General features: G+C 68.6%; 47 protein-coding genes (2 of these 47 running past the window's edge). 20 read left to right on the top strand and 27 right to left on the bottom strand.

Annotated features, from left to right (window positions below; translation table 11 throughout):
- From ASC87_RS27765 to ASC87_RS27800, 8 genes are all read right to left on the bottom strand, one after another.
- Window positions 1–2,050, bottom strand: partial view of a hypothetical protein gene (locus ASC87_RS27765; protein ID WP_056670811.1) — the 5' portion only. 2 nt of this gene lie to the left of the window's left edge; only the first 2,050 of its 2,052 coding nucleotides appear in the window; its start codon is at window positions 2,048–2,050; only part of the stop codon is in view: it crosses the left edge, with 1 base visible at window position 1.
- Between the two features lie 290 nt (window positions 2,051–2,340).
- Entirely contained in the window at window positions 2,341–3,723 is a 1,383-nt protein-coding gene (locus ASC87_RS27770; RefSeq protein WP_056670814.1) for a chloride channel protein, read from the bottom strand.
- A gap of 88 nt (window positions 3,724–3,811) precedes the next feature.
- Window positions 3,812–5,080, bottom strand: coding sequence for a putative Na+/H+ antiporter (locus tag ASC87_RS27775; protein ID WP_056670817.1), 1,269 nt, complete (start codon window positions 5,078–5,080; stop codon window positions 3,812–3,814).
- 138 nt (window positions 5,081–5,218) lie between these two features.
- Window positions 5,219–6,385 (bottom strand): Gfo/Idh/MocA family protein, encoded by a 1,167-nt coding sequence (locus ASC87_RS27780; protein WP_056670820.1) that lies wholly within the window; start codon window positions 6,383–6,385, stop codon window positions 5,219–5,221.
- Window positions 6,382–7,446 (bottom strand): sugar phosphate isomerase/epimerase, encoded by a 1,065-nt coding sequence (locus tag ASC87_RS27785; protein ID WP_056670824.1) that lies wholly within the window; start codon window positions 7,444–7,446, stop codon window positions 6,382–6,384. Before ASC87_RS27785 ends, ASC87_RS27780 begins: the two co-directional genes overlap by 4 nt.
- 3 nt (window positions 7,447–7,449) lie before the next feature.
- Entirely contained in the window at window positions 7,450–8,421 is a 972-nt protein-coding gene (locus tag ASC87_RS27790; RefSeq protein ID WP_056670827.1) for an ABC transporter permease, read from the bottom strand.
- A gap of 9 nt (window positions 8,422–8,430) precedes the next feature.
- Window positions 8,431–9,948, bottom strand: coding sequence for a sugar ABC transporter ATP-binding protein (locus ASC87_RS27795; RefSeq protein WP_056670830.1), 1,518 nt, complete (start codon window positions 9,946–9,948; stop codon window positions 8,431–8,433).
- A gap of 35 nt (window positions 9,949–9,983) precedes the next feature.
- On the bottom strand, window positions 9,984–10,925 hold the full coding sequence (locus ASC87_RS27800) for a substrate-binding domain-containing protein (protein WP_056670833.1): 942 nt from the start codon (window positions 10,923–10,925) through the stop codon (window positions 9,984–9,986).
- A 227-nt stretch (window positions 10,926–11,152) separates the two neighbouring features.
- Here ASC87_RS27800 and ASC87_RS27805 point away from each other — a divergent pair, with 227 nt between their 5' ends.
- Entirely contained in the window at window positions 11,153–12,145 is a 993-nt protein-coding gene (locus ASC87_RS27805; RefSeq protein ID WP_056670836.1) for a LacI family DNA-binding transcriptional regulator, read from the top strand.
- Between the two features lie 79 nt (window positions 12,146–12,224).
- Here the strand turns inward: ASC87_RS27805 and chrA are convergent, their stop codons facing one another.
- The 4 genes from chrA to ASC87_RS27825 all read right to left on the bottom strand — a co-directional run bounded on the left by chrA (window position 12,225) and on the right by ASC87_RS27825 (window position 16,758).
- Window positions 12,225–13,562, bottom strand: a complete 1,338-nt coding sequence (gene chrA / locus ASC87_RS27810) for a chromate efflux transporter (RefSeq protein WP_056671164.1) — start codon at window positions 13,560–13,562, stop codon at window positions 12,225–12,227.
- A 228-nt stretch (window positions 13,563–13,790) separates the two neighbouring features.
- The gene (locus ASC87_RS27815) at window positions 13,791–15,296 is read right to left on the bottom strand and encodes a tripartite tricarboxylate transporter permease (RefSeq protein WP_056670839.1); all 1,506 of its coding nucleotides are present in this window, start codon (window positions 15,294–15,296) and stop codon (window positions 13,791–13,793) included.
- A gap of 9 nt (window positions 15,297–15,305) precedes the next feature.
- On the bottom strand, window positions 15,306–15,794 hold the full coding sequence (locus ASC87_RS27820; protein WP_056670842.1) for a tripartite tricarboxylate transporter TctB family protein: 489 nt from the start codon (window positions 15,792–15,794) through the stop codon (window positions 15,306–15,308).
- 10 nt (window positions 15,795–15,804) lie between these two features.
- Window positions 15,805–16,758: a tripartite tricarboxylate transporter substrate binding protein gene (locus ASC87_RS27825; RefSeq protein ID WP_056670845.1), complete on the bottom strand. Its 954-nt coding sequence runs from the start codon at window positions 16,756–16,758 to the stop codon at window positions 15,805–15,807.
- 204 nt (window positions 16,759–16,962) lie between these two features.
- Between ASC87_RS27825 and ASC87_RS27830 the strand changes: the two genes are divergently transcribed.
- From ASC87_RS27830 to ASC87_RS27840, 3 genes are all read left to right on the top strand, one after another.
- Window positions 16,963–17,640, top strand: coding sequence for a response regulator (locus ASC87_RS27830; protein WP_056670849.1), 678 nt, complete (start codon window positions 16,963–16,965; stop codon window positions 17,638–17,640).
- Window positions 17,637–19,046 carry a sensor histidine kinase gene (locus ASC87_RS27835; protein WP_056670851.1) on the top strand — a complete coding sequence of 470 codons (1,410 nt, stop codon included), beginning with the start codon at window positions 17,637–17,639 and terminating at the stop codon, window positions 19,044–19,046. Before ASC87_RS27830 ends, ASC87_RS27835 begins: the two co-directional genes overlap by 4 nt.
- Before the next feature lie 315 nt (window positions 19,047–19,361).
- Window positions 19,362–21,962, top strand: a complete 2,601-nt coding sequence (locus tag ASC87_RS27840; RefSeq protein ID WP_157604419.1) for a hypothetical protein — start codon at window positions 19,362–19,364, stop codon at window positions 21,960–21,962.
- Window positions 21,963–22,072: 110 nt separating this feature from the next.
- On the opposite strand, the gene ASC87_RS27845 is transcribed toward ASC87_RS27840, so the two are convergent.
- Together ASC87_RS27845 and ASC87_RS27850 are read right to left on the bottom strand one after the other, a co-directional pair.
- Window positions 22,073–23,884 (bottom strand): hypothetical protein, encoded by a 1,812-nt coding sequence (locus ASC87_RS27845; protein WP_056670857.1) that lies wholly within the window; start codon window positions 23,882–23,884, stop codon window positions 22,073–22,075.
- A gap of 78 nt (window positions 23,885–23,962) precedes the next feature.
- Window positions 23,963–25,219, bottom strand: coding sequence for a pectinesterase family protein (locus ASC87_RS27850; RefSeq protein ID WP_056670860.1), 1,257 nt, complete (start codon window positions 25,217–25,219; stop codon window positions 23,963–23,965).
- Window positions 25,220–25,491: 272 nt separating this feature from the next.
- Here ASC87_RS27850 and ASC87_RS27855 point away from each other — a divergent pair, with 272 nt between their 5' ends.
- Window positions 25,492–25,965, top strand: coding sequence for a nuclear transport factor 2 family protein (locus tag ASC87_RS27855; RefSeq protein ID WP_056670863.1), 474 nt, complete (start codon window positions 25,492–25,494; stop codon window positions 25,963–25,965).
- A gap of 42 nt (window positions 25,966–26,007) precedes the next feature.
- Here ASC87_RS27855 and ASC87_RS27860 read toward each other — a convergent pair whose 3' ends face one another.
- Window positions 26,008–27,162 carry a sensor histidine kinase gene (locus tag ASC87_RS27860; protein ID WP_056670866.1) on the bottom strand — a complete coding sequence of 385 codons (1,155 nt, stop codon included), beginning with the start codon at window positions 27,160–27,162 and terminating at the stop codon, window positions 26,008–26,010.
- A 77-nt stretch (window positions 27,163–27,239) separates the two neighbouring features.
- Between ASC87_RS27860 and ASC87_RS27865 the strand changes: the two genes are divergently transcribed.
- The 11 genes from ASC87_RS27865 (at window position 27,240) to ASC87_RS27915 (ending at window position 37,499) form a co-directional block, all read left to right on the top strand.
- Window positions 27,240–27,656 carry a Fur family transcriptional regulator gene (locus ASC87_RS27865; protein ID WP_056670869.1) on the top strand — a complete coding sequence of 139 codons (417 nt, stop codon included), beginning with the start codon at window positions 27,240–27,242 and terminating at the stop codon, window positions 27,654–27,656.
- Between the two features lie 7 nt (window positions 27,657–27,663).
- Window positions 27,664–27,993, top strand: coding sequence for a hypothetical protein (locus ASC87_RS27870; RefSeq protein WP_056670872.1), 330 nt, complete (start codon window positions 27,664–27,666; stop codon window positions 27,991–27,993).
- Window positions 27,994–28,079: 86 nt separating this feature from the next.
- Window positions 28,080–28,697: a DUF3299 domain-containing protein gene (locus ASC87_RS27875; RefSeq protein WP_162255220.1), complete on the top strand. Its 618-nt coding sequence runs from the start codon at window positions 28,080–28,082 to the stop codon at window positions 28,695–28,697.
- Window positions 28,698–28,812: 115 nt separating this feature from the next.
- Complete coding sequence (locus ASC87_RS27880) at window positions 28,813–29,169, top strand: hypothetical protein (RefSeq protein ID WP_157604422.1); 357 nt, start codon at window positions 28,813–28,815, stop codon at window positions 29,167–29,169.
- 98 nt (window positions 29,170–29,267) lie between these two features.
- A complete protein-coding gene (locus ASC87_RS27885; protein WP_056670881.1) occupies window positions 29,268–29,798 on the top strand; it encodes a DUF2796 domain-containing protein in 531 nt (176 codons plus the stop codon).
- A gap of 10 nt (window positions 29,799–29,808) precedes the next feature.
- Window positions 29,809–30,510: an ABC transporter ATP-binding protein gene (locus ASC87_RS27890; protein WP_056670884.1), complete on the top strand. Its 702-nt coding sequence runs from the start codon at window positions 29,809–29,811 to the stop codon at window positions 30,508–30,510.
- A complete protein-coding gene (locus tag ASC87_RS27895) occupies window positions 30,507–31,781 on the top strand; it encodes an ABC transporter permease (RefSeq protein ID WP_056670887.1) in 1,275 nt (424 codons plus the stop codon). The genes ASC87_RS27890 and ASC87_RS27895 overlap by 4 nt, the downstream gene beginning before the upstream one ends.
- Window positions 31,782–31,864: 83 nt before the next feature.
- On the top strand, window positions 31,865–33,967 hold the full coding sequence (locus ASC87_RS27900) for a TonB-dependent siderophore receptor (RefSeq protein ID WP_369820808.1): 2,103 nt from the start codon (window positions 31,865–31,867) through the stop codon (window positions 33,965–33,967).
- Window positions 33,968–33,979: 12 nt separating this feature from the next.
- Window positions 33,980–34,717 (top strand): ABC transporter ATP-binding protein, encoded by a 738-nt coding sequence (locus tag ASC87_RS27905; protein ID WP_056670890.1) that lies wholly within the window; start codon window positions 33,980–33,982, stop codon window positions 34,715–34,717.
- Complete coding sequence (locus ASC87_RS27910) at window positions 34,714–36,144, top strand: DUF3526 domain-containing protein (RefSeq protein WP_056670892.1); 1,431 nt, start codon at window positions 34,714–34,716, stop codon at window positions 36,142–36,144. The genes ASC87_RS27905 and ASC87_RS27910 overlap by 4 nt, the downstream gene beginning before the upstream one ends.
- A complete protein-coding gene (locus ASC87_RS27915) occupies window positions 36,141–37,499 on the top strand; it encodes a DUF3526 domain-containing protein (protein ID WP_056670895.1) in 1,359 nt (452 codons plus the stop codon). The genes ASC87_RS27910 and ASC87_RS27915 overlap by 4 nt, the downstream gene beginning before the upstream one ends.
- 26 nt (window positions 37,500–37,525) lie before the next feature.
- Here ASC87_RS27915 and ASC87_RS27920 read toward each other — a convergent pair whose 3' ends face one another.
- The 5 genes from ASC87_RS27920 to czcI form a co-directional block, all read right to left on the bottom strand.
- The gene (locus tag ASC87_RS27920) at window positions 37,526–37,957 is read right to left on the bottom strand and encodes a hypothetical protein (protein ID WP_056670898.1); all 432 of its coding nucleotides are present in this window, start codon (window positions 37,955–37,957) and stop codon (window positions 37,526–37,528) included.
- Window positions 37,958–38,047: 90 nt separating this feature from the next.
- Window positions 38,048–41,236 carry a CusA/CzcA family heavy metal efflux RND transporter gene (locus tag ASC87_RS27925; RefSeq protein WP_056670901.1) on the bottom strand — a complete coding sequence of 1,063 codons (3,189 nt, stop codon included), beginning with the start codon at window positions 41,234–41,236 and terminating at the stop codon, window positions 38,048–38,050.
- Window positions 41,237–41,253: 17 nt separating this feature from the next.
- Window positions 41,254–42,795: an efflux RND transporter periplasmic adaptor subunit gene (locus ASC87_RS27930; protein ID WP_235582328.1), complete on the bottom strand. Its 1,542-nt coding sequence runs from the start codon at window positions 42,793–42,795 to the stop codon at window positions 41,254–41,256.
- 19 nt (window positions 42,796–42,814) lie between these two features.
- Window positions 42,815–44,116 carry a TolC family protein gene (locus ASC87_RS27935; protein WP_056670907.1) on the bottom strand — a complete coding sequence of 434 codons (1,302 nt, stop codon included), beginning with the start codon at window positions 44,114–44,116 and terminating at the stop codon, window positions 42,815–42,817.
- An 81-nt stretch (window positions 44,117–44,197) separates the two neighbouring features.
- Entirely contained in the window at window positions 44,198–44,566 is a 369-nt protein-coding gene (czcI, locus tag ASC87_RS27940) for a cation efflux protein, CzcI family (RefSeq protein ID WP_056670909.1), read from the bottom strand.
- 127 nt (window positions 44,567–44,693) lie between these two features.
- Here czcI and ASC87_RS27945 point away from each other — a divergent pair, with 127 nt between their 5' ends.
- Together ASC87_RS27945 and cueR are read left to right on the top strand one after the other, a co-directional pair.
- The gene (locus tag ASC87_RS27945) at window positions 44,694–47,087 is read left to right on the top strand and encodes a heavy metal translocating P-type ATPase (protein ID WP_056670912.1); all 2,394 of its coding nucleotides are present in this window, start codon (window positions 44,694–44,696) and stop codon (window positions 47,085–47,087) included.
- Window positions 47,087–47,509, top strand: coding sequence for a Cu(I)-responsive transcriptional regulator (cueR, locus tag ASC87_RS27950; protein ID WP_056670916.1), 423 nt, complete (start codon window positions 47,087–47,089; stop codon window positions 47,507–47,509). Before ASC87_RS27945 ends, cueR begins: the two co-directional genes overlap by 1 nt.
- On the opposite strand, the gene ASC87_RS27955 is transcribed toward cueR, so the two are convergent.
- Window positions 47,491–50,295: a PAS domain-containing protein gene (locus tag ASC87_RS27955; RefSeq protein ID WP_235582329.1), complete on the bottom strand. Its 2,805-nt coding sequence runs from the start codon at window positions 50,293–50,295 to the stop codon at window positions 47,491–47,493. The two genes, cueR and ASC87_RS27955, sit on opposite strands and share 19 nt — an antisense overlap.
- A gap of 237 nt (window positions 50,296–50,532) precedes the next feature.
- On the opposite strand from ASC87_RS27955, the gene ASC87_RS32305 reads away from it, so the two are divergent.
- Window positions 50,533–50,796 (top strand): hypothetical protein, encoded by a 264-nt coding sequence (locus ASC87_RS32305; protein WP_056670921.1) that lies wholly within the window; start codon window positions 50,533–50,535, stop codon window positions 50,794–50,796.
- 52 nt (window positions 50,797–50,848) lie between these two features.
- Window positions 50,849–50,980: a hypothetical protein gene (locus tag ASC87_RS33555; RefSeq protein WP_255359255.1), complete on the top strand. Its 132-nt coding sequence runs from the start codon at window positions 50,849–50,851 to the stop codon at window positions 50,978–50,980.
- Between the two features lie 90 nt (window positions 50,981–51,070).
- On the opposite strand, the gene ASC87_RS27965 is transcribed toward ASC87_RS33555, so the two are convergent.
- The 6 genes from ASC87_RS27965 to ASC87_RS27990 form a co-directional block, all read right to left on the bottom strand.
- On the bottom strand, window positions 51,071–51,730 hold the full coding sequence (locus ASC87_RS27965) for an energy transducer TonB (protein ID WP_157604423.1): 660 nt from the start codon (window positions 51,728–51,730) through the stop codon (window positions 51,071–51,073).
- A gap of 13 nt (window positions 51,731–51,743) precedes the next feature.
- Window positions 51,744–52,694: a glycogen-binding domain-containing protein gene (locus ASC87_RS27970; protein WP_056670927.1), complete on the bottom strand. Its 951-nt coding sequence runs from the start codon at window positions 52,692–52,694 to the stop codon at window positions 51,744–51,746.
- 154 nt (window positions 52,695–52,848) lie between these two features.
- The gene (locus tag ASC87_RS27975; protein ID WP_082569018.1) at window positions 52,849–53,811 is read right to left on the bottom strand and encodes a glycosyl hydrolase 53 family protein; all 963 of its coding nucleotides are present in this window, start codon (window positions 53,809–53,811) and stop codon (window positions 52,849–52,851) included.
- A 93-nt stretch (window positions 53,812–53,904) separates the two neighbouring features.
- Window positions 53,905–55,815 (bottom strand): glycosyl hydrolase 53 family protein, encoded by a 1,911-nt coding sequence (locus tag ASC87_RS27980; protein WP_162255222.1) that lies wholly within the window; start codon window positions 55,813–55,815, stop codon window positions 53,905–53,907.
- 111 nt (window positions 55,816–55,926) lie between these two features.
- Window positions 55,927–57,186, bottom strand: coding sequence for a carbohydrate porin (locus tag ASC87_RS27985; protein ID WP_056670936.1), 1,260 nt, complete (start codon window positions 57,184–57,186; stop codon window positions 55,927–55,929).
- Between the two features lie 429 nt (window positions 57,187–57,615).
- Window positions 57,616–57,671: the 3' portion of an MBL fold metallo-hydrolase gene (locus ASC87_RS27990; protein WP_056670939.1), read on the bottom strand. Its footprint extends 811 nt past the window's final position; only the last 56 of its 867 coding nucleotides appear in the window; the start codon falls outside the window, past its right edge; it ends in the stop codon at window positions 57,616–57,618.

Below are 57,671 nucleotides of genomic sequence, written 5' to 3' on the forward strand. Positions count from 1 at the left end.
ACTGGATGGTGACGAAGAAGCTCGTGCCGTCCTGGCCGCCGACCACCGTCGCGCCGCTGCTGCTGATCGAGCTGAACGCGCCGGTAACACCACCGGCAGCGTTGATCAGCACGAACTTCTGCCCACTCGCATGGCTGCCGCTGAAGCTCAGCGACAAGCGGCCGCCCAGCACCACGGCGCCGGCGACGCTGAGATGGTCGTGGTTGACGCCCGGCGTGGTGCCGTCGATGGCGAGCGTGAGTTGGCCGGCAGCGCCTTGCCGAAAGCCGCCGGCCAGCGTCAGCTCGCGCTGGCCGCTGACCAGGGCCAGCGCCGCGTTGTTGACGACGCTGCCGGTTCCCATCGCATTCGCGCTGCCGGCCCATGTGCTGCCGGCGCTGAGCGTGGTGGCGCCGCTGTAGCTGTTGTTCCGCAGCGTGAGCGCGGCGGCGCCGTTGTGCGCGAGGCTGCCGCTGCCGCTGATGTTGGACAGCGTGATCGCGGTCGTTGTGTTCTGGATGATGAGCTGGCCGTCGTTGACGATCGCGTTGCTCGCCGCGCCGGTGGTTGACTCGGCCGTGAGAAGGCTTGCGTCACCGCTGTACGTGGCCTGCAGCAATGTCGACTTGCCGGTGGTCGCATTGACGGTGATGTAGCGCAGCGGCACGGTCGTTCCCGCACCCAGGCGCAGGATCGCATTGGCGCCGATGGTCGTGGTGCCGTTGTAGTTCTGCGGCTGTGCGAAGGTCACATCGTTGCCCGGCGTCGGCATGATCTTGACGTTGCCCGTGCCGACCGCGCCATCACGGTGTGGCCCGCCACCGCCGCCGGTGATGCCGACATTCAGCGTCACCGGGCCGTTGTAGTTGAAGGCCAGCGTGCTGCCGCGCAGATTGATGTAGGCGTTCTTCTTGCCAAGCGCCGGGTCCACCTCGGCCGGCGATGGTGCCGACGGCAGGAAGAAGTTCGCGTGCGTGCCGTCGCCCCACTGGACGGTGCCGGCGCCGCGTTCGATGTTGATGCCGCGGTAGCTCGCGTCATTGCCGTTGACGTCGTTCGCGCCGCCGCGGTAGATCGTCTTGGCGAAGTTCAGGCTTGGGTCGCTGAGGCCCGGGTTGACCTGGTTCGGCCTGTTGTGCGGGCTGTTGTCGGTGTGGCTATAGACCCCGGACATCACGATGGTGGACGGGCCGATCGCATGGAAGTTGATGTCATTGCCAAAGGCCGCTTCGTAGATGTTCTGCGCCACCCTGACGACGCTGCCCGGCGGGCTCCAGACCAGCCACGACCCTTCGTTCAGGATCGCCTTGGCGTTGGGCACCGACGCGGCAACGTGGTTGCTGCCGAAGTCCTGGCCCGCGGCCAGGGACAGCACGCCCGAGTACGCACCCACCCCGCCTGACGAGTTGCCGCCCCAGACGTCGGCGGCCTGCAAGATGCTGCCGCTGCCGCTGGTCTGGCCAAGGAGCACGAACTGCGCGCTGCTGATGACGAGCGTGCCGTTGTTCAGGATGTTGTTGAGGTTGATCTCGCCATTGACAAGGCTCGCGGCGTTCTTGCTGTCGGACGTGGCGATGATGTTGGGCGAGCTGTCCGCGCTCGTGTTGGTGCCGATCTGGAACGTGACGCCCGCGTCGATCGTCAGCACCGGCGGGTTGATGCCGCTGATGGCCAGCGCATAGCCCGCGCCCGGATAGACCGTCTTCGTGACGACCTGGGCCTGCTGCGCGATGGGCAGCGTGAAGGTGCTGGTCCGCGTGATGATCAGCGTGCTCGCGCTGGCGGTGCCGCCGGCGGGGGTCAAGCGAAGCCTGCCCAGGCCGCTGATGACGCCGGTGTAGGTCGTCGCGCCGGCCGGCAGCTTGATGACCGAGTCGCCGGTCAACGTGACGTCGCGATTGGCGAGGATGTCCGCGGTGATGTCCGCGGCGCCGCCGGCAGTGAGGCCGGGGTCGTCCGCCGTGGAGGACGTGTTGTCGGAACCGCCGCCACCGCCACAGGCCGATGTGAGGACGGCACAGCCGGCAACCAGGAAATTGCGCCGGCTGGCGCCATGGAAAAATGAACTCAAGGAGGCCCCTGCTTCAGTGATGGTCCTAGGATCGGCCCGCTGGTGATCCGTGGGTGGTGTGGCGTTGGGCGAACTGCGCAAGCCCCTGCGCGCTCACGTGCACGTAGCGTGCCGGGCATCACGGTGGGCTCGCCAGCACGGCGAAATGCGCGCATTCTGTCGCAATCTCAGCGTCGGCGTGCCAACGAGCCATCGTCGTCCTGCCAAAGCGACCACATTGGTCCGGCGTGTGACAAAACGCGGCAGCCAAGCACGGATCTCCAGCGGACGAAGCCGGCGCTGGAGCATCTTCAATGCTCGCCATGGCGTGAAGCCCCGATGCGTTCCCCTGCATCCTCAACTGCAGCCTCGAGCGGCGCTGACCTGCCGATGACGCGCCCAACCATGTATTCAGCGAGGGTGTCGTACAGAGGCCGGCTGATCATGCGGGAAACGAGGCTGGCAAGCATTGCAGCCGCCATCAGGCTCAGCACCATGGCGTGTCCGTCAATCATTTCCATCACGATGATGAATGCCGTGAGCGGCGCCTGCGTGACGGCCGCCAGGAACCCGGCCATGCCCATCGCGATCAGGGCTGGCCCGGCATCGCTTTGAACGAGCACCGCTACCGCGTCTCCGATGCCTGCGCCGATGGTGAGCGAGGGCGCGAAGATGCCGCCCGGTACGCCGCACCATGCAGTGATCCACGTGGCAATGAACTTGAGGATCGTGTAGACAGGTGCGAGGCTGTCATGGCCCTGGAGCATCTGCTTGACTGCCTCCGATCCTGCGCCGAAGGTGACGCCACCGGTCACGAGGCCGATGAGCGCCACTGCGAGCCCGCCGATGGCCGCGAAGCGAACGGGAAAGCGTGCTCTCCAGGCGTTCAGTCGGCCGGGGGCGCCTGTCAGCGAGGCGATCAGCAGTCGTGCAAAGAGCCCGCCTGCAGCGCCGCTCAGCAGCGCAACCAGGAGTCCGGGCATGAGTACGTCCCACCCCAGTTGGGGAACGTGAATGACACCGAAGTAGCTGCTGTTGCCAAAGGCAGACACCGCCACGAGACCCGCGAGGACGATGGCTGTGATGATCAATCCGCTGGAGCGGGCCTCGAGTCGGCCTGACAGTTCTTCGATCGCGAACACCACGCCCGCAAGAGGTGCGTTGAACGCCGCCGCGATGCCCGCCGCGCCGCCTGCAACCAAGAGTGCACGTTCGTCGATGACGGAGCCGGGTGACAGCCAGCGCCTGGCATGCTGCATCACGCCTGCGGCGACTTGAACAGACGGCCCCTCGCGGCCGATGGAAAGGCCGGCGGCAAAACCGGCGACACCCAACCCGATCTTGGCGACGGTGAGCTGGAGAGAGGCAAAGACGGAACGCCGGTCCTCGGGCAGGTTCGGGTGCAACGCCGCCTTGATCTGCGGGATTCCCGAGCCGCCCGCCGCAGGGAAGAACCGCAACGTGAACCAGACGATCCCGGCTGTGATCACCGGCGTCGTCAGCAGTACCGCCCAGGGCCAGGTCCGGTAGAAGCGCTGGAACTGGCTGAAAACCCAATCGCTCGCCACCGTGAAGCCGACGACGAAGAGTCCCGCAGCGATTGCGCACCCCAGGACAATCGCCCGATCGAGCCAGACGCGCCCGCTCGAAAACTCGGCTCGCAAATGCTCAAGAAAATCCGGCTCGCGGTTCATATCGGACCTGTTCGGAGAAGTGCCGGGTGATGTTCGAGCAAGACCTGCGCCTGACGTTCACCTGACAGGGTCAGCATTGCCTGTCCCGCTACAGCACCAGGAATGCGAGTACTGCGACCAGTGTTGGTGCCAGCGCGCCAAGCAGAAGCCCGCCCGCACCAATCGATTCGTCCGAGAATCCGCGCTTGAGGAGTGCAACCCCGGCAGGGTTCGGTGCATTGGCGATGACGGTCAGGCCGCCACCGGCCACAGCGCCGGCCACGAGCATGTACTTGGCCTCTGCCGAGATGCCTGCGATCAATGAGCCCAGGTAGGTCAGCGCCGCGTTGTCGGTGATGGCTGTGAGGCCGACTGCGCCAAAGAACAAGGCCTTCGGGGAGAGGCTCGTGACGATCGGCTGCAGCCACCACTGCTGCAGCCCCCCGAGCACCACCAGGCCCGCCAGGAAAAATCCGACGAGGAGCGCCTCCTTGATGATGAGCTGGCTCTGGTATCGCTCGTACGCTTGTGTGAAGCCCAGGAACATCAGGAAGAGGCCGAGAAATGCCACGGGATGATGGGCGAACATCACGACGGCGGCCAGGAAGAACATGTGCACGCCAACCACGGCCAATGGAACCCGGCGGTGGGCGGGCTGCTGCGGGTCCTCCTTGACGGCCGGGCGCAGGTGCTGGCGCAACATCCACGTGGCCAGGCTGGCGTTCACGAGAACCGCGATGGCCGCCTTCCACCCGAACGTCACGAACATGTGGCCGCTGTCCCACTGCCACGTGGAAGCCACCATCAGAACGGGGGGCGCGGCATAGGAGGTCAACGTGCCGCCGATGGAGACGTTGACGAACAGCACGCCCAGGGCCAGATACTTCAACCTTTCGGGAATGCCATCCCTGAAGACCTGCGGCGCGAGCATCAGAGCAGCGATTGTCATGGCAGCCGGCTCCGTGACGAGAGAGCCCAGAAGCGGAACAGCTGCCAGCCCCAACCACGCCGTGGCCACCTCGGTTCTCAACGGCACCGTTCTCGCCAGGGCATTCACGGAGGCCAAGACCGCCTGCAGGATGGGTCGCGACGCCGCCACCACCATCACGACAAACACGAACAGCGGTTCCGTGTACTGGCGCGATTCTGCGTATTCGAGCGCGCTGCTTCCTCCGGAAACCAGAGCCATTCCGAGCACGAGCACGATGGCCCAGAAACCGAAGACCACTTCGACCTCGCCGAGGAGGTGAAACAGGCCGGCATGTTTCGGGAATCGATGCGAGAGTCGCTCGAGGAGTTTGGCCGCGAAGGTATGGACGAGGGCAGCGGCGAAGATGGCGGCGGCGAGGCCCTGGACAGTTTCGTTGGGCAAGGTCATGGCGTGTTCAGTCCGCGTGGCGGCCCGACCATCGCATGAACCTGCCTCACCGCAACTCGCAGCAAGACACCCGGTGCGATTCTATGCGTGATCCTCGGCGCCGTTCCCTGGCCGGGCGGGCTTCCTCAGTGCCCTGGATCACGCACCCTCGACCTCGGTCCAGCCCCCGCCTTCCGCCGCACTGCGCAACACCGCCGCGACGAAGGCGAGGCCCTGCACCCCATCGGCCACCATGCTCAGGTCGGCCGCTTCGGCCGGCACCGCCTGGCCCGCGTGCCGGGCGCGGATCACCAGCGCCGCGTCGCGGTACAGCTGGGCGAAGGCCTCGATGAATCCTTCCGGATGCCCGCCCGGCAAGCGCAGGTGTTCGGTGACACCCGCGGGTGTGCGGCCGCGCCGCAGCCGGGTTTCATCACCGCCCTGGTCGCGCAACAGCAGTTCGTCGGGGCGTTGCTGGTCGAACTCGAGGCTCGCCCGGTCGCCGTGGACCCGCAGCCGCAGGCCGTTGGCCGCGCCACTGGCCACCTGGCTGGCCCACAGCGTGCCCCGCACCCCGTGGTCGAACCGGAGCATGGCCTGGACATGGTCGTCGATCTGCCGGCCGGGCACGAGCGTGCTCAGCTCGGCACACACGGCGCGGGCGGTGAGCCCGGTGACGAAACAGGCCAGGTGGTACGCGTGGGTGCCGATGTCGCCCAGGCAGCCGGCGTTGCCGGCCAACGCCGGGTCGGTGCGCCAGGCGGCCTGCTTCTGGCCGGTGGTCTCGATGGGAGCGCTCAACCAGTCCTGCGCGTACTCGACCTGGATGGCCCGCAGCGCACCGAGCCGCCCTGCCCGCACCAGCGCGCGTGCACGCCGCACCATCGGGTAGCCGCTGTAGTTGTACGTGACGGCGAAGAAGCGCCCGTTCGCGCGCGCCGCGGCCGCGAGGGATCGCCCCTCGGCCAGGGTCAGCGCGAGGGGCTTGTCGCAGATGACGTCGATGCCGGCGTCGAGGAAGGCCATCGCCACCGGGGCGTGCAGGTGGTTGGGGGTCACGATCGCCACCGCGTCGATGCCGTCGGTGCGCCCGGCCTCGCGCCGCGCCATCTCGGCATAGTCGGTGTAGCTGCGGTCCGCGTCGAGCCGCAGCAGCGCGGCGCTCGACCGGGCGCGTTCGGCGTCCGCCGACAACGCGCCGGCCACCAGTTCCCATTCGTCGTCGAGCCGGGCCGCGATGCGGTGCACGTTGCCGATGAACGCACCCGCGCCACCACCCACCATGCCGAGCCGCAGGCGCCGCGGTGTGCCGAGGATGCCGCTCATGTGGAAAGCCCCATCAGTTGGCGCAGCTGCGCGACATCGGCCTGCGCGCCGGCGAAGTCGTCGAACGCCCGCTCGGTGCGGCGGATCAGGTGGTCGCGGATGAAAGCCGCGCCCTCGCGCGCCCCATCCTCGGGGTGTTTCAGGCAGCACTCCCATTCGAGCACGGCCCAGCCTCCGATGCCGTGTTGGGCGAACTTGCTGAAGATCGCGGTGAAGTCGATCTGGCCATCGCCGAGGGAACGGAAGCGCCCTGCCCGGTCGAGCCATGGCGCATAGCCACCGTACACCCCCTGTCGTGCGCTCGGGCGGAACTCGGCGTCCTTCACGTGGAATGCGCCGATGCGGTCGTGGTACACGTCGATGAAGCCGAGGTAGTCCATCTGCTGCAGCAGCATGTGGCTCGGGTCGTAGAGGATGCGGGCGCGCGGGTGCTGGTCCACCGCGTCGAGGAAGCGCTCGAACGTGGTGCCGTCGAAGAGGTCCTCGCCCGGGTGCAACTCGTAGCAGACATCCGTGCCGGCCTCGGCGAACGCGTCCAGCACGGGCCGCCAGCGGCGGGCCAGTTCGGCGAAGGCTGTTTCCACGAGGCCCGCGGGCCGCGCAGGCCACGGGTACAGATAGGGCCATGCGAGGGCGCCAGAGAACGTCACGTGCGACGTCAGCCCGAGCCGGCGGGACGCACGGGCGGCGAGCCGCAGCTGCGCCTCGGCCCAGGCGGTGCGGTCGGCCGGGCGGCCACGCACCGCCGGATCGGCAAAACCGTCGAACAGCGTGTCGTATGCGGGATGCACGGCCAGCAACTGGCCCTGCAGGTGCGTCGACAGCTCGCTGACGACGAGGCCGTGTGCCGCGAGCCGGCCCTGCACGTCGTCGCAGTACGCCTGGCTTGTCGCCGCGAGGGCGAGGTCGAAGATGTGCGGCGTGCTCGTCGGGATCTGCAGCGCGCGGTAACCGAGGCCCGCGGCCCAGCCGGCCAGGCCGTCGAGGGTGTCGAACGGGGGCGCCGTGCCGATGAACTGGGCGAGGAAGAGGCCGGGGCCCTTCAGCGTGGTGGCGTTCACGTGTCAGTCCTTTTTCTGTACCAGCACGGCAAGCACGATGATCAGGCCCTTGACCATGCCTTGCAGGTAGGGCGACACGTTCATCAGGTTCAGTGCGTTGTTGAGGATGCCGAGGATGAGCACCCCGATCACGGTACCGATGACCTTCCCGCGGCCGCCGGACATGCGCGTGCCGCCGATGATCACGGCGGCGATGGCGTCCAGCTCGTAGGCAAGGCCCGAGTTGGCCGACGAGATCGAATTGAGCCGCGACGATTCGAGCACCGCGCCCAGCGCAGCGAGGCCACCGCACAGCGTGTAGACCGCGAACTTGACGCCGGCGACCGGCAACGCCGACAGGCGCGAGGCCCGCTCATTGCTGCCCACCGCGTAGACGTAGCGGCCGAACACCGAATGGGCCATCACCAGGTGCAGCGTGATCGCGGCGAGGCCGAACAGCCAGATCGGCGTGGCCAGCCCCAGCCACTGCGAGTTGGCGATGTTGCCGTAGGCCTCGTTCGCATTCGACACGCTGCCGCCGTCGGCGATGTACAGGATCAGCGACCGGGCAGCGGCGAGCATGCCCAGGGTCGCGATGAACGGGGGTAGCCTGCCCCACGTGATGAGCAGCCCGTTCACCGCGCCGGCCAGCAGGCCGGTGGCGAGCCCGGCGGCCACGCCGAGCCAGGGTTGCTCGGTCAGGCCGAGGGTCCAGAGCGCCGCGCCCCCGGACAGCGCGAGCACCGCGCCCACCGACAGGTCGATGCCGCCGACGATGATCACGAGTGTCATCCCCAGCGCCACGATGCCGATGACACTCACCTGCCGCACGATGTTCAGCAGGTTCTGGGGGGTGGCGAACTGCGGGCTCGTGAAGGCCGCGAACAGCACCACCGCCACGAGGGCGGCGGCGGCACTGTAGTCCGACCAGAGACGGGTGCCGTGGGTGCGCCACGCGGGCGCCGACGGTGGGAGGGTGGCAACGGGAGCGTTCATGATGGCTGTTCAACAAGGGGGTGGAATCGATCCGGTGCCCACGCCGGTGGCGCAGCGGATCACGGTGTCTTCTTCGACCTGGGCGTTGGTGAGTTCGGCGACGATGCGCCCGCGGTAGAACACCAGCACGCGGTCGCACACCTGCTGCAACTCGGCGATCTCGGCGCTCGACACGACCACGGCCTTGCCCTGCCCGGCCAGGTCGCGGATGAGCGGGTAGATCTCGGCCTTGGCACCCACGTCGATGCCTTGCGTGGGGTTGTCGAGCACCAGCACCGGCGCGCCTGTGGCCAGCCACTTGGCGAGGATGACCTTCTGCTGGTTGCCGCCCGACAGGCTGGTGATCGGGTCGTCCAGGTGGTGCAGCTTGATGCGCAGCTGCTCGCGCGCGGCCTGGGCCCTCGTCCGCTCGGCCCGGGCGCCGATCACGCCCCAGCGGGCCACTGCCGACAGCGCGCTGATCGACTGGTTCTGCTGGATCGACAGGTCCTTCAGGATGCTGTTTTCCTTGCGGTTGCGCGGCACGAGCCCGAGGCCCTGGCGCAGCGCCGCGCGCGGTGAACGCGGCGCGCGGGTGTGTCCGGCGATGGCGATGCTGCCGGCGGCGGGAGCCACGTTGCCACACAGCGTGTCGATCAGTTCGGCGCGGCCGTCGCCGGCCAGGCCGGTCAGGCCCACGACCTCGCCGGCGTAGACCTTGAAACCCACGCCGTTCACCCCGGGGGCACGCAACCCTTCCACGGTCAGCAACGGCCCGCCCACGGTCTGCAGCGTGGGTGCCGTGCGCGATGCCAGGGCCGCGCCCACCATGGCGTCGGCCAGCCGGTGCTCGTCGGTGTGCGACACCTCGCCAGAGGCCACCACCCGGCCGTCGCGCAACACGGTGTAGCGGTCGCACACGCGCATCACCTCGCGCAGCTTGTGCGAGATGTAGATCATCGCGACGCCGTGTTCGCGGAGTTGCCGCATGCAGGCGAACAGCTGTTCCACTTCGTGTTCGGCGAGCGCGGTGGTGGGCTCGTCCATGATCACGACCCGCGCGTCGAACAGCAAGGCACGGGCAATCTCGACGAACTGCTTGTGTGCCGCGTCGAGCGAGCCCACCACGGTGTCGGGGTGCAGCTCGACGCCGAGCCGCTGCAGCACGTCGGCCGCCCGCCGCCGCATGGGGCCGGCCTGGCGGAAGCCCGCCGCGCGCAGTTCGCGGCCGAGGAACAGGTTCTCCCAGACGTTGAGGTCGTTGATGAGGTTGAGTTCCTGGTGGATGAACGCCACCCCGGCCCGCTGCGCGCTGCGCGGGGTGCGCAGGTCGGCCGTCGGGCCGTCGATGGTGACCGTGCCGCGCACGGGGGCGACCACCCCGCCCAGCACGTTCATCAGCGACGACTTGCCGGCGCCGTTTTCACCCAGCAGCGCGTGGATCTCCGCGGGCGCGAGCTGCAGGTCCACGCCATGCAGCACCTGGACCGGCCCGTACGCGACGGCGATGCCGCGCATGTCCAGGCGAGGGGTGGGCGGCGTGGTCATCGCAAGAGCCGTTGGGAAAGCGGTTGCCTGCACGGTCAGTAGTTCGCCTTGGTGTCGTACAGCGTGGCCACGTTGTCCGCGGTCACGCCCGACGCCGGGATGGTGATCACCTTGCTCGCCGGCGCCTTGCCACGCGCCACGTCCACCGCCACCTTGACGGCGTCCTTGACCATCAGCGGCGAGTAGATGAAGGTGGCCTTCATCAGCGGGTCCTTGTCGGCGATGAGCTTGTAGACGGCCTTGCTGCCACCGGCGCCGGTCACCACCTTGATGTCGGTGCGCCGGGCCTCGCGGATGGCCTGCAGCACGCCGAGCGCCATCTCGTCGTCGTGCGTGTACACCGCGTCGATCTTCGGGTGCTGTTGCAGCAGGTTCTGCATCACGTTCAGCGACTTCTCGCGCTGGAAGTCGCCCGCCTGGCTGGCGATGACCTTCAGGCCCGGGTACGACTTCGCCACGGCGTCGCGAAACCCCTGCGAGCGCTGCGTGGTGACGCTGGCAGGCACCCCGATGATCTCGACCACGCTGCCGCTGCCACCGAGCGCCTGGCCGATGTAGGCCGCGGCGTTGGTGCCGATGCCCACGTTGTCGCCCTTGATCAGCGCCGCGTAGTCGTCCGTCTTGACCTCGCGGTCCACGATGATCAGCGGGATCCTGGCCGCCTTCAGCTTCGCGGCCGCGCGGGTCATCGCATCGGTCTCGATGGGGAGCATCACCACGGCCCCCACGTTCTTGGCGATCAGGTCCTCGATGTCGTTGGTCTGCTTGTTCGGGTCAGACGCGGTCGTCATCACGTGGCGGATGCCGCTGGCCTTGGCCTGGTCCTGGGCGTTCTTGATGACCGCCCCCATCCAGCCGTGCGTGGCGGACGGGAACGACATGCCGATGGTCACGTCCTGCGCGAAGGCGGCCTGCGGGACGTGCAGGCCGGCAACGACGGCGAGCACGGAGACGAGTGAGAAATGGCGGCGCTGCATGGTCTTCGTTCCTCGGTTCGGATGGAAGTCGGGGTGTTCCGTGAACCGGCCGGAATCACCTCGTGGGATCGAACAAGGCGAAGGGTAAGCGCTTTCCCAAATGCGCCGAATCCGGGTAAACACCAGCCGCCATCCATGCCTCCTGCGCCCTCCTCTCCTACGACATGGCGTGACGGACAGGTGATAATCTGCGGGAAAATGTTTTCCCATACACACCAGGCACTGCCATGAAGAAGCTTCCGTCGATCAACGCCGTTGCCGAGCGGGCCGGGGTGTCGATCGCCACCGTGTCACGGGTGCTGAACAACAGCAAACCGGTCGGCGACGACACGCGCCAGCGTGTCGAGGCGGCCGTGGCCGCCCTGGGGTTCCGGGCCAACGCATTCGGCCGCAACCTGGCGCGGGCGCGCAGCAACCTGCTGTTCGTGCTGGTGCCCGACGTGGCCAACCCCTTCTATGCGCAGATCGTGCAGGGGGTGGAGTCGGTGGCACGCCAGCGTGGGTACAAGATCGTGCTGGCCGACACCTCGGGCGAGGCGGCGCCACACACCACGGGCCTCGACGCGCTGTACGACCGGCTCGCCGACGGCGTGATCAGCCTCGCCCCGTTGGGCGAGAGCGAACCGGTGCTGCAGGAATTGCGGCGGCTGCCGTGGGTCGCGTGCTCCGAGTTCGTGCCCGATGCGCAGGTGCCCTACGTCAGCATCGACCACCGCCAGGCGGCGATCGATGCGGTGCAATACCTGTTGAACCGCGGGCACCGGCGCATTGCGCTGATTGCTGCGGACGAAAGCTTCCGCTGGGCCCGCCAGCGCCACGAGGGTTATGCGCTGGCACTCGAGCGCGCGGGCCTCGCGGTCGACCCGGCGCTCGTGCGCATCGCGCCAGGCACCGACTTCGCGATGGGCGCGCAAGAGGCCGGCGCCCTCCTCTCGCTGCAGGAGCCGCCCACCGCGGTATTCGCGGTGTCGGACACGCTGGCCATCGGCGCCATCAAGGCGTTCAGCCGCGCCGGGCGGCGCGTGCCGCAGGACATCGCCGTGATGGGCTTCGACAACATCCCGTTGTCCGAAGTGTTCGAGCCCGGCCTCACGACGATCGGCCAGCCGATGCGCGAGCTGGGCGCGGCCGCCACCGAGATGCTGCTGGAGCGGCTGGCCGGCGGCGAGCCGGTGTCACGCACGCTGCCCCACACGTTGCTGGTGCGCGAGTCGGCTTGAGGCTTCGCCCTGGAACGCGGACAGGCACGATCAATGCCTTTCGCTGCGGCGCGGGAAGGCGTCGAACCTGCCTTTGAACTCAGCGCGCAATCCAACCGAACTGCCCCATCAACAAGCCGATGGTTGCACAGGCGCCGAGCAAGGGGATGACACCGACCTTGAATCGAAACAACGCAATGCCCGCGCCAATGGCGATCAGCGCGGACACGGCATCGAATCGGCCGGCGAACCCGTGCGGCCAAAGCACGTGATAGGCAAAGAACAGCGCAAGGTTGAGGATCACACCGACGACCGCTGCCGTGATGGCGGTCAGGGGCGCCGTGAACTTCAGGTTGCCATGCGTGGACTCGACCAGCGGCCCCCCCGCGAGAATGAAAACGAAGGACGGCAGGAAGGTGAAGAAGGTGACGACGCAGGCCGCGGACGCGGCGCCGACGAACAGGGCATCAGGGCCGAACACCTGCTTGAGCCAGCCCCCCACGAAGCCGACGAACGCCACCACCATGATCAGCGGGCCGGGAGTGGTTTCGCCAAGCGCCAGGCCGTCGATCATCTGGGCACCGCTGAGCCACTGGTGGTGCTCGACTGCCCCTTGGTACACATAGGGGAGCACCGCGTAGGCGCCCCCGAAGGTCAGCATCGCCGCCTTGGTGAAGAACCACCCCATCTGCGTCAACGTGCCATCGATGCCCCACTGCGTGACCAGGAACGCCATCGCCGCCAGCCACAGGCCGATGCCCGCGAGCAGTACCCGCGCCAGGCCGCTGCGGGTGAACAAGGCATGTGCGGGCGTCGGCGTATCGTCATCGATGATCGCCGGACCGTAACCCTGCCTGGCGCCGCCGTGCCCGCCACCGACCACGAAGACGGCCGGGGCCACGCGGCCACCGACATGGCCCACCACGGCAGCGATCAGCACGATCAAGGGGAACGGGACATCCAGCGCGAAGATCGCCACAAAGGCCGCCGCGGCAATGCCCCAGAGCCAACCGTTCTTGAGCGCCCGCGTGCCGATGCGATGGGCGGCGTGCACCACGAGGGCCGTCACCGCTGGCTTGATGCCATGGAAGACGCCGGCCACGACAGCCACGTGCCCGTAGGCGATGTAGATCCAGGAGAGCGCCACCAGGATGAACAGCGAGGGAAGCACGAACAGGGCACCTGCCACGATGCCACCCCGGCTGCGGTGCATCAGCCAACCGATGTAGGTGGCGAGCTGTTGAGCCTCCGGCCCCGGCAGCAACATGCAGTAGTTCAGCGCGTGCAGGAAGCGCTTCTCGCTGATCCAACGCCGGCGCTCCACCAGTTCGGTGTGCATGATGGCGATTTGACCGGCGGGCCCGCCGAAGCTGATGAACCCCAACTTCAACCAGAAGCCCACCGCCTCCCAGAAGCTGATCGGCGGGGGCGTGTTCATGACTTGCGGCTTCGATCGGTTGGACACCGCCGATGTGTCTTGAACCAGCGGAACTTCGCTTTCGGGGTGCGAATCAACCATGCGCTGGCGAGCCTCGGGATGGGGTGTTCAGTGGCATCCACTTCATGAAGTAGATGTTACTACCCGCGATAGGCGTCGCTACATCTTCTCCAGCCCCAAGGCGCCGCCACGGAGAACGGAGGGGAACGCCGTTCCCCTCCCAATCTCTCAGGCCACCGCCAGCGTCTCGCGGGTACGCCGGAGCCGCTTGAGGATGACCGGCAGCACGACCACCGCCACGCAGATCACCAGCACGGTGAGGGACAGCGGGCGTTCCACGAACACGCTGAGCTTGCCCTCCCCGATCGACATCGCGTTGCGGAAGTGCGCCTCGGCCATGGGCCCGAGGATCATGCCGACGATCACCGGCGCGGTCGGAAGGTCGAGGCGCCGCATCAACACACCCATCAGTCCGATGCCGAACAGCAGGTAGAGGTCGAAGGCCGACTGCCGCATGCCGTAGACACCCACCGTCGCGAAGACGAGGATGCCGGCGTACAGCCAATGGCGCGGGATCTTCAGCAGCTTGACCCACAGGCCGACCAGCGGCAGGTTGAGCACGAGGAGCATCACGTTGCCGATGTAGAGCGACGCGATCAGCGCCCACACCAGCGCGCTGGACGTGGTGAACAGCTGCGGCCCGGTGGTGATGCCGTAGTTCTGGAAGGCCGACAGCAGCACCGCCGCGGTGGTGGACGTGGGGATGCCCAGCGTCAGCAACGGCACCAGCACGCCGGCGGCAGTGGCATTGTTCGCCGCTTCGGGCCCCGCCACCCCCTCGATCGCGCCCACGGTGCCGAACTCGCCGCGGTGCTTCGAGAGCTTCTTCTCGGTCGCATAGGACAGGAACGTCGGGATCTCCGAGCCCCCTGCCGGCATCGTGCCGAACGGGAACCCGAGGAAGGTGCCCCGCAGCCACGCCGGCCAGGACCGCTTCCAGTCGTCGCGTGTCATGTAGAGCGACGTCATCTTGTTCCGCGTCTCGACGATGCGGCCTTCGTAGAGCCCGTAGTACAGGGCCTCGCCCACCGCGAACAGGCCCACCGCCATCAGCGTGACCTCGATGCGGTCGACCAACTCGGGAATCCCGAGCGTGTACCGCGCGGCGCCGGAGATCTCGTCGATGCCGACCAGCCCGATGGCCAGGCCCACGGCCAGCGAGCACATGCCACGCAGCACGCTGGCGCCCAGCACGGCGGACACCGTGACGAAGGCCAGCACCATCAGCGCGAAGTTCTCGGGCGGGCCGAAGTGCAGCGCCACCTCGGCGAGACGGGGCGCGAAGACGGTCAGCAGCACGGTGGCCACCGTGCCCGCAAAGAACGAACCGATGGCCGCCGTGGCCAGCGCCGCGCCGGCCCGGCCGTTCTTGGCCATGAGGTTGCCCTCCATGGCCGTCACCATCGAGGCGGTTTCACCCGGTGTGTTCAGCAGGATCGAGGTGGTGGAACCACCGTACATGGCGCCGTAGTAGATGCCGGCGAACATGATCATCGAGGCGGTGGGCTCGACCTGCGTGGTCAACGGCAGCAGCATGGCCACGGCCAGCGCGGGCCCGATGCCGGGCAGCACGCCCACGGCGGTGCCCACGAGGCAGCCCACGAAGGCCCACATCAGGTTGATGGGCGTGGCCGCGACGGCAAAGCCATTGAGGAGGGAAGTCCAGACGTCCATGGCGAACCTTCAGATCCAACCGCCGCGCACCAGGGCCGGCAGCGTCACGCCGAGCAGCTTGGTGAACAACCAGAACACGGGCGCGCTGATCGCGGCACCGATGAGCACGTCCTGCAGGAACATCTTCGGGGTCGGCTTCTTGTCCTCGCCGATCCGGAAACCCCGCGCCGCGAACGCGAACAGCACGGCGCAGGACGGGATGAAGCCCAGGTGCTCGATCAGCATCGCATTGAGCACCAGGCCCGCACCGATCCACGCCACCGCACGCCAGCGTGGTGGAAAATCAGGCGCACCCACCCATTCGGTCGAGGACCGCCATGCGCCGATCACGAAACACAGCCCCAGGGTGGCCATCGCACCGGCCACCACCCACGGCAGGAAGGCCGGTCCGGCACCCGCATATCCCGCGTCGCCCTTGATCTGCAAGGCACCCGCCGCCATCAGCGCGGCCAGGAGCAGCAGGCCTGCCCCCAGCGCCACGAAATTCCGATTCACCATGGCCCGTGACTCAGAGCATGCCCAGCTTGGACATCAGCGCGCGCAGTCGCGCGTGTTCCTGGTCGACGTACTGGTCGAACTCGGCGCCGGCGAGCGGCAGTGTCGTCCAGCTGTTCTTGGCCAGCGTCTCGTTCCACGACTTGGACTTGGTGGCCTTCAGCACGCTGTCGGCCAGCGCCTTGCGCTGGTCAGGGGTGATGCCGGGCGCGCCGTAGACCCCGCGCCAGTTGGCGATCTCCACGTTGATGCCCTGCTCCTTCAGCGTGGCCACGTTGATGTCCTTGACCCGTGCCGGCGCGGTGACGCCGATGGCCCGCAGCTTGCCGGAGGTCACGAACTCCTGCAGTTCGGCCCATCCGCTGGTGCCCACCGTCACGTGGCCGCCGAGCACGGCCGCAGTGGCTTCGCCGCCGCCCTTGAAGGGCACGTAGTTGACCTTGGCCACGTCCACGCCGGCATCGCGCGCGATCATCGCCACGCTCAGGTGGTCGACGGACCCCTTCGAGCCGCCGCCCCACTTGACGCTCGCCGGGTCTTTCTTCATCTGTTCGACCGCGTCCTTCATGGACTTGATGGGCGAATTGGCCGGCACGACGAACACGTTGTACTCGGCCATCAGCCGGGCGATGGGCGTGGCGTCCGACAGCTTGATGGGCGGGTTGTTCTGCACGATGGCGCCCACCATGATGGCGCCGACGACGATCATCGCGTTGGGGTCACCCTTGCTCGAATTGGCGAACTGGGCCAGGCCGATGGTGCCGCCGGCGCCGCCCTTGTTCTCGTACGTGACACTACCGGCCACACCGGCCTCCTGCATGGCCTTGCCGAGGCCGCGGCCCACCTGGTCGTAGCCGCCGCCCGGATTGGCGCCGATCATGATCTTGACGTTCTCGGCCGCGAACGCGGGCTGGGCGAGCGTGAAAACAAGGGTGGCCGCAAGGGCCTTGAGCACGAATCGACGCATGGTGAATCTCCGGGATGGGAACCTGAGCCATCATGCTGCCAGCGTGCTTCCCGCGGCCCCCTCCGGGGCGACCCTGAGGGATCGCCTGAACCTGTCGATTGGCTATCATTCGAGGGTCCGCAGCCTGTCATCAAGCTGTCCCCCAGCCGGCCCCGGGGCCAACCCCGGTGGCCCGGCCCCGATCAGCGGGGCACACTGCCAACCATGAAACTGCTCCTCGTCGAAGACGACGCCGCGATGGCCCAGGCGCTGCAACTCGCGCTGGAGCGCCGCGGTTTCGAGGTCGCGCACGTCGCGGACGGCGGCGAAGCCTTGCACCGCCTGCGCCACGATCCGCCCGATGCCGCCCTGCTCGACCTGACCCTGCCCGGCATGGACGGGCTGCTGGTGCTGCACAAGGTGCAGTCCGAAGGCATCACCGTGCCCATCCTCGTGCTCACCGCGCGCGGGTCGGTCGGCGACCGTGTGGTGGGCCTGAACGCGGGGGCGGAAGATTACCTTGCCAAGCCCTTCGACCTGGACGAACTGGAGGCCCGCATCCGCGTGCTGCTCCGCCGCCATGCCAAGAAAGACACCGTGTTGGCCTGCGGCCCGCTGGTGATGGAGATGGAGTCCGGTGCGTTCTACCTCCGCGGCACGCCGCTGGAGGTCACGCCGCGCGAGCAGGCGTTCCTCAAGGCGCTGATCGCCCGGCCGGGCCATGCCGTGGCCAAGGAGAAGCTGTTCCGCGTGGTCTTCCCGATGGAAAGCGACATCCAGTTCGAGGCCATCGAGGTGGTGGCCTACCGGTTGCGCAAGAAGCTCGCTGGTGCCGAGGTGTCGCTCATCACGCTGCGCGGCCTGGGCTACCTGCTGCGCGACGACACGAAGCCCGTGGCGTGAAACCCGCCCGGCAGCATTCGCTGCGCCGCTACCTGCTGGCCGGCATCGTGGTGCCCACCACCCTGCTCGTCTGCATCGACGCCGCGGGCAGCTACCAGCGCGCGCTCGGGGCCATCAACACCGCCTACGACCGCTCGCTGCTGGCCTCGGCCCGGTACATCGGGGAACTGCTTCAACTCGACGACAACGGCCTGAAGGTGGAGATCCCCTTCGCGGCCACCGAGATCTTCGATGCCAGCAACGAGGGGCGGATGTACTACCGCATCTCGGGCTTCGGCGGCGAGTTCCTGTCCGGCCATGCCGACCTGCCGCTCTACACCGGGCCGGCGCCGAAGCGCAGCGTGTACCCCGCCTTGGTCGACTTCTATGAGATCGACTACCAGGGCCGGCGCGTGCGCGTGGCGGCGCTGTACCAGCCCATGGCCAGCGGCCACCAGCGCGGCGTGGCGCTGATCCAGGTGGCCGAGACGCTGGAGGTGCGCGAACGGCTGGCGCGCGGCCTGCTCATCGACACGCTGTGGCGGGAGGCGCTGTTGATCGTTGTCGTGATGACGGTGACGTGGATCGTGGTCTCGCGCGCGCTCCGGCCGGTGAACAAGCTCCGCGACGAAGTGCTCTCGCGTGGCGAACGCGACCTGTCGCCGGTGCGCACCGAGGGCCTGCCGGGCGAGTTGCAGCCGGTGGTGGCCGCCACCAACGACCTGCTCCAGCGCATCACGCGCATGATCCGTCTCCAGAAGCAATTCGTGCGCGACGCCTCGCACCAGTTGCGCACCCCGCTGGCCGTGCTCAAGACCCAGGCGCAGAACGGGCTGTCCGGCCATGCGGACGCGCACGAGACGCTGGTCCAGATCCACGGCACGGTCGATCGCGCCATCCGGCTCGCCAACCAGATGCTCGCCATGGCCAAGGTGGAGCAGGTGCACGGCCAGGATGACCCGGTGCCGTTGAACCTCAGCGAGGTCGCACGCGAGGTGGCGCTCGACATGTCACCGCTGATCGCCGACAAGAACCTCGATTTCGAGCTGCACGCCGAGGAACCCGTGTGGGTGCGGGGCCACGCCTGGATGCTCCGCGAGATGGTGCGCAACCTGCTGCACAACGCGGTGCGTGAAACTCCGGCCGGGTGCCCGTTGAGCCTGTCGGTCCAGACCATGCCCGGCACCGCGCGCCTGGTGCTGCGGGACAGCGGCCCCGGCATTGCCGAATCCCTGCGCGAGCACCTGTTCGAGCCCTTCCACACCGGCCACCCCACCACCGGCAGCGGCCTCGGGCTCACGATCTGCCGCGAGGTCTGCGAGCACATGGGCGGCCGCATCGAGCTCGACAACCGGATCGAGTCCGGCCGGACGGCCGGACTCGACGCCATCGTGTCGCTGCCGCTCGCCGAGGCGCCGGCCGCCTGACTGCGACACCCTGCTGCCGCGGCGTATCGCGGTGGAACTGCAGGCCGAAGCGCCTGCAAGGACGCGGTTCATTGACCGCGAACGTTCGCGCCACGAGCCGAGACTTCGCCAACAACACGCAGCCGGGGATGCACCGGACGCTATCGTCGGCGGATGGACTGGACCCTTCCCGATTCGCGCATCCGACGCCAACCCTCCGATCCGGCTGCCGAACAGGCCGCAAACGATCAGACTTCGACGACGGCACGGCCTTCAGGGCCACAACGGCCGGTCGGCTTGCGGGCCGCCCCGCGAGCCGGGGCTGGCGGGCTGAGCATGCCAACTCGCCAAAGCCTGGACGCACTGCGTTCGGCGTCGGTCCGGCAGCCGGAGGCCGCACTGGCGGCACTGGCGGCGTGCAGTGCTTGGCCGCAGGCGCGGGCCGTACTCACGGAGCAGCGCCTGTTGGGTGCAGGACGACTCGAAGTCCTGGTGGCGGCAGCGCGTGCCTGGCCGCAGGATCTGGCGGGGGAGCTCGAGCTGCTCGGGGGTTTAACGCTGTCGGAACGCGGCGCCATCGCCCATGCAATCGTCGACGCGCACACACCCGGCATGGCCTTGGCGGATGCCCGGGCGCTGGCGGCAAGGTTTCGGCTGACCGGGCGCGACGCCTTCGCCCAGCTGGCCCAGCCGCTGGTCGAGCGGCATGGCCACGCACCGTTGGAGGCCCTCAAGACCTTCGGGTCGGTCGCCAACGGACTGGTCGACCTGAAGTGTGACTTCGAGTTGCACGGCCGACCGGCGTTCAGCGTGCTGGCCGAGGCGCTGCTGGAGGCCCATCCGCCGGCGCCCGAGCACCAACGCCTCGTACGGCGGCTGAGCCAGGCGCTCGCCGCGGCTTCCATCGACACCGACCAGAAGCTGGTGCTGGCGCAGCAAATGGCGGGCCGTTCCGACGCGCACGGCCTGTTGCCAATGCTGGACAGCCTGGGCTGCAACGACGACGCCGTGGTCTGCCGCCTGGCCCGCGATCTCGCCAGCCGGTGCAAATTGAGCGACGAAGACGTGGCGCCGCTCTTTATCGCCCGCGAATCGCTGCGCCTCGCGGTCGCGCTGGGACAGCAGGTGCTGGTGCTGGAAGGCATGCGCAACGGCGGTTCCAGGAGCACGGAGCATTCGATAGAGCTGTCACCTTCCGGCGACTGCCACCTGCTCGCGCAGGGCATCCACCTGGCGAGCGGCCTGCGCGGCACACGGTTCAAGTCGATGGGCGAAGTACTCGAGTTTGCGCGCTCGTCATGGGCCCCCATGTGGGAGGGCGTGAACCGTGATGGCCCGCAGGACACTCCGGAGGCGCTGCAACTGGCGTTCCAGACCTTGGAGCCTCATCCGCTGCTTGTCGACATCTTCGAGAAGGCGCAGGCGCAAACGAACCCACGCCTGCAGGGTGACCGCATGGCTTGGACCCTGGATCTTGCAGCATGCCTGAACACCCTGCCCGACGCGGACCTGCACGGCCTGGCATCGGACCTGACCTTCCTGAACACCCTGCATGCCCCTGCGCTGCGCAGGCAGCTCACCGATTCGTTGATCGGCAATGTGCATGCCCACGGGTCCGCCTCGGGCTACGCTGACTTTGCCGCGGCATTCAGCCGGCCGCACATGCGCGGGTTTGCCATGGCGCTCTATCCCTTGTATGCAGCGGATGGCGAGGTGCCGCCGGAACGCCTGATGACCGCGCTGCGCCACGACAGGCTCAAGGACAGCCGGCGCTTGCATGCAGCGCTGGGCGACGTGCTGAAGCTCGTGGAAAGCACTCACCGTCTCGCCCCATCTGTGGTGCGACAGTTGATCGAGCGAGCCGTGCCCGAGGAGGATACCGCCCAGCAGCGCTGCGACGGTCTGCGCCAGACCCTGCGCCTCACCGCCGTGCTGGTGCAGTCGCTGGACATGTCGGCGGATGCCGAGCTGGAGCGTTCGCTGGTCGACCTGTCCGACGTCCCGCCAGGGGCCGATCTGGGTCAGCGCATGAAGCCGATGCTTCGCCGGCTCATGCCCGGCCGCGGTGCCGCGATGGAGTCGACATCGGCGCAGGCCTCATGGGACCGCCTGCTGTTCGACAGTCGCCAGACCGAGGCCGTGCTCGTCTACAAGCTTGGTCTCGCGGCGGCCCTGCACGGAGGTGCCCACGGCGAAGGCCTGGACGAGGTGCTGGATGCCCTGGACCGGTACGCCGATGCCGCGCTCTGGTCCACCGACCCCACCGCCGAGTTCGCGCGAATCCGCTACGCGCCCGAGGCCTCGCCGCACCTTGCTCACCTGGCCGAGCAGGCCCCTGCGGCCTACCAAACCTGGCGCGAGGTCGTTGAGCCGCAGTCGCCCCTGAGGCTTGGCGCGCTGACGGCGACGGACACCGACCGCGCCGACGACCTGCTCCTGTGCGGCACGGAGGTCGCCGGCAGCTGCCAGACGGTGAACGATAAAATTGACAACAACAAGGCGTTGATGGGCTATGTGTTGGACGGCAAGTACCGCATGCTTGCCTTGCAAGGCGACGACGGGACCACCCATGCCCGCCGGATGATGCGCCTGCTGGTGGACGAACACACTGGGCAGCCCGTGCTGTTCATCGAGAAGTTGTACGCCAATGCGGGCATCGACGAGTACGGACCGGAAGACCAGGCCCTGATCGAAATGGCCCGAAGCAAGGCGACGGCGATGGGTTGCCCCATCGTTTGCTCAGACGACGAAGGCATGGCGGGCGCTGCCTACCCCGGCCCCGTGATCTCGCTCGGCAACCCCGCGCCGTTCGAATTCGTCGACGCTGACGATGTAGGCTTGGTGGAAGGACGCTACAAGTTGGATGGCCTCCTGCTGCAGAGTGCCACCGAGATCGACCGGGTCTGGCGCGAGCGCGGCGCAGGCGACCGGCCTTGACGCTGGGTTCGTCCTCAACTCATGGAGATGAATGGTCGCGATGCATCCCAAGGGGCCCGCGCAGGCGGCAACCCGGAGGGTTGCCGCCTGCCTGCCAGGGCGCCACCAGCTCAACGCCGCCCCACCCCCGCCTTCGCCAGCACCTCGGCCTTCACCGCGCTCGCGGCCTGGGCGGTGTAGGTGTAACTGGCACCCGGCACCCAGTAGGTGGCGTCGAGCTTGTTCACCACGGCGTTGCTGCCCGTGCCCTTGGCCTGCGCCGCGGCCAGCAAGGCGCCATCCACCAGGGCGACGTCGTTGTACAGCGTGCCGGCCTCGTGGAAGTACGTGGCGCAGTCTGCTGCCGCATAGCCGGCGGCGGTGCACTTCGTCTGGTTCGACACGGTCGAGGACAGCGCGTCGCCGAACGTGAGCTGCGCGGCCGTCTTCGTGCTGCCGTTCAGCGCGATTTCCAGCACGTTGTTCTCGACGTAGAGCTTCGAGGCCGTGCCGATGGTCCAGGCCACGGACCAGGCGTAGTCGGGCGCCACGGCGGTGCTGCCGCCCGTGGGCTTCAACGCGCCGGTGTAGTAGTTGTTGTAGACGTGGACCTTGCCGAAACGCACACGCGGTTGACGCTGCACGGTGTTCTCGTAGCGGTTGTGGTGCAGGGTGACCGCCAGCTTGTCGGGGCCGTAGCTCTGCACCTGGTTGCCGTCGCTGTAGCGGGCCGCCACGTCGGTGCCGCCCAGCAGGTGGGTCTTGTCGTGGTTGCGGAAGTGGTTGTACGAGAGCGTGACGTGGTTGCCGAACAGCGTCACGTCCACCAGGCCGTCGTGATGCTGCACCTTCTGCTCGGCCACGTTGAACGGGGCGGCCCAGCCCGGCACGGGCGGGTCGAGCTTGTCCGGGCGATCGCCGTCGTCGAAGGTGTTGCCGTCGATCCAGACGTTCGTGGCATTGAACACCGAGATCAGGTCGTACTCGGAGTTCCAGCGCCCACCCTTGCGGCTCGGGCACTGGTGCGGCCCCTGGCCGGTGGCCGCGTCATGCACGCGGTTGCACAGGCCCACGCCGAAGTCCGAGGTGCTGATGCTGAAGGAGTCCTTGGGGTCCCAGGAAGGGAACATGTCATACGAATCGGCGAAGTGGATGTTTCGCACCACGATGTTCTGCGCCGCGATGAGGTCGGTGGCGACCATGTTGCCCGCGGCATCCGTGTCCGTGCCCACGATCGCTTCACCCAGGTGCAGGTTGCCGCCAACCAACGCGGCATCGCTGCCCACGCCGATGAGGGACGTGTTGGAGCCCACGCGCAGCACGACGTGCCGTGCCTGCTTCGCCCCGAAGCACGCGCGCTGGCCCTCGAGGGTCAGGCTGCCATCGGCGGCCTTCTGCGGCAACGCGGGCGGACGGCCGTCGGCTTCCAGCGACTGCTGGATCCACAGGTTCGGGTCGTAGGCCGCCTTGTAGTCGGCATCGAACTGGGCGAAGGTGGTGTACGCGGTGACGGTGGCCCCGCACTGGCGCATGTAGTCCTCCTTCGTCATCGGCTCGAGCTTGTCGTTGACGTTGATGTCGATGCGGCCCTTCACGTAGATGAGCTTGCGGGTGTTGTCGGGTGCCTGGGCCAGCGTGTCGGTGACGTCGCGCCCGTACAGCGCGCGCACGAGCTGCGCCCGGTTGACGACCACGTAGACCTGCGCGGCAGCGGCGCCCTCGCCGCCCGTCACCTCGAACGCACCGCCCGTGGTCGACCGGGCGGCCCAGCCGTCGGCCCCGAGCGAACTCAAGGCACCGGCCGGACGCTCCTGGCCCGCGGCTGTGGAGGGCGTTGCGTCGTCGTCGCCGCCGCCGCAGGCGGCCAGCGCGCCGGAGGCGCACGCAGCGGCAATGAGGAAGCGCAGGGTGTGTGCGCGATCGCGGACGTGAAGCTTCTGCATGGGATGAAGACCTGTCGGTTGCTGCAGCGCGGTGCGCCGCGGATGAACGGCCCCAGGACGGCTGGGGCGCCGGGCGCCTCAGGGCGCTTGGGTGTTGCGGTACTCCGCGAAGCGGTTGCCGTCGGCGGTCCAGGCGCGGCCCGACGTGGACGTGGTCCAGGGGGCGGTGGGCTGGATGTGGGCGCCGAGCCGGCTGTCGCGCACGAGCAGTTGGCCGTTGGGTGAGACGCCCGCGACGTAGGGGTTCGTGGTGGCGTTGACACCTTCGTCCCATGCCCGGCCGAGGTGGATGGCGCCCGCCACCGCGCCGGTGTCGGCCGTGAAGTCGCTGTCGACGAACAACATGCCGTAGCGGTTCAGCGGCGACGTGCTCGGCGCGAGCATCGCTGTGGAGGCCCCTGCAGGCAGCCGGGTGCTGACGTAGTGGATGCGGCACTGCGCGAACACGGCGGTGCCTCGGCCGAAGATGAAGTCGACGTCGCCTTCCACGTGGGACTTGCGCAGGTAGGCCCGCGCGACCGTGGCGGTGTTGGCCGTCTTCACGTACAGCGAATCCTGGTGGCCCACGACGCGCACGTTGTCGAACACCAGGCGGTCGCCCTGGGTCATCAGCGCCACGGCTTGCGCGCCGCCGCGGCCGGAGGCGCCCTCGGGGTAGCCCTCGCCGTTCGCCACGTTCTTCATCGCGTCGTTGGCGAAGGTGATGTTCTTCGCGTGGAACTGGTCGCTGTAGATCGCCACGGACGCACTGCCGCTGGTGCCGTAGGTCTTCGCCGCGGCGTTCGGATTGCAGGGGTTGGCCGGCGTGCCCTCCACCTTCGGTTCGGCGTTGTAGTGGCCGGCCACCACCACCACGGCGCTGGCGTCGGGCCCCGCGCCGTACAGCGTCACCGGGGCCTTGCCGTTGGCGCAGACCACCTCGCGGTAGGTGCCCGGTTTCATCAGGATGAAGTGCCGCACCGTGCTCTGCGCCAGCGCGGGCACGGCATCGATGGCAGCCTGCAGCGTGGTGTGCGTGCCGCTGCCATCGGCCGCGACCACGAACGTGGGCGAGAAGCCGGCCGCGTCACCCACGTCGGGTGGCGTCCAGCCGTCCACGGTCAGGCCCGAACCATCGGTGCCGAGTGCACCCGCCTGCGCGAGGTACTTGGCCGCCGTGTGTTCGGCCGCTTGCGACGGGGACATCAACGGCCGTGTGGCCGTGCCGGTGTCAGGTGCCGCAGGCACCGCAGGTGCGTCGAGTTCGGTGGTGTCGGAACCGCCGCCGCATGCCGAAAGCGCGCATGCCGCGGCCAGAGCCGCCGTGACGACGGCGGGTCGGATGAATCTGTGCATTGAAAAAGCCTCCCGTTGCGTGAGCGACCGGTTTCTGTCACCGCTTTTTGCTCACGTGGTACGACATCGTAGGTCTTGCAACATGCACTTCAAAATGGGGGGAAACCCGCCAATGCAAAAAGCCTCGTGTCACGCATCGCTACTGTGCAAAGGGGAAACTCGCATCATGGCCTGTGTGCAACGGCATATGTCGGCAGGCCCCGCGTTTTCCCGATAGGGCAATGGTTTGGCCTACTTGTACGATGACCAACCTCAAAATTTCGGAGCACCCGATGACAAGGAACAAGGCGATCTGGAGAGTCCGCGGCAGCCTGTTGGCTGCCGCGATGGCTGCGACCCTGGCGGGCTGCGCCGGCACGGCCAACACGCCGTCGGCCAACGACCGCGCGGACGTGACGGCGGCGGCCGAGCGCCTGCGCGCCGCGATGGTGGACCCCAGCGCGGCCGTCCTCGACGCCGTGGTCGCCGAGCAACTCTCCTACGGTCACTCCGGTGGCCGCGTGGACACGAAACAGAGCTTCATCGGCGACCTGGTGAACGGCAAGTCCGACTTCGTCACGCTAGACCTCACCGACCAGACCGTCGTGCTCACCGGTGACGTGGCGCTGATCCGCCACGCGCTCAACGCGAAGACGAACGATTCGGGGACGCCGGGCGCCGTCAGCTTGAAGGTGCTGCAGGTGTGGCAGCGCCAGGGCGGCCAATGGAAACTGGTGGCACGGCAAGCGGTGCGCACGCCGGCCTGATGCCTGCCTGGGCCACGTCGCACGGCGACGTGGCAGGTCCGGTCACCTCAACGTGGAGGTTCGCCGCCGGGAGAGCCGAGGCAACCGAAGCTCGAAACGCGTGCTGACGTTGTCGGACACGACGTCCACGGTGCCGCCATGGGCCGTGGCAATTTCCCGCACGACAAAGAGGCCCAGGCCCAGGTTGGCGCCGGCCACCTGCGAGTCGGTGCTCCATCCGTCACCCTCCGCACGCACCAACGGATCGAAGAGCCGAGGCAACAGGTCGGCGGGGATGGGCCGGCCGCGGTTTTCCACCGAGATCACCACCTGGTCGGGCGCCGTACCGTCCAGTTGCACCTGGGGGGCGGCGCTCGCGTCGCCATGCTTCAACGCATTGAAGACCAGGTTGGACAAGGCCTGGTGCAGGCGCCTCGCGTCCCACTCCCCTTGAACGTCTCCCGCGACGGCAAGGTGCAGTGGCCGCGCGGGGTTGATCGCGCCGATCTCCTCCAGCGTGTCGCGCGCGAACCGCGCGAGATCCAGCGGCGCAGGGTCCACCGACAGACCGTCCCCCAGGCGCCCCCGCGTGTACTCCATCAGGTCGTCGAGCAAGGCCTTCATGTGCGCGACGCTGCGCAGCACCAGCGCCGTCTGGGCGGTATCGTCGGGCCACTTGTGCCGCATCAGGTGAGCGCACCCCGAGATCGTGCTCAACGGGCCGCGCAGGTCGTGGCCCAGCATGCCGAGGAAGAGGTCGCGTGTGCGGCTCACCTCCTCCACGAAGGTCTTCAGCGACTCCGCCATGGCCTGGTCGACGGCCTCGTTGAACCGCGTGACGTCCTCCAGGTCCTGGTGCTGGACGTCGTCGGAGGATGCGCTCCACAAGCGCAACACCGTGGCGCGCAGGGCGCGGTACTCCGCAACCATCTGCTCGATCTCGAAGCCCTGGCGCTCGCGCTGCCGGGCGTGGCTGCGCGACGGCACGCCTTCCGCGGAGGACGCGAGTGCGCTGTTGCCTTCCGATTTGTCTCGCCGCTCACCCTCTCGCTCCGGCCGGAGCATGTCGGCAGCGATCTCCTGGAGGATGCTCCTCCCGTGGTCGAGCAACTCGGCGTCGTCCAGGCGGGCGGCGGCGGGCAGCTGGACGCGGGCGAATGCCACCCAGTCTTCCAGGATGAGCCCCAGGTTGGCGGAGATGAAACTGGAGAGGCGCATGCCCCATTCTGCGCCCAGGGGCCCTCGGGCGCATCCGCGGTCACGCCGCCCTGTCGCGGCCTGCCACAATGCAAGGCATGGAACGCGCCACCCGCCAACGCAGTTCGATCCGCGCCGCCCTCGGGCAGGCCGGGCGGCCGTTGTCGCCGGCGGAGATCCTCGCGGCGGCGCAATTGGACGTGGCGGGCCTGAGCATCGCCACGGTCTACCGCAACATCAAGCAGCTGGTCGAGGCCGGCGAGGTGCAGGCCGTCGACCTGCCGGGCGACGCGGCACGCTACGAACTGGCCGGTCACGACCACCACCATCACTTCGTCTGCAACGTGTGCCACCGCGCGTTCGATGTGCCGGGGTGCCCGGGCGACATGACAAGGCTCGCGCCCAAGGGTTTCCGCGTCGAGCGCCACGAACTCACGCTTTACGGCACCTGCGCGGAGTGCGGCTCAGGCAGTGGCGCCGCGAACGGGTCCCGGCACCCGCACCGGCACGCCTGAGGCCATCATGATGCGCAAGTGGCTGCTGTCCTGGGCAATGATCGCGCTGGTGCTCCTCGCCCAGGCGGGCCTGGTGGCGCACGAGGTGACCCACCTGGCCGAGCGCGGTCTCTCGGGTGAGTCGCACGAGCCACCGCCAGCGCACCACCACTGCACCACCTGCCTCGCGTTCGCGGGGCTGCACGCCACCGCGCTTCCTGACAGCCCCACCGTGGCGCTGCTGCCCCTGGGCATCCAGCGGCCGGTGACTGTCGGCTCGGTGTTGCCGCCCGCGTCGCTGGTGGACCCTCACAGCCGAGGCCCGCCCGCAGGTCCCACGAGCCCCTCCCGCTCCTGACGGTTCGCTGGCGTCCGCCCAGGAGCCCCGTGACCTGCGCGCATCCGCTCGATCGAGCGGAGCGCCCCCCTCTGTCGAGGTAGATGATGAAACGACGAACCACCCTGGTGCTGTCGCTGGGCCTGGCATGCCAGTTCTCCGCCATGGCCGCCGGCAAACAGCCGCCCGACCGCCAGGTCGGGGACAAGCTCCCGGCCGCTTCCGCGCCGGCTCGAAACGGCGGCTTCGCAACGCTCGAATGGGATGCCCTGATGCCCACCGGGTGGGACCCGATGAAGGACATGCCGATGTCGCGCCTCAGCCGCCTGAACGACGGCGACCCACGGGCCCAGTCCGCGCTCGACGAACTCAAGCGCGCCTGGGAGAAATCGCCCATTCGCCCGGACCTCGACGGCAAGCCCATCCGCATCGCCGGCTTCGTGGTGCCGCTCGGCGGCACGGCCCAGTCGCTCACCGAGTTCCTGCTGGTGCCCTACTTCGGCGCCTGCATCCATGTGCCGCCTCCGCCGTCGAACCAGATCATCCACATCAAGAGCAGCAAGCCGCTGTCGGGCGTGCGATCGATGGATTCGATCTGGGTCAGCGGCACGCTGCACACGGCCATCACCGACACGGCGATGGGCACCTCCGGCTATCGCCTGGACCTCGTGTCGAGCGCCCCCTACGTGGAACCTGGGGCGTCGCGTGGATGGAAGTTGCGGTGACGGGGCGTGATACGATAAATGCGACACGATTCGCATTAGTGGCATTCACCCGGCCCATCGTGTCCCCACCGAACCCACCCTCGTCCCTCGCCGCCGCGTGCGTCAGGGCACCCGCATGACCGCAGCCGCGCGCCTCCGCCGTTCGCCTCAGCACCCGCCCCGTTTCCGGTGGTGGGTGGCGGCGCTGCTCGCGGCGTTGTGGGTCTTCACGCAGACCTCGGTGCGGCTGCACGAGTTCTCGCACGACCGCAGCCCGGCCACCCACGGCGCCGGCACCGACCACCCTGACGGCGACGCGGCCTGCGCACTGTGCGCGGGGCTGGCACAGGTCACCGCGGTAGCGCCGCAGCCGGCGTTCACCGCGGCCCTCGCCACGCACCTCGCCTTCCATCAGGTGGCGCAGGCCTTCTCGCCAGGAAGGCTCGCCGACCAGCCCGCGCCACGCGGGCAAGGTCCTCCCGACAGCGCCTGACCCCCGCCCTCACGCCTTGCGTGAGCCGCCCTGGGCGCCCGCTCGCTGGCCGAGCCGGGCCATGCCCTGTCCGGGTTCCTGTCGTTGGAGATACTTCCATGCGCCTTCGTGACGCCGCCGCGTTGGCGAGCCTCTGGCTCGCCGCGTCGCTTTCCCTTGCCGCCGAACACGCCCACGTGCACGGCACCGCCCGGCTCGACGTTGCCATCGATGCCGGCAAGATCACCCTCCAGCTCGAAACCCCCCTCGACAACCTGGTGGGCTTCGAGCGTGCCCCCCGCACCGATGCCGAACGCCAGCGGGTGGCAGACATGCTGGCCACGCTCCGGCAGGCCGGCGCGCTGTTCACCATCGACCCCGCCGCCCAGTGCACGCCGGGCCGCGTGGACCTGGTGTCGGCGGCGCTCCAGCTCGGGCCGGCCGGTGGGTCCGGCGACCCGGACGGTCACGCCGACCTCGACGGCACGTTCGAGTTCAACTGCGCCCGTGCCGGCCAGGCGGCGTACATCGACGTGGGGCTGTTTGCCTTTCCCCACCTCAAGTCCGTCGACGTGCAGGCCGCCACGCCTCGCGGCCAGTTCCGCCGCCAGCTGGTCCGGCCGGACAAGCGCCTCGTGCTGTCGAAGTGAGGGGGCCGCGATGATCGACATCCAGGCGCTGCGGTTCCGCTGGGCCCGCTCGCGGGCGGACACGGTGGCCATCGAACAGCTGTCCGTCGCGGCGGGCCGCACCCTCTTCCTCCATGGCCCGAGCGGCAGCGGCAAGAGCACGCTGCTGGGCCTGCTGGCCGGGGTGCTGGTGCCACAGCAGGGTGGCGTGACGCTGCTCGGAACCCCGTGGGCCTCGTTGAAGGGGGCCCGGCGCGACGCCTTCCGGGCCGACCACGTCGGGTACGTCTTCCAGCAGTTCAACCTGCTGCCGTACCTGGGCGTGCTGGACAACGTGCTGCTGCCCTGCCGCTTCTCCCCCACGCGGCAACGGCGTGCCACGGCGGCAGAAGGCAACCCCGAAGCCGCCGCACGGCATTTGCTGCGCCAGGTGGGGCTGCGCGAGTCGCTGTGGCACCGGCCGGCCGCCGAGTTGTCGGTGGGCCAGCAGCAGCGCGTGGCCGCGGCCCGGGCACTGATCGGGCAGCCCGAGATCGTCATCGCCGACGAACCCACGTCCGCGCTGGACGCCGGCCTGCGTGACGATTTCATGGACGTGCTGCTGGGGCAATGCCGCGCCTCGGGCAGCACCCTCGTGTTCGTCAGCCACGACGAGCGGCTTGCACCGCGTTTCGACGACCGCATCGCGCTCGGCGAGATCAACCGCGCCGCCCAGGCCGAGGTGAGCGCATGAAGCCGCTGATGAGCCTGGCGCTGCGCAGCGCGTGGCACCGCCGCGTCACGCTGTCGCTGGTGGTGCTTTCCATCGCGCTGTCCACCTTCTTGCTGGTGGGCTTCGAGCGGTTGCGCACCGACGTGCGCGAGAACTTTGCCCAGTCCGTCAGCGGCACGGACCTCGTGGTCGGCGCCCGCACGGGGCCCATCCAGCTGATGCTCTACGCCATCTTCCACATCGGCGGGGCCACGAACAACGTGCGCATGGACAGCCTGCGGGCGATCGCGGCGCACCCGTCGGTGGCCTGGCTCGTGCCGATGTCGCTTGGCGATTCGCACCAGGGGTTCCCGGTGCTGGCCACCACCATCGACTATTTCGACCGGTTTCGCCACGGCAACGACCTGGCACTCCAATTCTCTGCCGGACGCCGGTTCGCCGGCACGCTCGACGGGCTGTACGACGTGGTGATCGGGGCCGAGGTCGCCGACTCACTCGGCTACGCCGTGGGCCGGCAGGTCACGCTGGCGCACGGCAGCGGCGGCTTTCCCGGCGCGGCGCATGCGGACAAGCCGTTCACCGTGGTGGGCGTCCTGCGGCGCACCGGCACGCCCGTGGACCGCACCCTCTTCATCAGCCTCGAGGCCATGGAGGCCATCCACCTCGACTGGGTGGGCGGCGCCCCGATGCCCGGCCTGCGCATCCCCGCGGCGCAAGCCCGCAAGTTCGACCTGGCGCCGAAGCAGGTGACGGCCGCCCTCGTGGGCTTGAAGAACCGGGCCGCGGTGTTCACCGCGCAACGGGCCGTGGCCGAGTACGCCGGCGAGCCGCTCATGGCGATCCTGCCCGGCGTGGCGCTCGATGAACTGTGGGACGTGGTGGGCGTGGGCGAGCGGGCGTTGATGGGCATGTCGGTGCTCATCGCCACGGTGAGCCTCGCCGGCCTCGTGGCCGTGGTGCTGGCCGGTCTCAACGCGCGGCGGCGGGAACTCGCGGTGCTGCGCGCCGTGGGCGCCGCACCGCGCCACGTGCTGTGGCTGCTGGCCGCCGAGGGCGCGCTCGTCACGCTGGCAGGCGTGTGCGCCGGCGTGGCCACGGCCGCCGCCGTCATCGTGGCGATGGGGCCCTGGCTCCAGGCCCGATGGGGCCTTGCCGTGGCGCCCACGCTGCCCACCGCCGCGCAATGGGGCCTGCTCGCGGCCATCGCGGCGGCCGGCATCACCGCGAGCCTGGTGCCCGGCTGGCAGGCCTACCGCATGTCCCTGGCAGACGGCCTCTCCCCGCGCGACTGAATCCAACCCGAATGACCCACACCATGACCACCACGTTTTCCCGCCGGCGCACCCGCGTCCGTGCAGCCCGCCTCACGATGGCGATGGGCACCGCGTTTGCCGCCCCCGTGTTCGCCCAGGCGAACGAGGACCCCACCCCCGACAGCACCCGGCTGCCGGCCGTCCAGGTGGTTGGCCGCAGCGAGTCGGGGACGTACCACGCCGGCGAGGCCGCCGGCGCCAAGTCCGACCTGCCATTGCGCGAGTTGCCGCAATCCATTCGCTCCGTCACCCGCCAGGCCATGGACGACCTGGGTGCCACCCGGCTCGACGACGTGCTCGACTACGTGGGCGGTGTCTCGCGCCAGAACAGCTTCGGTGGACTGTGGGACAACATCGCCATCCGCGGGCTGGCCGGCGACCCGAACACCGGCATGGCCACGCTCCTCAACGGCTTTTCGTCCAACCGCGGCTTCAACGCCCCGCGTGACCTGGCAGGGGTCGAACGCATCGAGTTCCTCAAGGGCACCGCCGCGGCGCTGTACGGCAGCAGCGAACCCGGTGGCACGCTGAACGTGGTGTCCAAGCGCCCGCGGTGGACCGCCGCGCATTCGGTCGAAGGTTACGCCGGCAGCTACGGGCTTCGGCGCGTGGCCATCGACAGCACCGGGCCGCTGGACGAGGCGTTCGCCTACCGCATCAACATCGCCGCCGAAGACCGCGACGGCTTTCGCGATCACGTGGATGCCAGGCGGCGCGTGGTGGCACCCGCCTTCACCTGGAGGCTCGGGGCCGACACGCTGCTCGACTACTCCGGCGAACTGCTGCGCCACGAGACACCGCTCGACCGGGGCGTGGTGGCCGTCGATAACCAGTTGGGCACCATCCCGCGAAACCGGTTCCTGGGCGAGCCGGCGGACGGTGCCGTCACGGTGGAGAACCAGACCCACCAGCTGATCCTGTCCCATGAATGGACCGCCGACTGGCGCAGCCGCATGGGCCTGTCTTACCGCGGCACGGCCATGGAGGGGTTCTCCACCGAAGCGAATGCCCTGCTGGCCAACGGGCAGCTGACCCGCCAACGGCGGTTCCGCGACTACCAGTCGGACGACGTGGCCCTGCAGGCCGAACTCCAGGGCCATGTGCAGGCCGGTGGTGTCGACCACGAGCTGCTGCTCGGGCTGGAGACGTTCCGGTTCCGGATGAACTCCGTGATGCTGCGGGTCAACCCCACGCCCACGGCGCCCTACGCCATCGACATCCATGACCCCGTGTATGGCCAGCCGCAACCCACGCCGGCCGCGAACATCGACACCCTCGAACACCAGCGCAACACCGCGTTCTACGTGCAGGATGCGGTGCGGCTGGCACCCGCGTGGCGGCTCGTGGGTGGGGTGCGCGTGGACCAGTACCGGCAGTCCCTGCTGAACCGCCGGACGGAGCGGACGACCACGCAGGACCCCGCAGCCACGTCACCACGCGTGGGCATCAGCTGGCTCGCCACCCCGCAATGGACGGCGTACGCCAACGCCGGGCAATCCTTCCGCCCGAACGTGGGTACAGACGCGGCCGGCGCCAGTTTCGAGCCGGAGACGGGGCGCGCGCTGGAGCTGGGCACGAAATGGGAGAGCGCCGACCAGCGCATCGGCGCCACGGCAGCGCTCTTCGACATCCGCAAGCGCAACGTCGTCACGTCCGACCCGGTCAACACGGGCCAGTCGATCGCGGCCGGCGCGGTGCGCAGCCGCGGGCTCGAGTTCGACCTTGCCGGGCAGGTGGCGCGCCATTGGCGGGTCAACGCGAGCCTGGCCTTCAATGACGTGGAGGTCACCGCGGACCAGAACCTGGAGGTCGGCGGCCGGTTGCTCAACGTGCCGCGCGTGAACGGCAGTGTGCTGGCGGTGTACGAGGACACGCTGCAAGGCGGGCAGCGCTACGGGATCGGCGGCGGCGTGACCCACACCGGCAAACGGCTGGGCCAGGCCCGCACCCAGGAGGATGTGAGGAACGGTCTCGCGGCCTTTGAGCTGCCTGCCTACACGACGGCCAAGCTCGTGGCCCATTGGCGCATGAGCCCGGCGCTCCGGCTCACGCTGGACGTGGACAACCTGTTCGACAAGACCTACTACGCCAGCGCCTACAGCCGGTTGTGGGTGACCCCCGGCACGGCCCGCACGGTGGCCCTGGGCCTCCAGGCCACTTTCTAGGAACCCTGCCGAATGACCCAAGCATCGAACCAGGCCGTGCTGGAAGCCGTGGCCGTCACGGCCGGCCACGGCGGCAAGGCCATCCTGCACGGCCTCGACCTGCGCGTTCACCGCGGCGAGGTCTATGCACTGCTGGGGGCCAACGGCGCCGGCAAGACCACGACGCTCAGCCTCTTCCTCGGGTTCATCGCGCCCTCCGCAGGCCACCTGCGCGTGAACGGGGCGGACCCCGTGGCCAACCCGGCATCGGCCCGCCGCCACCTGGCCTACATCCCCGAGAACGTGGCCCTGTACGAACACCTGAGCGCGCGCGAAAACGTGGCGTACCTGCTGGACCTCGCGGGCCAGCCCGAGCTGGACGGCACCATCGACGCTGCCTTGCTCGCCGCCGGATTGGCCCCGGCCGCCCACGGACAGCGTGTGGGCCGGTTCTCCAAGGGCATGCGCCAGAAGGTGGCCATCGCCCTGGCCCTCGCACGCGAGGTGCCCGCGCTGCTGCTCGACGAGCCCACCTCGGGCCTGGACCCCCAGGCGACAGCGGAATTCAACCGGTTGCTCGGTGTGTTGCGCGGCCGCGGCGTGGCCATCCTGATGGTCACCCACGACCTGCTGAGTGCGGCGGACGTGGCCGATCGCATCGGTTTCATCGGCGGTGGGCGCCTCGCCGAAGAGGTGGCCGCGACCGGACCCGAGCGTTTCGACGTGCGTGCGCTGCATCGGCGCTACGCCACCGTGGAGGCCGCCTCGTGAACCCGATCCGGCGAATCGCCCTCGACGAATGGCGGCTGCTGTGGCGCGACCGCGTGGCCGTGATGGGCCTGGTGCTGATCACGTTGCTCTCGGTCACCGCGGCCCTCACGGCGTGGCACCACCGCGAAGCGGCCGACGCCGACCGCGCCCGCCACCAGTCGCGTGCGAACCAGGAGTTCGACGCCCAGCCGGACCGGCATCCGCACCGCATGGTGCACTACGGCCACTTCGTGTTCCGCGCGCTGAACCCGCTCGCGGCCTTCGATCCGGGCATCGATGCCTACACCGGCCAGGCCTTGTTCCTCGAAGGGCATCGCCAGAACAGCGCGAACTTCGGCGACGTGCGCCAGTCGTCGCTGCTGGTGCGGTTCGGGCACCTCACGCCGGCCTTCGTGCTGCAGGTGCTGGCCCCGCTGCTGCTCGTATTCCTCGGCCACGGGGTCGTCGCCCGGGAGCGGGAGTCGGGCACGCTGCGCACCTTGCTGGCCCAGGGCGTGCGGCCCCGTCACATCGTGCTGGGCAAGCTGCTGGCCCTGTGCGGCCTGGCCAGCCTCGTGATGGTCCCCACGACACTCGCGCTCGGCGGGCTGGTCATCGGCGCGAACGCGCCGGCGTGGCCCGTGCTCGCGCTGTGGGCAGGGCACGCGGCGTGGCTCCTCCTGTGGGCGATGGCCGTGACCGCGGTGTCGGCCTGGTTCGGCCGCCGGCGCGACGCCCTGCTCTGCCTGCTCGCCGTCTGGACCGTGGCGGTGATCGTGTTGCCCCGCATCGCATCCGAGAGCGCGGTCTCCGCCCACGCACTGCCCACGCGTTTCGAGACCGACATCGCCGTGGCACGGGACCTGGCCGCGCTGGGCGACAGCCACAACCCCGATGACCCGTACTTCAACGGCTTCCGCCAGCGGGTGCTGGCGCAGTACGGCGTGGCCCGGGTGGAAGACCTGCCGGTGAACTACAAGGGCCTGCTGGGCATCGAGGGCGAGCGCATGACCAGCGCCCTGTTCGACCGGTATGCCGAGGTGTCGTTCGACCAGCAGGCTCGCCAGAGCCGCTGGATGGACACCTTCGGCCTGCTGAGCCCGGCCCTTGCGATCCGCCGCCTGTCCATGGGCGCGGCGGGCACGGACCTCGAGGGCTACCGGCGGTTCCTCGAGCAGGGCGAGCGCCATCGGTACCGGCTGGTGCAGGCGCTGAACACCCTCCAGGCGGAGAGACTGACGTATGCCGACGACCGCAATCCCGCGAAGGAGAACCGTCTGGACCCCATGGCCTGGCAGGGAGAAGCGGCGTTCCACCACGAACCCCTGCCGCCCGCGGACACGCTGCGCCGTGCCATGCCGGCCGCCGTGGCGCTGGTACTGTGGCTCGCGGCGGCCGCCGCGCTGTTGCTCGCGGGCAGCCGCCACCTCGCCGGGAGCCACCGATGAGCGGCTGGCACCATGAATTGCGCCTGATCCTGCGCTCCCGGCTGTCGATGGCCGCCCTGGTGCTGCTGTTCCTGCTCGCGGCGCTGGCCGTGGGCTCCGGCCTGCGCGAGGTGCACGCCCAGCGTGACACGATCGCGCGGCTGGGTGAACTGCAGCAGAAGGACCTTGCCGCACTGGCATCGCGCTACGCGGGGGGAGACGCCGGTTATGCGGCGTACTACACCTTCCATGCCACCTGGGATCCCCCGTCCGACGCCGCGTTCCTCGCGCTGGGGCTGCGCGACGTGGCCCCGCATGCCTTGCGGGTGCGGGCGCTCGGCTTGCAGGCGCAGCTCTACGAGGGTGAGACGTTCAACCCCGAGCTGGCCCTCACGGGCCGCTTCGACTACAGCTTCGTGCTGATCTACCTGGCGCCGCTGTTCGTCATCGCCCTGCTCCACGACCTGTTCTCGGGCGAGCGCCAGGCGGGCCGGCTCCGCGTGCTGCAGGCCATGCCGGGCGGCACGGGCCGCCTCTGGCTGCGCCGCGCGGCACTGCGCCTGCTGCTCGTCCTTGCCGCGTTGGCATTGCCGTTGACCACTGGTGCCGTGCTGTCGGGCAGCGGCGGCGCACCGGTGGCCACGGCCCTGCTGGCCACCGTGGCGCAGGTGGCGTTCTGGGGCGGCCTCTCGCTGCTGGTCGCGAGCCGGCGGTGGAGTTCAACAGCGCATGCCACGGCGCTCGTGGGCACCTGGGTCGCACTGACACTGGCGTTGCCGGCCTGGGCCAACCTGGCGCTGGCACGCGCTATTCCCGTGGGCCAGGGGGTGGACCTGATGCTCACGCAACGCCAGAACGTGCATGCCGCATGGGAGGTGCCCCGCGACCAGACGATGCAGAAGTTCTTCCAGACCCACCCCGCCTGGAAGGACACCGCACCGCTGCCGGCCAAGTTCCACTGGAAGTGGTATTTCGCGTTCCACCAGCTGGGCGACGAAAGTGTCGCAGGCGATGTCGCGGCCTACCGCGACGGCCTGGAAGCTCGCCAGCGCTGGACCGACCGCCTGGGGTACCTGCTGCCGGGGGTGGGCGCGCAGGCGGTGCTCCACCGGGTCGCGGGCACCGACCTGCCCGCGCAACTCGCCTACCTCGACCGGGTGGCGGACTTCCACCAGCAGGTGCGCAACTTCTACTACCCCTTCATCTTCAACGAGCGCCCGATGGGCCGGCAGGACTTCGCGGACCTGCCGCGGTTCCAGGCGACCGCAGCGATCGCCCCGGGCTCGGCAGGCGCGCTGGCGAGCCTCGTGGCCTGGGGGATCGCCGCGCTGGGCCTCGCGGCACTGGCCGTCAGCCGTCCCGGTGCCGGGGGCTGACGGCCCTGACTACGCTTTGGCCCCGATTACTTGAACGTGAACTTCGCCGTCGCAGCCGGCATGTTCGGCAACGTCACGGTGGCAACGGCCTTCGTCCCGGCCGGGACCTTGAACGTCCCCGTCGCTTCGAACTTGTCACCCGCCGGTGCAAGCGTCGTCTCCGACTTCTCGGCGGCGGTGAGCAGCATGACCTTCGCGGTAGCGCCCTTGAGGTCGACCGCCTTGCCGTGGTCGGTGACGTACAGCGTCAGCCCGTCGGGCTTCGCCACCAGTTCGTAGTTGACGTCCTTGACCACCGCGACGGCACCACCATGGCGGGCCTTGTTGTCGTGGGCATGCGCCGCGCCCTTCTTGTCGCCGTGGTCGTGGCCCTGGTGGTCTTCGGCAGCAAACGTGGGCGCGGACAAGCACGCCAGCAAGGCCATGGCAGCGAGGGATTTCAGTTTGTCGTGGTTCATGGGTTACCTACTTGAGTTCGTGAACAGGCCTTCTGATGGCAGGCCGGCGCAAGAAGGCATGGCGCGCCGGCCCGTGGGGATGAACAGCGCTCAGGTCACGCCGGTCGCGGGCGCAGCGTGCGCCGCAGGAAGCTGGCCGAACACCGCTTCCTCCTCATCACGCCGGTGAATCAACCGATACAGCAACGGGAGCACGAGCAAGGTCAGCGCGGTGGAAGAAAGAATCCCGCCGATCACGACGGTCGCCAAGGGCCGCTGCACCTCGGCGCCGGTGCCGGTGGCCAGTGCCATCGGCACGAAGCCCAAGGACGCCACCAGTGCCGTCATCAGCACGGGCCGCAGCCGGGTCAGGGCGCCTTCGTGGATGGCCCTGTCGAGCGGCAAGCCCTGCTCCCGCAGGTTGCGGATGAAGGAGATCATCACCAGGCCATTGAGCACCGCCACGCCAGACAGGGCGATGAAACCCACGGCGGCGGAGATCGACAGTGGAATGCCGCGCATCCAGAGCGCCACGATGCCGCCGGTCAGTGCGAATGGAATTCCCGTGAAGACCAGCAGGCCGTCCTTGAGGTTGCCGAACATGGCAAACAGGAGCACGAACACCAGCAGGAGTGCCACGGGCACCACGATCTGGAGCCGCGTGGTCGCGGACTGCAGGTTTTCGTATTGCCCACCCCAGGTGGTCCAGTAGCCGGAGGGCACCTTGACCTGCTGCTGCACGGCCTGGTTGGCTTCGCCCACGAACGACCCCAGGTCGCGGCCACGCACGTTCGCGCTGACCACGATCCGGCGCTTGCCATCCTCGCGGCTCACCTGGTTCGGGCCCGGGGCCAGTTCCAGGGTCACCACTTCGCCGAGGGGAATGAACGCAACCTTCGATGTGCCCTCGCCCCTCGGCAGCGCCACGGGGAGCCGCTTGATGGCTTCGAGGTCGCTGCGCAGGTTCTCGGGCAGGCGCACCACGATGTCGAAGCGACGGTCGCCTTCGAACATGGTTCCGGCCTCACGCCCCCCGACGGCCGTGGCCAGGGTGTCCTGCACGTCGGCGATGTTCAGCCCGTAGCGCGCGGTCTTCTCGCGGTCGATGTTCACCGTCAACATCGGCAGGCCCGTGGTCTGCTCGACCTTCACTTCGGCTGCGCCCGGAACTTTCTCGAGCACTTCGGAGATCTCGATGGCGGTCTTGTTGAGAACGTCCATGTCGTCACCGAACACCTTCACGGCCACGTCGCTCCGGATGCCGGAGATCAGCTCGTTGAACCGCAGCTGGATGGGCTGCGAGAACTCATAGTTGTTGCCGGGAATCTGCGCGACAGTCTCCTGAACCGCTGCCAGCAGTTCGTCCCGCGTCTTCCGCGGCTCCGGCCATTCGTCCATGGGCTTGAGCATCACATAGCCGTCCGAGATGTTGGGCGGCATCGGGTCGGATGCCACCTCGGCGGTGCCGGTGCGAGCGAACACCCGTTCGATCTCGGGAAACTTTGCCTTCAGGGTGGATTCGATCTGCTGCTGCATCTTCACCGACTGGCTGAGGCTCGTTCCAGGGATGCGCAGTGCCTGCACCGCGAAGTCACCTTCGTTCAGGTTGGGCACGAACTCCGTCCCGAGGCGCGTGGCCAGCAGGCCGGAGAGGAGCACCGTCACCACGGCGAAGGTCAGGACGAGCGGCTTGGCGTCCATCACGCGCGTGAGCAGCGGCGCGTAGCTGCGCGAGGCCCACTGCATCAGGCGGTTTTCCTTCTCGGCGACCCGGTTGCCAATGAAGAGTGCCACCGCCGCCGGGATGAACGTGACGGACAGGATCATGGCGCCCAACAGGGCGATCACGACCGTGAATGCCATCGGGTGGAAGAGCTTCGCCTCCACGCCGGTGAGGGCAAAGATCGGCAGGTAGACGACCATGATGATCAGCTGCCCGAACAGCAGCGGCCGGCGTGCTTCCTGTGAAGCGGCGAATACCTCGTGGAACCGCTCACTGCGTGTGAGGGGACGTCCGTGGTGTGCCTGCGCGTGGGCCAGGCGGCGCACGCAGTTCTCCACGATCACGACCGCGCCGTCGATGATGATGCCGAAGTCAAGCGCACCCAGGCTCATCAGGTTCGCGCTGATCTTCTGGTTCACCATGCCGGTGAACGTGAACAGCATGGCCAACGGGATCACCATCGCCGTCAGCAGCGCGGCGCGGATGTTGCCGAGGAACAGGAAGAGCACCGCGATCACCAGCACCGCGCCCTCGAACAAGTTCTTCTTGACGGTGTTGATCGCCTTGTCGACAAGCACGGTGCGGTCGTAGACCGTGACCGCATGCACCCCCTCGGGCAAGCTGCGGTTGATGTCGGCCATCTTGCGATCAACGGCTTGCGACACCTTGCGGCTGTTCTCGCCGATCAGCATGAAGACCGTGCCGAGAACGACTTCACGCCCGTTGTCGGTGGCCGCGCCCGTGCGCAGTTCCTGGCCCACGCCCACGCTGGCAACGTCTCTCACCCGGATCGGCACGCCGTCGGCGTTTCCGAGAATGATGTTGCGCAGGTCGTCGGGTGAGCGTGCCTGGCCCGGCGCCCGGATCAGGTATTGCTCACCTCGCTTCTCGATGTACCCGGCGCCCACGTTGGCGTTGTTGCGCTCCAGGGCCTTCAGGACGTCGCCCATCGTGAGACCGTAGGCCGAGAGTGTCGAAGGGTTCGGTGCCACCTCGTACTCCTTGGCGTACCCGCCGATGGAGTTGATCTCGGTGACGCCGGGCACGTTGCGCAGCTGCGGCTTGATGATCCAGTCCTGGATCTCGCGCAAGTCCGTCGGCGTGTAGGGCGTGCCGTCAGGCTTCCTGGCGCCGTCCTTGGCCTCGACCGTCCAGAGGTAGATCTCGCCAAGGCCCGTTGAAATGGGGCCGATCACCGGCGAGATGCCCGGGGGCATCTGCTCGCGAGCGGCCTGGATGCGCTCGTTGACAAGCTGGCGCGCGAAGTAGATGTCCGTGCCGTCGGCAAAGATCACCGTCACCTGCGACAGCCCATACCGCGACAGCGACCGCGTCTGCTGGAGGCCCGGCAGGCCCGCCATCACGGTCTCGATGGGATAGGAGATGCGTTGCTCGGTCTCGAGGGGCGAGTACCCGGCCGCCTCGGTGTTGATCTGCACCTGGACGTTGGTGATGTCCGGCACCGCATCGATGGGCAGTCTCTGGTAGTTGTAGACACCCAGTCCGACCATGCCCAGCACGGCCAGCATGACGAGCCATCGTTGTTCGATGGCAAAACGGATCAATCTTTCAAACATGGCGGGGTCCGATCCGTTCAGTGCTCATGCGTCGCGGAGCCCTTGCCCTGCTCCGACTTCACGATGAAGCTGCCGGCCGCCGCGTACGCAACGCCTTGGCGCAGGCCACCCAGGATTTCGGTTCGCTTGCCGTCTGAACGCCCGGTGCGCACAGGTTGGGGAATGAAGCCGCCCGGTACCTTGACGAAAACAACGGCTTGTTCATTGACGGACTGGACCGCCTCCGACGACACCGTGACCGGCGCGGCCGACTCCGAGCCCACGATGTCGACGTTCACGAACAGCCCGGGCCTCCAGGCGTGTTCCGGGTTGCCGAGCGTCACTCGGGCCTTGGCCGTGCGCGTCTGCTCGCCGATCAGCGAGCCCACATAGGACACGGTGCCGCTCGCCCGCGTGTCGGAGGCGGCCGACCGGACAAGCACCTTGCCGCCCACGCGCACCTGGTCCAGGTCCTTTGCGCCGATGCTGAGTTCGGCCCAGACCGAAGACAGGTCGGAGATCGTGAAGACGTTGGCGTCTTCCTTGACCATCTCGCCGAGCGCAATGTGCTTCTCCACGACCATGCCGTCGAACGGTGCTCGCAGTTCGTAGCGGCCGAGCGCGCCCGCGCCCGTACCCGCACCGATGGCACCGAGCTTCTGCTGCTCGTTGGCCACCGCGATCTCCGCTTCGCGCAAGGCCTGCTCCGCCTGCAGCACGTCCTGCCGGGGAGAAATCTTCTCTTCCCACAGCTTCTTTTCGCGCTCGTACGTCGTGCGCGCGAGGCCCAGTCGTTGCCGGGCCGAACGCAGGCTGCTGCGCTGATCGGAGACGCTTGCGCTCGAGACCACCGCCAAGACCTGCCCCTTCTTCACCTGCTGCCCGAGGTTCGCGGAAACACCTTCCACAACGCCGCCCACGCGGGGGACGACGTGGGCCGTCCGGTCTTCGTTGAATCGGATTTCGCCGGGAAGCTGAAGCGTCGAACGGATGGCCGCTGCGGTTGCCGTCTCGACAACAACACCGGACGCCTTCAGCTGCGCATCGGACATCGCGACACGGCCTTCTTCCTTCGAGAAGGTGAACACGAAGGGCTCGGTCGCCGTCTGGGCGGCCAAGGTGGCTTCGAAAATGTGGGGTTCTGCCACCGCCTTTGCGCTCTTCAGCCCATCACCGTCCACCGCCAGGACCAGTTCTTCCTCTTCACCGCCCGGGCGTACCAGCTTGATGGACACCTTCGCCGTGGTTGGCGCCACCGGTTTTCCATCTTCGAACAACCAGGCCTTGAAGTTGGCCTTGCCGCCCTCTTCCGCCAACTGCACCTCCACGCCGAACTTGTCCTCCTCGAAGAGGTCGCCTCCGTGCGGGCCCTTCTTCGCTTCGGCTTCCTCATGGTGCTCGCCATCGGCATGCCCCTTGGCCTCTTCGTGGCCATGGCCGCCGTGCTCCCCATGGCCAGCACCGGCGGGTTTTGCCGGATCGGTGCGGAGGATGGCGAAGGCGGCAGTCGCCCCCAGGACGATCAGCACCACGATCGCGATCAGTTGCTTGCGTCCCACTTTGGACGCCGCGTTGTTCATGTCGAATTTCATCGGAACCTCAGGGCTGAGCCGGCCGGTTGGCCGAGGTGGTCTGTTCGGGCGTGCCAAGCAAGCGGTCAAGCTCGATGCGGGAGCGATGGGTTTCGGCCAAGGCACGCAGGTACTGTCCCTTCGCGATCAGAAGGGTGCGCTGGGTGTCGAGCACGTCCAGGAAGCCGAACTTGCCGAGATCGAAACCCTTGGCCGCGGCGTCGTAGGCGCCCTGGGCGCCGGGCAGTACGTCGCGCTGCAACGACTCGACCTCCGCCAGTGCCGTGAGCATCCGCTCCTGGGCCTGCAGGGCCTCGGTTTCGACACGAATCGCGGCGACCCGCGCATCCGCGATGGCCTTGTCGAGGCGCCGCAGCGCCTCCCGCTGTGCCCCCCGGTTGCTGTCAAACACCGGGATCGGCATGGAGACGCCCAGCACGGCCATGTTGCGGCCGGCCTCCGCGTCGCGCTTGGCGCCCAGGCTGACCGTCAGATCGGGCGTGCTGCGTGCCCGCTCCACCTCGGCGAGCGCCGCAAAGCGCTCGGCGTCGAGGTGGGCCTGGCGGATGGCCGGCGCGTCGGGCAACCGGCGAGCGAGTTCGGCGTCCGTCATCGGCGCAGCCACCTCGACGGCATCCCCGGAGACCGCTTCGTAAGCGCCTTGAGGCGCACCTGTTGCCGCGCGAAGCGCACGCAGCGCCGAACGCAGTTCGCTGCGTGCCTGAAGCAGCTCGATTCGCACGCCCGATTCGGCAACACGAGCCCGGGTTTCATCCACGGGAGAAATCTTGCCCGCGGTCACACGCTTGGTTGCCGCACCAGAAGCGCCTTCAGCGAGCGACAACGAACTCTCGGCCAGGCGCACGCGCTCCTGGGCCACGAGTGCCTCGAAGTACGCTGTCGTCACGGCCGCCCGAACCTGGGCGGTCTGCGCCGCCAACTGGGCTTGCGCCACATCGCGCGAGCGGTCCGCCACGGCCATGCGGGCCGCACGCTTGCCACCCAGCTCGAGCGGTTGGCTCAGCAAGATCGTGGTGGTGCGGGTCGCACGTCGAGTGTCCTCGACGTCGAGCCCCACCGTCGGATTGGGACGCGCAGCCGCTTGCTGGCGAGCGCCCTCCGTGGCCTCGAGCTCGTGGCGGGCTGAGGTCAGCTCCTGGTTATGGGCCAACGCGCCATCGAGCGCCTCGCGCAGCGAGATGGTTCTGTTGGAAGCAAGGCCGGCGGCTGGCGTTGCGGCAGCCACCCGGTCGGCGGGTTCAGCCGATTGAGCAAAGGAAACAGGTACGGAAAAAGCGGCCGCAAGCAGCGGCACGAGGTGCAAACGCATCGAACACTCCGAAGTTGATGGACAACGGGGGGAGAGTCCGGCGGCGCGGGTGGGTTGTCGGTGAGAGGAAGGCGCGCCGGACTAGTGCGCGCGCCAATTGGGCCGGTCGAGGCCGGCGGGGATGTGGGACGCGATGGGTGGCACCGCGGGGGTGTCGAACGCCGGCCGGGGGGCCACGTCCAGCACCATGACCGGCGCCCCCACGGTCTTCAGGCAGCCGAGGTGGCAGTAGGCGCAGTCGTCGTCCACGCACGGGGCCTTGTCGTCCCCGTTCTGCGGCGCCTCTTCTGCGGCCGCCAGGTCGGCACCCTGCACATGCTGGTGCGCGTGGTGGCCCAGGTGCCCCGCCACCTCGGCAGCGCCGCCGTGCTGGCAATAGGACGCGGCTGCGGCCCATGAGAGCTGCAGAGGCAGGACCAGCAGAAGGAGGACCGTCAGGAAGCGGCGCATGGCGCGGCAGTATAGGCGTGCCGGCCGCCCTGAAGCCCTTCGGCTCTCAGGCATTTGCCAAAATCCTTGACCTTGCCACCGTGGGAAGGTTCAAGATGCCACCATGATTCGAACCCAGGCCTCCCCGATGAACACCGTCGTGCCCGTGCCCGTTGGCCATGGCATCCGGATCCAGGTCACCGGCATGAGTTGCGCGTCCTGCGCGTCGCGCGTGGAGAAGACGCTGAAGGCCGTGCCCGGTGTCCACCGGGCCGACGTCAACCTCGCCACCGAACAGGCCACCGTCGAAGCCGATGCCGGCGTGGGTGCCGACGTGCTGGCCGCCGCGGTGCGCAAGGCGGGCTACGGGGTGGCCACCACCGAAACATCGCTGCAAGTCGAGGGCATGAGTTGCGCCTCGTGCGCGGGCCGCGTCGAGAAGGCCTTGCGCAAGGTGCCGGGTGTGTCCGGCGCCACGGTGAACCTGGCCACCGAGAAGGCCACGGTCACGACGTTGTCCACCGTGGCGGTGTCGGACTTGACGGCCGCCATCCAGAAGGCCGGGTACACCAGCCGGCCCGTGACGGATGCGCCGCCCGCACCGGGCCGGCGCCTGCCCGAATGGTGGCCCGTGGCGGTGAGCGCGGTGCTGGCCCTCCCCCTGGTGGCCCCCATGCTCCTGCAGTGGTTCGGCATCGACGGCATGCTGGATGGCTGGCTGCAACTGGCCCTCGCCACGCCCGTGCAGTTCTGGCTTGGCGCGCGGTTCTACCGGTCGGGCTGGAAGGCGCTGCGGGCGCGCACCGGCAACATGGACCTGCTGGTGGCGCTGGGCACGTCGGCCGCCTACGGCCTGTCGGTCTACCTGCTCGCCCGGCACGCCGCGCATGGCATGCCCCACCTGTACTTCGAGGCGTCCGCGGCGGTGATCACGCTCGTGTTGCTGGGGAAATGGCTCGAAACGCGTGCCAAGCGCGAGACGGTGGACGCCATCCGCGCGCTCACCGCCTTGCGCCCCACCACCGCGCGGGTGCGCCGCGACGGCATGGAGCGGGACATCCCGGTGGCGCAGGTGCAGCTGGGTGACCTCGTGGTGGTGCGGCCCGGCGACCGCGTGGCGGTGGACGGCGAGGTGGCGGAAGGGTGCAGCCATGTCGACGAGTCCCTCATCACGGGCGAGAGCCTGCCCGTGGCCAAGGCGGTGGGCGATGCCGTGACGGGCGGATCGGTCAATGCCGAAGGCACCTTGCTGGTGACCACCACCGCCATCGGCGCCGAGACCACCCTCGCCCGCATCATCCGCCTGGTCGAGTCCGCCCAGGCGGCCAAGGCCCCCATCCAGCGCCTCGTGGACCGCGTGAGCGCCGTGTTCGTGCCAGTGGTGCTGGGCATCGCACTGCTCACGTTCCTGGCGTGGGCCACCACCACGGGCAACTGGGAGACGGCACTCATCAACGCGGTGTCGGTGCTGGTGATCGCATGCCCCTGCGCGCTGGGCCTCGCCACGCCCACCGCCATCATGGCCGGCACCGGGGTGGCCGCCCGGCACGGCATCCTCATCAAGGACGCCGAAGCCCTCGAAGTGGCCCACGCCGTGACCGTCGTCGCGTTCGACAAGACCGGCACCCTCACCGAGGGCAAGCCCGCGCTGGCCGCCGTCGAACCCGCCGGCAGCACCACGCCCGGCGAGGTGCTGGCCTGGGCCGCCGCACTGCAGCAGTCGAGCAGCCACCCGCTTGCGCTGGCCGTGCTCGACCGGGTGCGCACGGACGGCATCCCGGTGCCCCCGGCGCGCGACACCAGGGCGCTGCCGGGCCGTGGGGTCCAGGGCACCGTGCACGGGCAGGTGCTGACCCTCGGCAGCTCGCGCCTGCTCCGCGAACTGCAGGTCGACCCGGGCGCCCTCGCGAACGATGCCGAACGCCTGGAACGCGACGGCCGCACCCTCTCGTGGCTGGTCCGCCAGTATGGCGACCGCGCCGAGCTGCTGGGCCTGCTGGCCTTCGGCGACACGGTCAAGGCCACGGCGCGCAACGCCGTCGACCGCCTCCACGGCCTGGGCATCCGGACGGTCATGCTGACGGGCGACAACCGCGGCAGCGCCGACACCGTGGCGCGGGAACTCGGCATCCTCGACGTGCGCGCCGAGGTGCTGCCAGGTGACAAGGCGGCCGCCGTGCAGGCCCTGCGCGCCAGCGGCGAGGTGGTGGCCTTCGTGGGCGATGGCCTGAACGATGGCCCCGCGCTGGCGGCGGCCTCCTGCGGGTTCGCGATGGCGGGTGGCACCGACGTCGCCACCGAAACGGCCGGCGTCACGCTCATGCGCGGCGACCCGCGCCTCGTGGCCGATGCCATCGACGTCTCGCGCCGCACCTGGGCAAAGATCCGGCAGAACCTGGGCTGGGCCTTCGCCTACAACGTGCTGGGCATCCCGCTGGCCGCGTTCGGGCTGCTGAGCCCCGTGGTCGCCGGCGCGGCCATGGCCTTCAGCAGCGTCAGCGTGGTGGCCAACGCCTTGCTGCTGCGGCGGTGGCACCCATGATGAACATCGGCCAGGCCGCGAAGGCCTCCGGCGTGTCGGCGAAGATGATCCGCCACTACGAGGGCGTGGGGCTCTTTCCGGAAGCGGCCCGCACGGAGGCCGGCTACCGGCAGTACTCCGAGCGCGACATCAACACCCTCCGCTTCATCCGCCACTCGCGCGACCTCGGGTTCCCGATCGAGCAGATCCGCGAACTCCTGGGCCTCTGGCAGGACCGCGCCCGGCCGAGCCGCCAGGTCAAGGCCCTGGCGCAGGCCCACCTCGCGGGACTCGACGCCAAGCTGAAGGAACTCCAGGCGATGAAGGTGACACTGGAGAACCTGGTGCAGTGCTGCCACGGGGACGAGCGGCCTGACTGCCCCATCATCGACACGCTGGCCGACGGCAGCGGCCCCGGCCCGGCTCATCGCCATGCACGATAGGCACGCCCCTGGTCGGCCGTGCCCGCCACCACGTCGCGCACCGCATTCACCAGGTCCTCGACAGTGCGTTCCTTCTGCACCATCGCACGCACGCCGAGTTGTGTCGCCTGCTCGCGCAGCGGGTCGCTGACGAAACCCGAGGCCATCACGATCGGCAAGTCAGGACACAGGCGCTTCACCGCGTGCACGAGGGCCATGCCGTCCATGCCCGGCATGTTGAAGTCGGTCACCAGCAGGTCCGCGGCACCCGGCGCGTGCCGCAGGCGGTCCAGCGCCTGCTGGGCGTCGAGGTGGGCATCGACCTGGCAGCCCGCCCGCTCCAGCAACGCCTGCATCGTCACCAGCATCACCGGATCGTCATCGACACACAACACGCGCAGGCCGTCGAGCCGCACCGGGGCCGGCCCCGGTGGCGCGTCGGCCGGGTCCCGCCGCGGCGGTGCGCACAGCGGCAGGTGGATGTGGAACACACTGCCTTGCCCGGGCGAACTCTCGACACCGATCGCCCCCCCGTGGGCCACCACGATGCCATGGGCCACCGACAGGCCAAGCCCGGTGCCCCGGTCAACCGACTTCGTCGTGAAAAACGGTTCGAAGATGCGCGCCTGTGCGGCGGCTTCGATGCCACAGCCATCATCCTGCACCCACAGATGGGCGTACGTGCCGGGTGAAAGCGGCGGGCCCGCCACCGTCCGAACCGGGTCCAGCGTTTCGGTGCCGAGCCCGATCACGATGCGGCCGCCACTGGCCGGCATCGCGTGCCAGGCGTTCGTGCAGAGGTTGATCAGCACCTGCTGCAGCTGGTTGCCGTCCACCTCGGCAAACAGCTCGTCCGGCCCGCGCTGGATTTCCAGCGCCACGTTGGCTGGCAGCGTGGAATGCAACAGGCGCGCGGCTTCGTCGATCAGCGGCTGCACGGGCTGCGGCAAGCGCTGGGTCGCCTGCTGGCGTCCGAACGCGAGGATCTGCTGCACCAGCGAACGGGCGCGCAGTGCCGAGCTCGTGATGGTGGCCAGGGGCGCCCTCGCGCCGCTGTCGGGCGACAGGGCGTCCTGGGCCAGCGTCACGTTGCCGAGGATGGCGCCGAGGATGTTGTTGAAGTCGTGGGCGATGCCACCCGCCAGCGTGCCGATCGACTCCATCTTCTGCGCCTGCCGCAACTGCGTCTCGAGGACCTCGCGGTGGTCCTCGGCCTGCTTGCGTTCGGTGATGTCGCGTTCCACCACCACGAAGTGGGTGCATCGCCCGGCGTCGTCGTGGATCGGGCTCAGCTTCAGCTCCACCCAGTACGGCTCGCCGGTGCGGCGGTAGTTGATCAGTTCCGTCTCGAACGGCCGGCTGGCGTTCATTGCATCGCGCAATGCGTCGAGGCGATCGTGCTGGGTCAACGGACCCTCCAACCGCTGCAGGCTGCCACCCGTCAGTTGCCAGGGCTGCCACCCGCACAGGCGCTCCACCGCCTGGTTCGCGAACACGATCGTCGGCCCGGGCGCCTCCAGGTTGGCGTCGGTGATCATCACGGCGTCGTTGAGCCGGCGCACGCAGGTGTCGAGCAGCCTCACCTGTGCCAGCATGGCTTCGCGCTGCGTGATGTCGCGCGCATGGACGGTCAATCCGTCCTCCAACGGAAACAAGCGCACCTCGAAGCGGAGCCCATCCAGCCGTTCGACGGCCTCGAATTCGACGGGCTCCTGGCTGGCCATGGCCTCCCGGCAGTGGTCCAGGAACCCGCAGTCGGCCACGGAGGCCGACAACAGGTCGGGCAACGCCTGGCCAAGGATCTCTTCACGGGGGTGTTGCACGAGCCGCTCGAATGCACCATTGGCCAGCTGCACCCGCCAGTCGGCCCCCACCGCCACGAACGGGTCGGGGATGCTCTCGAGCGTGGCGGACAGCCGGTCCGCCAGGCGCTGGATCTCGAGCAGGTTCGACTTGCGTTCGGTGATGTCCTGGCAGGCACCGCGCAGGTGGGTGATGCGGCCGTCGGCGTCGCGCACCGCCTCGCCGATCGACCGCACCCAGCGCTGTGCACCACCGGCAGCCGGTTGCAGCACCAGTTCGCAATCGAAGGGTGTGCCGGCCTGCTGGCAGTCGATCACGGCGCGGGCCACGCGCGATCGGTCGGGCTCGACGTAGAAGGACAAGGCCTCCTGGAGGCCCGGTGAAAAGCCGGCTGGCATGCCGTGGATGTCGGCCACCACGTCCGACCACACGACCTTCTGCCCGCCGATGTCGAACTCCCACGCACCGAGCCGGGCCACGCGGCCGGCGATCGTGAGCATCGTCAGCAACGAGTCGGACTGCCGCGCGGTCTGGGCCGACGCCGCTTCGGCGAGGCGGCGCTGGCGCCGTTCCTCCAGCAGCATCACCACCTGGCACGCCAGGGTGATCAGGTCATCGCGCTGTTGCGCCGACAGCCTGCGTGGTTCGCGGTCAAGCACGGCGAGCGCGCCAAGCGGGTGGCCGCCCCCGACCCGCAACGGCACGCCGGCATAGAAGCGCACGTTCGGCGGGCCCGTGACCAGCGGACTGCCGGAGAAGCGGTGGTCGGCCCGGGCGTCTGGCACCTCGAAGAAGGTGTCCGCTTCGATGGTGCGGGTGCAGAAGGAGATGTCGCGCGCGGTTTCGCGCAGGTTCAGGCCCACCTCGGACTTGAACCACTGGCGATCGCGATCGACCAGCGAGATGACCGCCATGGGCGTATCACAAAGGCGCGCGGCGAGCCGGGTCAGTGCGTCGAAGTGTGTTTCGGGTGGCGTGTCGAGCAGCTCGCAGGACGCGAGCATTCGCAGGCGAGCCGACTCGGCATCGTCGTATTCCAACCCCGATGGCCCCATGCCGTACATCGGCACCCCTTCCCGCCTTTTTGCAGCGGCAGCCAGCCTCCGGGCGAAGGCTCGGCAGGCCACCAGCGTTCTCACCAGCGTACATCGGTTGACGCGTCGCGGCCACCACTGTTTCCGGGGCCCGTTCCGGAACGGGCGTTCACTGTTGGCGGTGGGCCGGACCGGTACACTCCCCCCATGCGGAAGCTCTTCGCCCTGGTGATCATCGTGTTCCATCTGCTGCAGTCTGCGGCGGCGTGGGCCACGCCCATCAGCGACTGCTGCCTGGACCCTTGCCCGGGCCCGGCCCAGTGCGCCACGCCCGGCTGCGCGGCGTGCCCCGCCCTGCCCGGCCTCGTGGGCGCCATCCGCGAGCCCACTCCAGATGCCACCGCGGCATTCGGGCACCACAGCGTGATGCCCCCGAGCCACCACGCCAGCATCTGGCGGCCGCCGGATTGAACGCGGGTCACCCACGAACCGCTTTTCTTGTTCAATCCATCAGGAATCAACCATGACTTCCAGACTTGCCAAACTGGCCCTGGCGACCGGCGCGCTGGCCGTGTCCGGCGCCGCGTTCGCGGCCTCCACCTGCTGCGGCGACTTCGCCGCGTGCTGCCTGGAGATGCTCGCCTGCTGCTTCTGAGCGGGCGATAAGCCCGTCAAGGCCCGTGAAGGCCCGAGGGGGCCGGCGCTTCACCGCGCCGGCCCCCTCGTCCTTTCGGCCGTGGCCGTGTCACTTCCCGAGGTCGAACCCGAAGTCCACCTGCGCACCGCGCGGCTTGTCGATCGGCACGAAACGCCAGCGCTTCATCGCGGCCACCGCCGCATCACCGAGCCGCGGGTCGGAGGCACTGGCCACACTCACCTGGCGCGGCCTGCCATCGGTGCCTACCTCGAATCGCACGGTCACGCGGCCTTCACGCAGCTTGCCCGTCAACGCGGCGTCCCACGCGGGCTCGGCCTGTTCGATGGGCACGAGTTCGGGCACGGGCGGTGCGGGCTTCAGCGCCACGGGCACCACCGCGTCCACCGCGGCAGCGGACGCGGCCGGCACCACGACCGCCGGCGCGGCCTCTTCCCGGCGGGGCAGCGTCGCGGCCGCCGAAGCAACGGGCGCGGGCGCGGGCGCGGGCACTGGCGCGCTGGCGGCGGGCACAGGTGGCCGCACCGGCACCCGGCGCTCGCGGGCCGCCGGCTTGGGTGCGGCAGCCGCCGGTGCAGGTGCGTGGCTGGCGCCCGCCGGCTTGTCCGCATGGAACTTGATCCAGCGCAGCGGCGACTCGGCCTCGCGCCTCGCGCGGGTCAGGTCCACCGGCCGCTCCTCGGCCGCAGCGCCGCCAATGGCGGTGAACGCGGCCAGCGCACCGGTCACGAAGATTTGAACCATTCTCATCGCCGGTTCCCCGTCAGCGTGCGGGTTCGACATGCAGGCGCGTCCACGACGTGTCTTCGAAGAACTCGAAGTCGTCGAGGTTGCCCCATCGTTCGGCCGGCGCCTTCACGTAGACACCGACGGTGCACTCGCCGCGGGTCACACGGATGCCCTTGACCGTGTAGGCCTTCCACTTCTGCCAGCCGTTGTTCAGCATCGGGACGGACATCTGCTGCGCGGTGTCTGAACAACCGCGCGCGACGAGCCGGAGCGCCGTCTCGCCACCGCCCCCCGCCGACCACGCACGGAAGCTGTAGACACCGGGCGCGAGCCCCGTGAAGCGCTTGAGCACCAGCACCTGGAACGGCTTGTTCCACACGTACTTCAGCGAATGCTCACCACCGCGTGCGTTGGGCTTGGATTTTTCCACCCACACGGCACCGGTGTCTCCGCGCACGGTCCAGCCGGACAGTTCACCGCGTTCGAAGCCCGGGTCGTCGAGCAGCTGCCGCTTGTCGGCGCCGGGCGGGACCACCGTGGCAGCCACCTCGGCGGGCTGGGCCGACACCAGTCCTTCGGGCAACAGGTCCCCGGGCACATCTTCTCCCGGCGTGCCGGCGAAGTAGAGGGGCACCACGACCTGCCCGTTCGTGCCCCCGCGGCCATCCTCCAGCGTGTCGGGGGCCTCCGGGTCCAGCACCCACAGCTGGCTGGTGCCCACGACAAACTTGTACTGCAACACGTCGCTGCGTTTCACGCCGCGCAGCACATACGTCCACACGCCCTCGCCGTTCATCTCCATGGGCGCGGCCTTCGGCGACCAGCGGTTGAAGCTGCCGGCCACGGCCACCATGCCGGCCTTCGGGTCACGGTACTGGAATTCGACCTCCACGTCTGCCCCGGTCCCCCGCACGACGACCCCGGCCTGCGTGGCCTCGAGCGGTGCGAGCAGCAGCAGCAGCAGGGTCCACCATGGTTTCTTCATTTTCACTCTCCCTCCGTGTCTCCAGGCCGGGCGCCCCGATGCCCGCCTGACGTGTTCGTTTTTGTGATTCATGTCGCCCAGGAAACGCCGGGCCGCCCCAAGTTCCTTGACCCGCACGGGGGGCGGGTCGGGCGCGGCCCGGCGCTGGGGTCTCTCAATACGGATCGAGCGCGGCCGTGAATTGCCCGGAGTTGTTCAACGCGCCCATCGTGTAGCCCTGCCACCCCGGGTAGGCCTGGGGCTCCCAGTAGAAGACACCGAGCCCGTTGCTGCCCCGCGCCTTCACCTTGGTGATCAGGTCGGCAAGCATGAGCTTCGCGGTTGCGGCCTGCTGCCAGTCCATGCCGACTTCGCTCACGATCACGGGCCGGCCATGGCGGGACACCATGTCGGCCATGTTGGTGCCGATCTTGGTGTTGTCGCTGGACCACGTGCTGGCGCCCGGGTAGTGCGACATGCCGGTCACGTCCCACTTCGCACCGGCGGACTTCGCGTTGTCGAAGAACCAGCGGAAGAGCCCGTTGTCGTGGCCGTTCGCGAGGTGCAGCACCACCTTCGCGTTCGGGTACACGGCCTTGGTGGCGTCGTAGCCGCTGTTGATGAACCCGCTCAACTGGGTGAAGTTGGACGTGCTGCCTTCGGGCAGCAGCATGCCGCTGTTGATCTCGTTGCCCACCTGCACCCACTCCACGTTGATGCCGTTGGACTTGAGGTAGGACAGGATGCCGTAGGTGTGCTCGTAGACGTCCGTGCGGAGCTGCGCCACCGAGTGGCCGGCCCACGCCGCGGGCTTCGCCTGGTGCGCGGGGTCGGCCCAGGTGTCGCTGTAGTGGAAGTCGATCATGATGCGCTGCCCCTGTGCGGCCGCACGCTTGGCCTTGTACAAGGTGTCGCTTCCGTCGTTCCACCCATTGGCCGGGTTGACCCACACCCGCAAGCGGATCGCGTTGGCTCCCTTGGCCTTGAGCAACGCGAACGGGTCATGCCGAAGGGCATCGTCGCCGTAGAACGCATAGCCCGCCGCCTCCTGCTGGCTGACCCAACTGACGTCCGCGCCCTTGGCGAACGACTGCGCCTGCGCGCACAGGGGAACGGCGAGCACCAATGCCGAGAGCATGTGCGCTGCTCGGCGAATCATCTTCAATCCATCCACGGTGAATCTCCTGAAAGGTGATGCCGGCGGCCATCGGACGGTGCCGCCGTTGGGGGGTCAAGGCGTGCCGTCCTCTCGCAGAAACTCGATGTCATCCACGTTGCCCCACGTGCCGGCGGGTGCGTCCACGAGCACCCCCACCGTGCACTGGCCCGACGCGGGGACCTGGATGCCGCGCACCGTGGCCTGCTTCCACTTCTGCCACCCGGTGTTGACCATCGGGGCGGTCTTTTCCGCCGCATTGCCGCACTCGCGCGCGAACAGCATGGTGCTCTTTTCGCCCCCGCCGCCGGACGACCAGGCCTTGAGGGTGTACTGGCCCTCCTTCAGGCCGCTGAAGGTGCGCTTCACCTCGAAACGGAACGCACTGCCGAGCCAGTAGTGCAGCGACTGGAGGCCGCTGTGGGCGTTGCCGGGGTTGCGCTCGTTGCTCGCGGCAGCGCTGTCGCCGGTGATCGTCCACTCCTTGAGCCCGCCCTGTTCGAAGCCGGGGTCGTCGATGAGGTTGCGGCGCGGCACCACGTGAACATCTGCCACGAGCTGGAGCGGCCGCCCCATCGCCTCGCCCTTCAGCTGGAAGCGGCCGGGTTGCCGGAGGTTCGCCGGATCCACGTCGTCCCATTGCACATACACGGTGCGCATCGCGTCATCGCTGAACGGCAGCCGCAGCGACTCCGGCGGAGTCCAGGACTGCCCGGCGAAGGCCGTCAGCCGGATGGGGTCGGCCTGCAGCACCTGGGGAACATCGGCCGGGGTACCGGCTTCACGCACCCGCTTGAACACCGCCAGCGACGGCAGCGCACGCCCGTCGAAGTCGAACATGGCCTGGTTCTCCCAGCCATTGCCCTCCCCCGTCCGCCAGCCGGTGCGCGGCATCGGCACCCAGTCCGGTTCCCAGTAGAAGACGCCGATGCCACGCCCGCCCGGCACCTTGGCTACGGCATCGATCACGTCGCGGGTCATGCTCGCCTGCCCTTGCACGGTCGCCTTGTAGCCCACGCTCTTTTGCATGTCGGTGTTGAACAAGTTGGGCCAGCCGTCGTTGTCCAGCGTGGTGTACGCGTAGGCGGTCTCGACCACGGCCACATCCTTGCCGTAGCGGAAGGCGATGTCGTCCATGTTGGCCTGCAGATCCTCCACGGGCCCGTGGTAGTAGGCGTAGTACGACAGGCCGATCACGTCGTAGTCCACCTCGTTTTTCTGGAAGAGGTCGAAGACCCGCCGGTACAACTCGTTGTTGCCGCCATCGGCCAGGTGGACCACCACCTTCAACGCCTGCGGCGTGCCCCGTTGCGGGTCGGCGTCGCGCACGGCGCGGATGCCTTGTTTCATCAACGCCACGAATCCGGCGTCCCCGCCGATCTTCGCGTCGGGTTTGTCGACCCAGGTCTGGCCGTCGGGCCACAGCATGCCGCCGTTCAGTTCGTTGCCCACCTGGACCATCGCGGGCATCACGTCCGCCTTCTTCATCGCGTTCATCACCTGCAAGGTGTAGGTGTAGACGGCCTGCTCGAGCGCCTCGCCGTGCAGGTCACGCCAGGCGGCGGGCTTGGGCTGCTTGCCCGGGTCCACCCAGAAGTCGCTGTAGTGGAAGTCCAGCAGCACCTTGAGCCCGGCGGCCTTGGCGCGCTTGGCAAGCCGGATCGTGGTGGCCAGGTCGTTGTTGCCTCCCCCCACGGGTTCCCCGCGCCGGGAGATGATGCGGCCGCCCTCGATGACGTCGCTGTCGTTCACCGGCGTGTGCCACAAGCGCAGGCGGATCCAGTTGATCCCGTTGTCGCGCACGATGGCGATGGCGTCACCGCGGGCCCCGCTGGCGTCCTGGAACTTGGCGTTCTGGCGCTCCAGCTGGTCGAGCATCGACATGTCGGCGCCCATGATGAAGTCCGGCGCGAGGTCGGCAACGGGTTGCACGGTGACGGGTTTGGCCGGCGCCCCCGCAGCCGCGGGCCCAAGCAGAAAAGCCATGCACAGCATGGCGGTGAAACGATGAGGTAGACGCATGGCGAGGCTCCGGCGGGTCGGTTCGGGCAGCGGGCCCGGTCGGGCCCGCTGCGTTCAGGGGGTTACGCCGTCAGCTCACCACCACACTTCGGCTTGCACGCCGTAGCGGTTGGCGCTCGTGCGGTCGGTGGGCAGGCCGTTGCCGGCATCGGCGGCGGCCTGGTTCCAATTGGCACGCGTGTAGTACAGGCGCAGCTCGGGCCGGTCGAAGAAGCCGCGGCCGGTGCTCAGCGCCGGGGCGATCGTGAACTTCGTCAGGCGTTGCGATTGCGCCTCGCCCGGCTTCTTGACCGACACACCCAGCTCACCCAGCAGCTTCAGGTTGGTCGTGAACGAGTACGCCACGCGGCCACCCAACGAGGCCGACTTGGTGTTGAACTGGTTGTTGTCGTCGTTCTGGAAATGGCCCACCACCTGGCCACCGAAATTGCCCATTTGCCAGTTGAAGGCATCGGCAATGCGGTAGCTCCGCACGGCACGGTGTTCTTCGAGCCACGCCGAGCCGGCCGCGGTCGGGTCGCTGTCGATCCAGTCGTTGCCGCTGCCGGTGAAGGCATTGCCAAAGCCGCCGTTCAGGCCCGAAGCGCCACGGGCGAACTGCAGCCACAACGAGTTGCCGCCCCCGAGACCGAAGAGGTTGTGCTGGTGGTGCTGCACCGTGAGCGACGCGCCGCTGCGGGCGTTGAGCTCATTGCCGTCCTTGTCGAGCGTCTCTTCGCTGCTGACGAAACCGGTGAGAACCCGCAGCCAGCCGCCCGGGTTCACGTTGCTCGTGCTGAACTCGACGTTGACACGCGATGCGGTGCCCCAGCCCGCAAAGCCCGGATCGCGCCGGAAGTACGCCACGCCCAGCTTGCCGATGCCCACATCGATGTTGTCCGCGCCGCCGCCGGTGCCGTCGAGCTGGGTGTACTTGGTGTCGGTGATGTGCACGTCCGACCGCCCGTAGTAGCGCTTGCCCGCCCAGAAATTGACTTGCGGCGCGAAGTCGAAACCGCTGCCTTCGACGAAGGCCTGGCCAAGGCTGCCCGAACCAGTGCCTTCCTGGTTCTGGCCGGAGTACGTGGGCATGATGTTGCCGCTGACCTGGAGGCCACCGATCTTCATCGTGTTCTTCAGGTTCATCTCGAGGTAGGTGTCGCACTCGTTGCCGAGCCGGTACTTCAGGCCTGCGCCATCGAGCCCGTAGCAGGCGGCGGGGTTGTTCTTGACGCCGGCGCCGGTGCCGGCGCGGAAGTAGCCGTCGGTGCTGAACTGGGCGTGTGCGGCCCCGGCCGCGAACAGGGTGAGCGCGGCCACCGCGAGTGCGGTCGGCTGGAAGGCAAAACGGTGCATGGTTGGACTCCTAGGTGTGACTCGGCGACCGGGAGACGCTTGAAACGGCCCGGCTTCACTTGTTCGATTAATCGCTTAACTCTTTGGGCGCATGAACCCGGCAATGCGGACGGAAAGATCGGGTGGGATCAGGCCGTGGTCGAACTGGCGGGGTCATGGGTGCCGGCCACAGCACCCGCTGAATTTGGGTTCAGCGCCGGGCCAGGCCTCCGCCAGGCCACCGCGGGGTCTGCGGTGCGTGGTTCGGATCTGTTTGGGCAATTAAGTTAATCGCTTAATCCAGTGAACGAAGTTTCGATGGCGCCTGGGGGTCATCGCAATAGGGCTATCCCTAGCCGTGTGCCAATGCACAACGGTTCGGCGAGCACTGTTCAACGAATGGGGCGCGCCGCTTCGCCGGTGCCGTACCGCTCGACGAGCGGACGGCGATCAGAGCGCGTTCAACGGAATGCGCAGGTACGAGATGCCGTTGTCGTCCGCGGGCG

It is taken from the genome of Rhizobacter sp. Root1221, assembly GCF_001425785.1.
In the GTDB taxonomy this organism is placed as follows: domain Bacteria; phylum Pseudomonadota; class Gammaproteobacteria; order Burkholderiales; family Burkholderiaceae_C; genus Rhizobacter.

Coding starts and splice junctions, on each gene's coding strand:
- ASC87_RS27900 (WP_369820808.1), top strand. CDS start 31,865: ATGGGCACCGCGTTTGCCGCCCCCGTGTTCGCCCAGGCGAACGAGGAC.
- ASC87_RS27855 (WP_056670863.1), top strand. CDS start 25,492: ATGACAAGGAACAAGGCGATCTGGAGAGTCCGCGGCAGCCTGTTGGCT.
- ASC87_RS27920 (WP_056670898.1), bottom strand. CDS start 37,957: ATGAACCACGACAAACTGAAATCCCTCGCTGCCATGGCCTTGCTGGCG.
- ASC87_RS27870 (WP_056670872.1), top strand. CDS start 27,664: ATGATGCGCAAGTGGCTGCTGTCCTGGGCAATGATCGCGCTGGTGCTC.
- ASC87_RS27860 (WP_056670866.1), bottom strand. CDS start 27,162: ATGCGCCTCTCCAGTTTCATCTCCGCCAACCTGGGGCTCATCCTGGAA.
- ASC87_RS27965 (WP_157604423.1), bottom strand. CDS start 51,730: ATGAGAATGGTTCAAATCTTCGTGACCGGTGCGCTGGCCGCGTTCACC.
- ASC87_RS27780 (WP_056670820.1), bottom strand. CDS start 6,385: ATGAGCGGCATCCTCGGCACACCGCGGCGCCTGCGGCTCGGCATGGTG.
- ASC87_RS27865 (WP_056670869.1), top strand. CDS start 27,240: ATGGAACGCGCCACCCGCCAACGCAGTTCGATCCGCGCCGCCCTCGGG.
- ASC87_RS27850 (WP_056670860.1), bottom strand. CDS start 25,219: ATGCACAGATTCATCCGACCCGCCGTCGTCACGGCGGCTCTGGCCGCG.
- ASC87_RS32305 (WP_056670921.1), top strand. CDS start 50,533: ATGCGGAAGCTCTTCGCCCTGGTGATCATCGTGTTCCATCTGCTGCAG.
- ASC87_RS27845 (WP_056670857.1), bottom strand. CDS start 23,884: ATGCAGAAGCTTCACGTCCGCGATCGCGCACACACCCTGCGCTTCCTC.
- ASC87_RS33555 (WP_255359255.1), top strand. CDS start 50,849: ATGACTTCCAGACTTGCCAAACTGGCCCTGGCGACCGGCGCGCTGGCC.
- ASC87_RS27975 (WP_082569018.1), bottom strand. CDS start 53,811: ATGCTCTCGGCATTGGTGCTCGCCGTTCCCCTGTGCGCGCAGGCGCAG.
- ASC87_RS27915 (WP_056670895.1), top strand. CDS start 36,141: ATGAGCGGCTGGCACCATGAATTGCGCCTGATCCTGCGCTCCCGGCTG.
- ASC87_RS27935 (WP_056670907.1), bottom strand. CDS start 44,116: ATGCGTTTGCACCTCGTGCCGCTGCTTGCGGCCGCTTTTTCCGTACCT.
- ASC87_RS27925 (WP_056670901.1), bottom strand. CDS start 41,236: ATGTTTGAAAGATTGATCCGTTTTGCCATCGAACAACGATGGCTCGTC.
- ASC87_RS27890 (WP_056670884.1), top strand. CDS start 29,809: ATGATCGACATCCAGGCGCTGCGGTTCCGCTGGGCCCGCTCGCGGGCG.
- ASC87_RS27885 (WP_056670881.1), top strand. CDS start 29,268: ATGCGCCTTCGTGACGCCGCCGCGTTGGCGAGCCTCTGGCTCGCCGCG.
- ASC87_RS27980 (WP_162255222.1), bottom strand. CDS start 55,815: ATGGCTTTTCTGCTTGGGCCCGCGGCTGCGGGGGCGCCGGCCAAACCC.
- ASC87_RS27985 (WP_056670936.1), bottom strand. CDS start 57,186: ATGCACCGTTTTGCCTTCCAGCCGACCGCACTCGCGGTGGCCGCGCTC.
- ASC87_RS27805 (WP_056670836.1), top strand. CDS start 11,153: ATGAAGAAGCTTCCGTCGATCAACGCCGTTGCCGAGCGGGCCGGGGTG.
- ASC87_RS27775 (WP_056670817.1), bottom strand. CDS start 5,080: ATGACCTTGCCCAACGAAACTGTCCAGGGCCTCGCCGCCGCCATCTTC.
- ASC87_RS27830 (WP_056670849.1), top strand. CDS start 16,963: ATGAAACTGCTCCTCGTCGAAGACGACGCCGCGATGGCCCAGGCGCTG.
- chrA (WP_056671164.1), bottom strand. CDS start 13,562: ATGAACACGCCCCCGCCGATCAGCTTCTGGGAGGCGGTGGGCTTCTGG.
- ASC87_RS27840 (WP_157604419.1), top strand. CDS start 19,362: ATGCCAACTCGCCAAAGCCTGGACGCACTGCGTTCGGCGTCGGTCCGG.
- ASC87_RS27825 (WP_056670845.1), bottom strand. CDS start 16,758: ATGCGTCGATTCGTGCTCAAGGCCCTTGCGGCCACCCTTGTTTTCACG.
- ASC87_RS27770 (WP_056670814.1), bottom strand. CDS start 3,723: ATGAACCGCGAGCCGGATTTTCTTGAGCATTTGCGAGCCGAGTTTTCG.
- ASC87_RS27895 (WP_056670887.1), top strand. CDS start 30,507: ATGAAGCCGCTGATGAGCCTGGCGCTGCGCAGCGCGTGGCACCGCCGC.
- ASC87_RS27790 (WP_056670827.1), bottom strand. CDS start 8,421: ATGAACGCTCCCGTTGCCACCCTCCCACCGTCGGCGCCCGCGTGGCGC.
- ASC87_RS27945 (WP_056670912.1), top strand. CDS start 44,694: ATGAACACCGTCGTGCCCGTGCCCGTTGGCCATGGCATCCGGATCCAG.
- ASC87_RS27875 (WP_162255220.1), top strand. CDS start 28,080: ATGAAACGACGAACCACCCTGGTGCTGTCGCTGGGCCTGGCATGCCAG.
- ASC87_RS27795 (WP_056670830.1), bottom strand. CDS start 9,948: ATGACCACGCCGCCCACCCCTCGCCTGGACATGCGCGGCATCGCCGTC.
- ASC87_RS27880 (WP_157604422.1), top strand. CDS start 28,813: ATGACCGCAGCCGCGCGCCTCCGCCGTTCGCCTCAGCACCCGCCCCGT.
- ASC87_RS27820 (WP_056670842.1), bottom strand. CDS start 15,794: ATGGTGAATCGGAATTTCGTGGCGCTGGGGGCAGGCCTGCTGCTCCTG.
- ASC87_RS27955 (WP_235582329.1), bottom strand. CDS start 50,295: ATGCTCGCGTCCTGCGAGCTGCTCGACACGCCACCCGAAACACACTTC.
- ASC87_RS27905 (WP_056670890.1), top strand. CDS start 33,980: ATGACCCAAGCATCGAACCAGGCCGTGCTGGAAGCCGTGGCCGTCACG.
- cueR (WP_056670916.1), top strand. CDS start 47,087: ATGAACATCGGCCAGGCCGCGAAGGCCTCCGGCGTGTCGGCGAAGATG.
- ASC87_RS27970 (WP_056670927.1), bottom strand. CDS start 52,694: ATGAAGAAACCATGGTGGACCCTGCTGCTGCTGCTGCTCGCACCGCTC.
- czcI (WP_056670909.1), bottom strand. CDS start 44,566: ATGCGCCGCTTCCTGACGGTCCTCCTTCTGCTGGTCCTGCCTCTGCAG.
- ASC87_RS27930 (WP_235582328.1), bottom strand. CDS start 42,795: ATGAACAACGCGGCGTCCAAAGTGGGACGCAAGCAACTGATCGCGATC.
- ASC87_RS27800 (WP_056670833.1), bottom strand. CDS start 10,925: ATGCAGCGCCGCCATTTCTCACTCGTCTCCGTGCTCGCCGTCGTTGCC.
- ASC87_RS27815 (WP_056670839.1), bottom strand. CDS start 15,296: ATGGACGTCTGGACTTCCCTCCTCAATGGCTTTGCCGTCGCGGCCACG.